This is a genomic window from Aquabacter sp. DMC10 (assembly GCF_056314145.1).
The window spans coordinates 57,672-114,000 of the sequence record NZ_JBQUYX010000007.1; the positions used below are offsets into that span (position 1 = coordinate 57,672).

The 56,329-nt window shown below is 65.9% G+C and carries 53 protein-coding genes and 1 pseudogene (2 of these 54 only partly in view); 27 read left to right on the forward strand and 27 right to left on the reverse strand.

All coding sequences use genetic code 11. The features are described from left to right. The 3 genes from ACT54L_RS18225 to ACT54L_RS18235 form a co-directional block, all read right to left on the reverse strand. Positions 1-330: the beginning of a TonB-dependent siderophore receptor gene (locus ACT54L_RS18225; RefSeq protein ID WP_476087045.1), read on the reverse strand. The gene continues 1,977 nt to the left of window position 1, outside the view; only the first 330 of its 2,307 coding nucleotides appear in the window; its start codon is at positions 328-330; the stop codon falls past the left edge of the window. A gap of 238 nt (positions 331-568) precedes the next feature. Beyond that, positions 569-1,468 (reverse strand): FecR family protein, encoded by a 900-nt coding sequence (locus ACT54L_RS18230; protein ID WP_476087046.1) that lies wholly within the window; start codon positions 1,466-1,468, stop codon positions 569-571. Positions 1,469-1,623: 155 nt separating this feature from the next. Further along, entirely contained in the window at positions 1,624-2,178 is a 555-nt protein-coding gene (locus ACT54L_RS18235; protein ID WP_476087047.1) for a sigma-70 family RNA polymerase sigma factor, read from the reverse strand. Between the two features lie 294 nt (positions 2,179-2,472). Here ACT54L_RS18235 and ACT54L_RS18240 point away from each other — a divergent pair, with 294 nt between their 5' ends. Together ACT54L_RS18240 and ACT54L_RS18245 are read left to right on the forward strand one after the other, a co-directional pair. Further along, positions 2,473-3,105 carry a tyrosine-type recombinase/integrase gene (locus ACT54L_RS18240; protein ID WP_476087048.1) on the forward strand — a complete coding sequence of 211 codons (633 nt, stop codon included), beginning with the start codon at positions 2,473-2,475 and terminating at the stop codon, positions 3,103-3,105. A gap of 160 nt (positions 3,106-3,265) precedes the next feature. Further along, on the forward strand, positions 3,266-4,000 hold the full coding sequence (locus tag ACT54L_RS18245; protein WP_476087049.1) for an SDR family NAD(P)-dependent oxidoreductase: 735 nt from the start codon (positions 3,266-3,268) through the stop codon (positions 3,998-4,000). A 410-nt stretch (positions 4,001-4,410) separates the two neighbouring features. On the opposite strand, the gene ACT54L_RS18250 is transcribed toward ACT54L_RS18245, so the two are convergent. The 3 genes from ACT54L_RS18250 to ACT54L_RS18260 form a co-directional block, all read right to left on the reverse strand. Continuing rightward, positions 4,411-5,415: an aldo/keto reductase gene (locus tag ACT54L_RS18250; RefSeq protein ID WP_476087050.1), complete on the reverse strand. Its 1,005-nt coding sequence runs from the start codon at positions 5,413-5,415 to the stop codon at positions 4,411-4,413. A gap of 18 nt (positions 5,416-5,433) precedes the next feature. Then, a complete protein-coding gene (locus ACT54L_RS18255) occupies positions 5,434-5,730 on the reverse strand; it encodes a putative quinol monooxygenase (RefSeq protein WP_476087051.1) in 297 nt (98 codons plus the stop codon). 82 nt (positions 5,731-5,812) lie between these two features. Next, positions 5,813-6,607 (reverse strand): type 1 glutamine amidotransferase domain-containing protein, encoded by a 795-nt coding sequence (locus tag ACT54L_RS18260; protein ID WP_476087052.1) that lies wholly within the window; start codon positions 6,605-6,607, stop codon positions 5,813-5,815. 117 nt (positions 6,608-6,724) lie between these two features. Between ACT54L_RS18260 and ACT54L_RS18265 the strand changes: the two are divergent. Beyond that, positions 6,725-7,285, forward strand: a pseudogene (locus ACT54L_RS18265) (LysR family transcriptional regulator); the annotation flags it as partial. A 295-nt stretch (positions 7,286-7,580) separates the two neighbouring features. Here the strand turns inward: ACT54L_RS18265 and ACT54L_RS18270 are convergent. Together ACT54L_RS18270 and ACT54L_RS18275 are read right to left on the reverse strand one after the other, a co-directional pair. Next, positions 7,581-8,369, reverse strand: a complete 789-nt coding sequence (locus tag ACT54L_RS18270; RefSeq protein WP_476087053.1) for an SDR family oxidoreductase — start codon at positions 8,367-8,369, stop codon at positions 7,581-7,583. Beyond that, entirely contained in the window at positions 8,366-8,695 is a 330-nt protein-coding gene (locus ACT54L_RS18275) for a nuclear transport factor 2 family protein (protein ID WP_476087054.1), read from the reverse strand. Before ACT54L_RS18275 ends, ACT54L_RS18270 begins: the two co-directional genes overlap by 4 nt. A gap of 66 nt (positions 8,696-8,761) precedes the next feature. Here ACT54L_RS18275 and ACT54L_RS18280 point away from each other — a divergent pair, with 66 nt between their 5' ends. After that, positions 8,762-9,745, forward strand: coding sequence for a LysR family transcriptional regulator (locus ACT54L_RS18280; RefSeq protein ID WP_476087294.1), 984 nt, complete (start codon positions 8,762-8,764; stop codon positions 9,743-9,745). Positions 9,746-10,219: 474 nt separating this feature from the next. Here the strand turns inward: ACT54L_RS18280 and ACT54L_RS18285 are convergent, their stop codons facing one another. The 7 genes from ACT54L_RS18285 to ACT54L_RS18315 all read right to left on the reverse strand — a co-directional run bounded on the left by ACT54L_RS18285 (position 10,220) and on the right by ACT54L_RS18315 (position 18,271). After that, a complete protein-coding gene (locus ACT54L_RS18285; protein ID WP_476087055.1) occupies positions 10,220-12,544 on the reverse strand; it encodes a N,N-dimethylformamidase beta subunit family domain-containing protein in 2,325 nt (774 codons plus the stop codon). Continuing rightward, positions 12,537-12,935, reverse strand: coding sequence for a N,N-dimethylformamidase alpha subunit family protein (locus ACT54L_RS18290; protein WP_476087056.1), 399 nt, complete (start codon positions 12,933-12,935; stop codon positions 12,537-12,539). The genes ACT54L_RS18285 and ACT54L_RS18290 overlap by 8 nt, the downstream gene beginning before the upstream one ends. Positions 12,936-12,937: 2 nt before the next feature. Then, the gene (locus ACT54L_RS18295) at positions 12,938-14,515 is read right to left on the reverse strand and encodes a branched-chain amino acid ABC transporter permease (RefSeq protein WP_476087057.1); all 1,578 of its coding nucleotides are present in this window, start codon (positions 14,513-14,515) and stop codon (positions 12,938-12,940) included. A 71-nt stretch (positions 14,516-14,586) separates the two neighbouring features. Continuing rightward, positions 14,587-15,450, reverse strand: a complete 864-nt coding sequence (locus tag ACT54L_RS18300) for a branched-chain amino acid ABC transporter permease (protein ID WP_476087058.1) — start codon at positions 15,448-15,450, stop codon at positions 14,587-14,589. A gap of 31 nt (positions 15,451-15,481) precedes the next feature. Beyond that, complete coding sequence (locus tag ACT54L_RS18305) at positions 15,482-16,183, reverse strand: ABC transporter ATP-binding protein (protein ID WP_476087059.1); 702 nt, start codon at positions 16,181-16,183, stop codon at positions 15,482-15,484. An 18-nt stretch (positions 16,184-16,201) separates the two neighbouring features. Further along, the gene (locus tag ACT54L_RS18310) at positions 16,202-16,930 is read right to left on the reverse strand and encodes an ABC transporter ATP-binding protein (protein WP_476087060.1); all 729 of its coding nucleotides are present in this window, start codon (positions 16,928-16,930) and stop codon (positions 16,202-16,204) included. A gap of 3 nt (positions 16,931-16,933) precedes the next feature. Then, on the reverse strand, positions 16,934-18,271 hold the full coding sequence (locus ACT54L_RS18315) for an ABC transporter substrate-binding protein (RefSeq protein WP_476087061.1): 1,338 nt from the start codon (positions 18,269-18,271) through the stop codon (positions 16,934-16,936). Positions 18,272-18,646: 375 nt separating this feature from the next. Here ACT54L_RS18315 and ACT54L_RS18320 point away from each other — a divergent pair, with 375 nt between their 5' ends. From ACT54L_RS18320 to ACT54L_RS18330, 3 genes are read left to right on the forward strand one after another with little or no spacing between them, the layout of a single operon-like run. Further along, complete coding sequence (locus ACT54L_RS18320) at positions 18,647-19,405, forward strand: response regulator transcription factor (protein ID WP_476087062.1); 759 nt, start codon at positions 18,647-18,649, stop codon at positions 19,403-19,405. Then, entirely contained in the window at positions 19,402-20,961 is a 1,560-nt protein-coding gene (locus tag ACT54L_RS18325) for an ATP-binding response regulator (protein WP_476087063.1), read from the forward strand. Before ACT54L_RS18320 ends, ACT54L_RS18325 begins: the two co-directional genes overlap by 4 nt. A 13-nt stretch (positions 20,962-20,974) precedes the next feature. Then, the gene (locus ACT54L_RS18330; RefSeq protein ID WP_476087064.1) at positions 20,975-22,189 is read left to right on the forward strand and encodes an ABC transporter substrate-binding protein; all 1,215 of its coding nucleotides are present in this window, start codon (positions 20,975-20,977) and stop codon (positions 22,187-22,189) included. Between the two features lie 341 nt (positions 22,190-22,530). Here ACT54L_RS18330 and ACT54L_RS18335 read toward each other — a convergent pair whose 3' ends face one another. Beyond that, positions 22,531-23,532: a TRAP transporter substrate-binding protein gene (locus ACT54L_RS18335; protein ID WP_476087065.1), complete on the reverse strand. Its 1,002-nt coding sequence runs from the start codon at positions 23,530-23,532 to the stop codon at positions 22,531-22,533. Between the two features lie 689 nt (positions 23,533-24,221). Here ACT54L_RS18335 and ACT54L_RS18340 point away from each other — a divergent pair. Continuing rightward, positions 24,222-25,349: an iron-containing alcohol dehydrogenase gene (locus tag ACT54L_RS18340; protein WP_476087295.1), complete on the forward strand. Its 1,128-nt coding sequence runs from the start codon at positions 24,222-24,224 to the stop codon at positions 25,347-25,349. A 179-nt stretch (positions 25,350-25,528) separates the two neighbouring features. Next, positions 25,529-26,257 carry an SDR family oxidoreductase gene (locus ACT54L_RS18345; protein ID WP_476087066.1) on the forward strand — a complete coding sequence of 243 codons (729 nt, stop codon included), beginning with the start codon at positions 25,529-25,531 and terminating at the stop codon, positions 26,255-26,257. Positions 26,258-26,476: 219 nt separating this feature from the next. On the opposite strand, the gene ACT54L_RS18350 is transcribed toward ACT54L_RS18345, so the two are convergent. The 3 genes from ACT54L_RS18350 to ACT54L_RS18360 all read right to left on the reverse strand — a co-directional run bounded on the left by ACT54L_RS18350 (position 26,477) and on the right by ACT54L_RS18360 (position 28,781). Beyond that, entirely contained in the window at positions 26,477-27,754 is a 1,278-nt protein-coding gene (locus ACT54L_RS18350; RefSeq protein WP_476087067.1) for a TRAP transporter large permease, read from the reverse strand. Then, positions 27,751-28,296 (reverse strand): TRAP transporter small permease, encoded by a 546-nt coding sequence (locus ACT54L_RS18355; protein WP_476087068.1) that lies wholly within the window; start codon positions 28,294-28,296, stop codon positions 27,751-27,753. The genes ACT54L_RS18350 and ACT54L_RS18355 overlap by 4 nt, the downstream gene beginning before the upstream one ends. Before the next feature lie 194 nt (positions 28,297-28,490). Then, positions 28,491-28,781: a DUF1330 domain-containing protein gene (locus ACT54L_RS18360; RefSeq protein WP_476087069.1), complete on the reverse strand. Its 291-nt coding sequence runs from the start codon at positions 28,779-28,781 to the stop codon at positions 28,491-28,493. Between the two features lie 207 nt (positions 28,782-28,988). On the opposite strand from ACT54L_RS18360, the gene ACT54L_RS18365 reads away from it, so the two are divergent. The 9 genes from ACT54L_RS18365 (at position 28,989) to ACT54L_RS18405 (ending at position 38,289) form a co-directional block, all read left to right on the forward strand. Continuing rightward, entirely contained in the window at positions 28,989-29,798 is an 810-nt protein-coding gene (locus tag ACT54L_RS18365; RefSeq protein WP_476087070.1) for an IclR family transcriptional regulator, read from the forward strand. Between the two features lie 164 nt (positions 29,799-29,962). Beyond that, positions 29,963-30,568 carry a TetR family transcriptional regulator gene (locus tag ACT54L_RS18370; protein ID WP_476087071.1) on the forward strand — a complete coding sequence of 202 codons (606 nt, stop codon included), beginning with the start codon at positions 29,963-29,965 and terminating at the stop codon, positions 30,566-30,568. Between the two features lie 238 nt (positions 30,569-30,806). Continuing rightward, on the forward strand, positions 30,807-32,432 hold the full coding sequence (locus tag ACT54L_RS18375; RefSeq protein ID WP_476087072.1) for an ABC transporter substrate-binding protein: 1,626 nt from the start codon (positions 30,807-30,809) through the stop codon (positions 32,430-32,432). Between the two features lie 20 nt (positions 32,433-32,452). Next, the gene (locus ACT54L_RS18380; protein ID WP_476087073.1) at positions 32,453-33,406 is read left to right on the forward strand and encodes an ABC transporter permease; all 954 of its coding nucleotides are present in this window, start codon (positions 32,453-32,455) and stop codon (positions 33,404-33,406) included. 1 nt (position 33,407) lies between these two features. Continuing rightward, the gene (locus tag ACT54L_RS18385; protein WP_476087074.1) at positions 33,408-34,304 is read left to right on the forward strand and encodes an ABC transporter permease; all 897 of its coding nucleotides are present in this window, start codon (positions 33,408-33,410) and stop codon (positions 34,302-34,304) included. A gap of 10 nt (positions 34,305-34,314) precedes the next feature. After that, positions 34,315-35,394: an ABC transporter ATP-binding protein gene (locus ACT54L_RS18390; protein ID WP_476087296.1), complete on the forward strand. Its 1,080-nt coding sequence runs from the start codon at positions 34,315-34,317 to the stop codon at positions 35,392-35,394. Next, positions 35,391-36,416, forward strand: a complete 1,026-nt coding sequence (locus ACT54L_RS18395; protein WP_476087075.1) for an ABC transporter ATP-binding protein — start codon at positions 35,391-35,393, stop codon at positions 36,414-36,416. Before ACT54L_RS18390 ends, ACT54L_RS18395 begins: the two co-directional genes overlap by 4 nt. A 118-nt stretch (positions 36,417-36,534) precedes the next feature. Continuing rightward, complete coding sequence (locus tag ACT54L_RS18400; protein ID WP_476087076.1) at positions 36,535-37,737, forward strand: hydantoinase/carbamoylase family amidase; 1,203 nt, start codon at positions 36,535-36,537, stop codon at positions 37,735-37,737. A gap of 78 nt (positions 37,738-37,815) precedes the next feature. Then, complete coding sequence (locus ACT54L_RS18405) at positions 37,816-38,289, forward strand: RidA family protein (RefSeq protein ID WP_476087077.1); 474 nt, start codon at positions 37,816-37,818, stop codon at positions 38,287-38,289. A 63-nt stretch (positions 38,290-38,352) separates the two neighbouring features. On the opposite strand, the gene lpdA is transcribed toward ACT54L_RS18405, so the two are convergent. Genes lpdA through ACT54L_RS18430 form a run of 5 tightly spaced genes read right to left on the reverse strand, consistent with a single transcriptional unit; the run spans position 38,353 to position 43,672 of the window. Then, a complete protein-coding gene (gene lpdA / locus ACT54L_RS18410; RefSeq protein ID WP_476087078.1) occupies positions 38,353-39,744 on the reverse strand; it encodes a dihydrolipoyl dehydrogenase in 1,392 nt (463 codons plus the stop codon). Positions 39,745-39,747: 3 nt separating this feature from the next. Beyond that, complete coding sequence (locus ACT54L_RS18415; protein WP_476087079.1) at positions 39,748-41,067, reverse strand: dihydrolipoamide acetyltransferase family protein; 1,320 nt, start codon at positions 41,065-41,067, stop codon at positions 39,748-39,750. Between the two features lie 3 nt (positions 41,068-41,070). After that, positions 41,071-42,084, reverse strand: coding sequence for an alpha-ketoacid dehydrogenase subunit beta (locus ACT54L_RS18420; protein ID WP_476087080.1), 1,014 nt, complete (start codon positions 42,082-42,084; stop codon positions 41,071-41,073). Between the two features lies 1 nt (position 42,085). Next, positions 42,086-43,330, reverse strand: a complete 1,245-nt coding sequence (locus ACT54L_RS18425) for a thiamine pyrophosphate-dependent enzyme (RefSeq protein ID WP_476087081.1) — start codon at positions 43,328-43,330, stop codon at positions 42,086-42,088. 30 nt (positions 43,331-43,360) lie between these two features. Further along, positions 43,361-43,672, reverse strand: coding sequence for a hypothetical protein (locus ACT54L_RS18430; RefSeq protein ID WP_476087082.1), 312 nt, complete (start codon positions 43,670-43,672; stop codon positions 43,361-43,363). Between the two features lie 169 nt (positions 43,673-43,841). Between ACT54L_RS18430 and ACT54L_RS18435 the strand changes: the two genes are divergently transcribed. After that, a complete protein-coding gene (locus ACT54L_RS18435) occupies positions 43,842-44,312 on the forward strand; it encodes an Lrp/AsnC family transcriptional regulator (RefSeq protein WP_274774065.1) in 471 nt (156 codons plus the stop codon). A gap of 133 nt (positions 44,313-44,445) precedes the next feature. On the opposite strand, the gene ACT54L_RS18440 is transcribed toward ACT54L_RS18435, so the two are convergent. Further along, entirely contained in the window at positions 44,446-45,456 is a 1,011-nt protein-coding gene (locus ACT54L_RS18440) for a GlxA family transcriptional regulator (protein ID WP_476087083.1), read from the reverse strand. A gap of 108 nt (positions 45,457-45,564) precedes the next feature. Here ACT54L_RS18440 and ACT54L_RS18445 point away from each other — a divergent pair, with 108 nt between their 5' ends. The 6 genes from ACT54L_RS18445 (at position 45,565) to ACT54L_RS18470 (ending at position 52,597) form a co-directional block, all read left to right on the forward strand. Next, positions 45,565-46,284, forward strand: coding sequence for a DJ-1/PfpI family protein (locus tag ACT54L_RS18445; protein WP_476087084.1), 720 nt, complete (start codon positions 45,565-45,567; stop codon positions 46,282-46,284). Continuing rightward, the gene (locus tag ACT54L_RS18450; protein ID WP_476087085.1) at positions 46,281-47,360 is read left to right on the forward strand and encodes a Glu/Leu/Phe/Val family dehydrogenase; all 1,080 of its coding nucleotides are present in this window, start codon (positions 46,281-46,283) and stop codon (positions 47,358-47,360) included. Before ACT54L_RS18445 ends, ACT54L_RS18450 begins: the two co-directional genes overlap by 4 nt. Before the next feature lie 124 nt (positions 47,361-47,484). Then, a complete protein-coding gene (locus ACT54L_RS18455) occupies positions 47,485-48,744 on the forward strand; it encodes an ABC transporter substrate-binding protein (protein WP_476087086.1) in 1,260 nt (419 codons plus the stop codon). Between the two features lie 76 nt (positions 48,745-48,820). Beyond that, complete coding sequence (locus tag ACT54L_RS18460; protein WP_476087087.1) at positions 48,821-50,341, forward strand: amidohydrolase family protein; 1,521 nt, start codon at positions 48,821-48,823, stop codon at positions 50,339-50,341. Beyond that, positions 50,334-51,296, forward strand: coding sequence for a CobW family GTP-binding protein (locus ACT54L_RS18465; RefSeq protein ID WP_476087088.1), 963 nt, complete (start codon positions 50,334-50,336; stop codon positions 51,294-51,296). Before ACT54L_RS18460 ends, ACT54L_RS18465 begins: the two co-directional genes overlap by 8 nt. Positions 51,297-51,385: 89 nt before the next feature. Next, positions 51,386-52,597, forward strand: coding sequence for an NAD(P)/FAD-dependent oxidoreductase (locus tag ACT54L_RS18470; RefSeq protein ID WP_476087089.1), 1,212 nt, complete (start codon positions 51,386-51,388; stop codon positions 52,595-52,597). A 42-nt stretch (positions 52,598-52,639) separates the two neighbouring features. On the opposite strand, the gene ACT54L_RS18475 is transcribed toward ACT54L_RS18470, so the two are convergent. Continuing rightward, complete coding sequence (locus tag ACT54L_RS18475; protein ID WP_476087090.1) at positions 52,640-53,326, reverse strand: DJ-1/PfpI family protein; 687 nt, start codon at positions 53,324-53,326, stop codon at positions 52,640-52,642. 93 nt (positions 53,327-53,419) lie between these two features. Between ACT54L_RS18475 and ACT54L_RS18480 the strand changes: the two genes are divergently transcribed. Together ACT54L_RS18480 and ACT54L_RS18485 are read left to right on the forward strand one after the other, a co-directional pair. After that, positions 53,420-54,358, forward strand: a complete 939-nt coding sequence (locus ACT54L_RS18480; RefSeq protein WP_476087091.1) for a GlxA family transcriptional regulator — start codon at positions 53,420-53,422, stop codon at positions 54,356-54,358. A gap of 236 nt (positions 54,359-54,594) precedes the next feature. After that, positions 54,595-55,671: a DUF2252 family protein gene (locus ACT54L_RS18485; RefSeq protein WP_476087092.1), complete on the forward strand. Its 1,077-nt coding sequence runs from the start codon at positions 54,595-54,597 to the stop codon at positions 55,669-55,671. A gap of 94 nt (positions 55,672-55,765) precedes the next feature. On the opposite strand, the gene ACT54L_RS18490 is transcribed toward ACT54L_RS18485, so the two are convergent. Beyond that, a protein-coding gene (locus ACT54L_RS18490; RefSeq protein WP_476087093.1) for a S1C family serine protease crosses the window boundary here: on the reverse strand, positions 55,766-56,329 show its 3' portion. It continues 651 nt past the right edge of the window; 564 of the gene's 1,215 nt are visible here — the last part of the coding sequence; its start codon lies off the right edge, out of view; it ends in the stop codon at positions 55,766-55,768.

Genomic DNA, 56,329 nt, shown 5'->3' on the forward strand with positions numbered 1-56,329 from the left:
GAAGCCGACGCCTGGCCCGATTGGCGATTGCGCGTCCGCCTGGACTTCGACGGGATCGAGCGCGATTGCGCCGCCGGCAAATGCGACACCGTTGTCCGCAGAGGCGCCCGGGCGGGCGACGACCAGGGTTTTGCCGGACAGATGCGCGACCAACCCGGTACCCACGAGCATCCGCTCGGCGCCAGCTTCGGCCGTCATGGTGCCGGACACACCTTGCGTGGTCAGGTTCGCCGCAACCGAGGGGATGTAGCTGACCTGGACACCCGCCTGCCGCCCGAAGGCCACAAGGGCGGCCGTGACGCTGCCCGCCGGAATGGAGAAGGAAATCACCCGGCCCGTTGTCGCTGTCGCTGTAGCTGTCGCCGTCGGAGACTGTGCCCATGCGCTTGCGCATGTCGCCACCGATAGCGCCGCTGATGCAGCAATGGCGCATCGCCGGGCCCTGCTGTGCTTTGAACCCATTCCCCCGTCCCCGTCGCATCGCGGATGGCCCGCGCCCCGTGGCGCGTGCTCCTGTGAATGCTCGACGGATCAGGGCGCGGAATTTCTCCTGCCGCGTGGAAAAAAATCAGATGCTCGAGAGCACGGTGAGCCAGGGGGAGATGTGCCGGACTTTGCCACCATAGGGCTTGACCACCGCTTCCAGGGCGGCGTCCGGGTCGTTGAGGTCAAACAGGCCGCTCACCGGCGCTGACGCAAGGCCGGGATCGGCGATGAGCACACGCCCGCGATGCCACCGGGCAATCTGGGCCACCACATTTTCGATCGTGTCCTGGTCGGCGGTGACGAGGTTTTGCCGCCATGCGCCCACCTGCGCCGGATCCCCGCGCCCGCGCCGCACGGAGTGGTTGCCGGTCTCCACCGAGAGCCAGTCGCCGGCCCCCAGCGTCCCCCACGGGGCGGCGCCGTCGATTGCGATCCACACGCGTCCTTCCTCGACGGCCGCGCGGCTGACGCCCGCATTGCGCGCCACCTCGAAACGCGTTCCCACGGCCGTTGCGGTGAGGCCGACGGTGGCGACGACGAAGGGGCGCGCAGAATCCTTCGCCACGTTGCACATGATCATTCCCTCCAAGAGCGTGATCCGGCGTTCCGAAGGGGCGAGCGTCACTGCGATCGCGCTGTCCGGCCCGAGGGATAGGAGGCTGCCATCAGCAAGCGGGACCTCGCGAACTTCGGCAACGCCCGTGATGATGTCCGCGCGCCATCCCCGCCACAGCCGTGGCCCCGACAGCGCCCCCGCGCCCAGCAATGCCATGAGGCCGAGCCCCAGCGTGACCTGACGGCGGCTGAGCCGCCCGGGCCGCTGTCGACGGTCGGCGCCGACCGCAACGCCGGTGACGCGGAACACACGCTTGGCTTCGTCCCACGCCGCGCGGTGCTCCCTGCTGAGGGAACAGAACCGCCGGATCGCCGCGCGCGCCGCCTCGTCGTCCGGCCGTTCGTGCCAGACCAGCAGCAGCGCCATCGCTTCGGTCCAGAGGTCGTCATTTTCCCCAGACATTAAGGCACCCGCAGCAGCATCTTTGAGGAGGCGCGGCGGCTGAGACCGTCAAGACGCCCACCTCTCCTTATCAACGACGATCGATCCGGGGAAATTTCTCATGCTGTGCTGAACCGGCGTCACTCGATCCCGGCGGCGCGCAGTCCGTCGCGGATTCGGCGATAGCCGTCCATCACCAGCCGGCCGGCGTGAGCGGTCGAGATCGAGAGTTCCACCGCGATCTGGGCCAGCGTCATCTCGCCAAGACGGTGCATCTGGAAGGCACGCTGGGTTCGCTCCGGCATCGCGGCAAGGATTTTCAGGGTCTGAACCAGCGCGTCCCGATCGGCCACGACGGTCTCGGGGGAGGGGCTGGCATCGGCCAGATCGAAGATGGCTGCCTCCTCCAGGCTCGACATCCGGGCCTCCCGCCGGCGATGATCGAGAGCGAGATTTTGCGCGATACGTGTAAGGTAGGCGACCTGGTCCCGGATGGACGCGTCCGCCTCCTTGCCGATCAGGGTGACGAAGCTGTCGTGCACGAGGTCTTCGGCCGTCGAACTGTTTCGGACGATCCGCTGGATGACGCGCGCAAGCTGCCCTTTCTCAGAGAGATAAAGTCCGGCCATGTTGCTTGCGCGGGTCATCGTGATGCTGCTCGTGAACGTTGTTTCCAGAGGATGTCCAAGCAGCATGGACACAGATCCACACCAAAGCAACGCCTATAGTTTTTAATTCCTACAGTTCGAGATCGTTAATGGTTCGATCGAGGGCTCCGCGATTGGTTCGATCGAGGGCTTCGCGATCGGCATGCTTCCGATTTTCCTGCCAGCTTAACTTGGTACTTTATCTCGTTTTGAAGCGCGCCCCGTTTTTGAGGTACATTCCGTCGATTGTCGAGGCGGAAGCCGCCGTTCAGCTGGCGGCCCCTGTGCGCTTGGAGCCCACGACGTTTCTCAATCGGCCCAAAAAGGCCAAGGAGAACTCACATGGGCCATTCTAAATTTGACGATGCCAGCCGCGAGCGCGCAGCTTGGAAAGCTGGAAAGCTGGTCGGCACCAAGCGTCCGCTCACCCAGAAACAGATCTGGGCAATGCGATTTTTCCTTGATCGGGAAAGACGCATTCGTGACCGGGCGCTGTTCGATCTGGCCATCGACAGCAAGCTGCGCGGCTGCGACCTGGTCAAGATCAAGATTCGTGACGTGGTCACCGGCCAGGCGATCAGGACGCGCGCGATTGTCGTGCAGCAGAAGACGGGGCGGCCGGTCCAGTTCGAGATCACCAGCGACGTGCGAGCGAGCCTGCTGGCCTGGCTGGAACGGCGCGGCGGCACCGTTGAGGATTATGCCTTTCCCAGCCGCATCGATCCCGCTGATCACATGAGCACAAGGCAGTATGCTCGCCTCGTCGACGAGTGGGTTACCGCGATTGGCCTGCGCCAAGAGGAATATGGCACTCACTCGCTCCGTCGCACGAAGGCGTCCATGATCTACAAGGCGACGGACAACATCCGCGCCATCCAGATCTTGCTCGGTCACTCCAAGATCGAGAACACGGTCCGATATCTTGGTGTCGACGTGGAGGATGCGCTGCTTCTGGCGGAGCGGACGGAAATCTGAGGTTGAGCGGCCATCCGAGGCAGCGCGGATGGCCGCTTTGACGCGCAGGATATGTTGCCTGGCCGTCGTCCTGGGGGTGGGGAGCGGACTGACGGCTTTTGGTCGCGAATTCATGATAAGAGGACTTCGTTCTTTGCAGCGGTCAGTCTAGGTAGCGTCAATGCGTGGCAGGAAGATTGTCATTACGGGAGCAGGTCGAGGACTCGGTCGGGCTCTGTCCATCGTGGCTGCGTCTCGAGGTGCCATTCCGATACTTCTAGGGCGCTCCTCCGCCATGCTGCAAGAAGTCGTTGAAGTCATTATTGGCAACGGCGCACCACAAGTCGATAGCTTTGTCTGTGACTTGTCCAGCCCTCAATCCATTCATGCCGCGGCGAACCAAATCGCGGCGTTGCATCCCGACATCGACATACTGGTCAACAACGGGGCGCAGTTCACATCCGGAAGCTTGCAAGATCACACAGACGAACAAATCATGACCGTGGTGAACTCGGCAGTTACCGGCACCATGATGCTGACCCGACGGCTTCTGCCCTTGCTGAAGGCTCGGGCGCGCGCGGATATCCATAACGTCGTTTCGATGTCTGGTCTGCAATATGCTAGGTTTGTTGGCGCCTCGCTTCCATTCAGGGCAGCGAAGGCCGCGCAAGATGGATTTACGCAAGGCTTGGTGGAGGAGCTGGCAGGAACCTCCGTGCGGATCACATCGATATATCCGGGCGTCATTGAGGATGTATCGCCGACAATGGCGGAATGGAACAGGACACGTGAGGCAGGGGAAGCCCTTTCGAATAAGGACGTGGTTGAAACCATGCTCTACGCTCTGTCCGCACCTGCAAACGTGTCGCTGCGGCAAATCGTGATCGAGCGTAGCCGTTCTGATTTCCTACTGTAGCTGTGGTTGTCAGCCCACTCGGCAGCGCTCCCTTGTCAACGACTGATCATCGTCTGCTTTTGAGGCGCTTCGAATGTTGAGTAGATGACCGAAACGGGGTCGGGTCCAGAAGGGCCGCTACACTGCATTCGCTGCCGGATAGCTGACAGTCTGCCACCGGCCCCGAAGCCGCCTGTCAGCAAAGCGCCCCGTATCAGCCGTAGAGATTACAGTCGCGGTTTCTTGAAAGCGGACTTTGCCGCTTGTCGCGTTGGAAGTCGTGGTGTTTTCAGACAGAGATTTTGCCAAGTGCGTGTATGCGTGGCCCGTATGGGACCGTCAGCGGCCAGTCGCGACCGGTTGATGGGCGCGAGGCGCCGAATGGCATCCGGAAGCCTCGCGCTCCCGGGCCATCCGAAGCATGCCACGGCTCAAACAGGCAGCGGAGCGGCAGAGCTGACGAGACCGGCCGCGCGAAGCTCCTGCCAGAACGCGGCCGGGACCGCTTCGGCAAGAGCCGCGGTGTCCTCTGCGATGCGCTGCGGACGGCTCGCCCCTGGAATGACTGCGGCGACAGCCGGGTGTGCAAGCGAGAACTGCAGGCCCGCGGCCTTCATGCTGACGCCATGCCGGTCGGCGATCGCCTTGATAGCGGCGACCTTTGCGAGAATGGCGGGCGTTGCCGGCGCATATTCGAAGTTCGCGCCGCCGACGAGGGCACCGGAGCTGTAGGGACCGCCGACGACGATCCCGACGCCGCGCTCCACCGCCTTCGGCATCAGCCGCTGCAGGGCGTGATCGTGATCCAATAGCGTGTAGCGGCCGGCAAGCAGCGAACCGTCGGGACGCGGCCCGTCCAGGTCGAGCAGCAGCTCGATCGCCTCGACGCGATTGACGCCCAGGCCCCAGGCCCGGATGACACCTTCGTCGCGGAGCCTGTCCAGCACGCTGAAGGCGCCCGTGCGAGCCTCCTCGAACTTCGACAGCCACGCATCCCCATAGAAGTCCTGCGCGACGTCGTGGACCCAGACGATATCGATGCGGTCGGTCTTGAGGCGCTTCAGGCTGTGCTCGATGGAGCGCAAGGTGGCGTCGGCCGTGTAGTCGTTGACGACCTTGTTGGGACGGCCATGGGCAAAGACATCGCCTTTTTCGCCATTGTCGCGCGGGGCATCGTCGATCTCGTCGAGCACGATACGCCCGACCTTGGTGCTGATGACGTAGCCGTCGCGCGGCTTGTCCTTGAGCGCCTCGCCCATGCGGAGCTCGGCGAGGCCGGCGCCATAGAAGGGGGCGTTGTCGAAGTATCGGATGCCATCGGCCCAAGCGGCCTCGACGGTGGCGAGCGCCTCGTCCTCGGGAATGGCGCGGAACATGTTGCCGAGCGGAGCCGCGCCGAAGCCGATGCCGGATGTGAGGATGTCCTTGAGTGCCATGGGGGTGATCCTTGCCGGTCAGGCGACGTCGCGGGCGGCAAGCACGAAGGCCGTGCGCTCCGCGAGATCAGGAATGGTTTGAAGATAGGTCTGGAAGTGGGCGGTGGCGCGGTGGGCGGCGACGGCGTCCGGGTTCTGGTAGAGTTCGTCCAGAACGAAACATCCGGGTTTGTCCGCGTCCACCCAGAGGTCGTAGCGCAGATTGCCGGGCTCGGCGCGCGAGGGCGACAGCATCTCCTGCAGAAGGTTTTCGATCGCCTCGGCCTGGCCGGGCCGCGCCTCCAGGATCGCGACGATCTTCACTGTGTCGGACATGGGTCGGTGTCTCCGATGTCGGGGGGGAAGGGCGGCGGGGCGTGATCTCAGCGCCCCGCCGGTCATCCGCGTCGCCATCCGCTCAGCCGCGGCGCGCGTCGAGCGCGGCGACGAGAGCCCGGGAGATCGGGTGATCCGAGCGCGGGTTCTGGCCGGTGATGAGTTCGCGGTCGATGACGACGTTCGGCTCAAAGTCGACCTCGGTCGTCTTGACCTGTCCGCCTGCAGCAGTCAGCGCCCTCGGCATGTCGAAATACATCTTCGCGTGCAGGATATGATCCTCGACCACCTTCTCTTCGGTCGCCGAAAAGATCGTCATCCGGTAGCCGCGATAGCTCCAGTCCTTCGCCCATTCGCGGGCCTTGGCATCGTCACCGGCGATCAGGGCAGCGCGGAAGGCGCGCGGATCCGGCATCGCTGCGGCGAGCGCGATCGGCCCGTGGCAGAGCAGCGCAGTCGGCTTCCCAGCCTGGTGGAAGTGATTGAGGATGAACCCCACCTCAGGGTCCTGCATCAGGTCGACCACCGGGGCCTGGCCACCGGGGAAAAAGACGCCGTCGAAGGCATCGAGCCCGTCGGCGATGACGGCGCCAAGAGGGCGAGGCCGGTTCATGGCCGGGTTTGCGTCGAAGTAGCGACGGGCGGCGTCATAAGCCGACTGGTCATTCTCGAAGTGCGCGGCGGCGTCGGAAACTGGGTCGATCGTCGGCTTCTCGCCAGTGGGCGTGGCCAGAACGACCTCATACCCGGCAGCCTCCAGCGCCATGGCGGGGACCACCGTCTCGTTGAGATACTGCCCGGTCGCGCCCCATCGATTGCCCTGCACCTCGATGCGGGTGGCGTTGGAGCCGACTATCAGAACCTTGCCCTTGCTCATCTTGCTCTCCTGTCTGTCGGTCGCGTCCGCGGTCCGGACAGGAATGAGATGCGCATCTCTAAGCCATTCTAGAAGTTTATTTCTTGGATTATAGATATAGCGTAGGAGATATGACTGATGCGCTACGATCTCAACCTCCTGCCGATCTTCGTTGCCCTGATGGAGGATCGGAACGTGACGCGCGCCGCGGAGCGGCTCGGCATGACGCAGCCCTCCCTCTCCAATGCGCTCTCGCGGCTTCGCGTCATGCTGAAGGACCCGCTGTTCGTCCGCGAGCGATACGGGATCCAGCCGACCGAGATCGCGCTCACGCTCGCGCCGGTGATCGCCGACGCGCTGGCGCGCCTCGACGATGCGGTTCTTGGCCAGCAGGACTTCCAGCCGGCGCAGGCCGAGCGCGTCTTCACGATCGCACCCAACGGCTATGTCGAATTTGTCATCGTGCCGGCTCTGGTGGCGCGCTTGACGGAGGTGGCGCCGGGCATCCGGCTGCGGCTGACACCCTACGGCGCCGATCTCGCCGAGACGGGTGTCACCTCAGGAACGACCGCGCTGGTCCTCGGCCGCATCGGCGATCCACCGGACAATCTCGTCGTCCAGCACCTGATAGACGAGGGGCTCGATTGCGTCGTGCGTGCCCGCCACGGTCGGCGCCCGGTCGCTATCTCGAGACGCAGAAAACGCTGGCGCTGGTGGGCTGCCCGGCGGTCTGGCTTGCCGGTGCCACGACCACCCGCGAGATCGCCAAGCAGACCTTGGCGCGAGGGCGGACCCGGCGGACGCCAACAGGGGGAAGAGGCGCGCGGCGTTGGAGAAGCCCGAGCGCCTTTGAGGCCATCGCGCGGGAATGGTTCCTGAGGAGACGGCCCGCCTGGGGCGCCTCCTCCTCGCGGCGCCTTATGAGCCGGCAGCTCGCTCATGGTGAGCGCAGCGACGAGGTTGAGAGCCGGGGGCCACCGACAGGCCCCCGTGGTCAGATGGTGGGGACGGTGCCGCCGTCGATCACAAACTCGGCGCCGTGGAGCGAGGCGGCGCGATCCGACGCCACGTAGGCGATGAGGTCGGCGACCTCGTGGGGTTCGGCGGCGCGCCCGATGGAGATCCCGCCCAGGCTGTCGAGGATGACCTGCCGCGCCTCCTCGATCGTGCCGCCATTGGCGGCCTTGAGACGCTTCAGCAGGTCGACGGAGGATTCGGTCATGATCCAGCCGGGGGAGACGACGTTGACCCTCACCCCCTTCGGGCCCAGTTCCTTGGAGATCGACTTGGAGTAGGTCCGCAGGGCGGCCTTGGCGGCAGCATAAGCGGTCGTTGCCTCGGGAAGGGGAAGCACCGACTGGATGGAGGTGACGTGCACCACCGCGCCGGCGGCCCGTTCGATCATCTGTGGAATCAAGAGGCGATCGAGACGGACCGTGGCCAGAAGATTGAGGTTCAGCTCGGAAAGCCAATGATGGTCGGTCAGGGCGGCAAAGCCACCCCCCGGTGCGGCCGACCCTCCGAGCACGTGGGCGAGAATGTCGATGCCCCCCAGACGATCGAGCGCCGCCCTCGCAAGGGCTTCGCCGCCCGCAGCCGTCGTCAGGTCCGTCTGGACATACTCGACGCCATCCATGGGCTCCAGCGGCCCTCGGGCGGACGTAATGACCCGGGCGCCACCAGCCAGGAAACGGTTGACGGTGGCGCGGCCCAACCCCTTGGTGCCGCCGCTGACGAGCACGCGCTTTCCCGCGAACTCGATCGGATCAACCTTGATGGTCATGCCGTGATCTCCAGGGTCTTGATGGCGTTGTCTTCGAGCGTGAAGCGGTAGGTGAAGCGGATCGGGCTGCCCTTGAAATCGCCATGGGCCGGGCCTTCGACCACGACCAGGCTGTCCTCGTGACGCACGGCGTCCGGCGTGAAGATCGCCTTCACCGGGATCACCGCGTCTTCGAGCAAGGCTCTTATCCCGGCGTGGCCCTCGTGACGGCCTCCATCGGCGAAAAGGACGGCATCGGGCGTGAAAGGGGCCAGCATGTCGTCCACGTCCAGGCGGGCGTTCGCGGCCACATACGCGGCGATCGGGGATGGAAGGGCGAGTGTCATTGTCTGTCCTGCATGAGGCGGCGGCCGTCGTGGCAGCTGCAAATGCGCCTGCCAGCCAACGTAGCGATGGACAGGTGGCGCGATAATCAGGACAGTCCGGGATGTTTCATTGCGAAGAGCGGGATAATGGCTCAGAGCAGCCTGACGGAATTGGACGCCGTTCTTATGGTGGCCCGCCGGGGCAAGTTCCGCACGGCTGCGCTTGAGCTCGGGGTGTCCACCACCGCGCTCAGCAATGCCGTCGGCAAGCTGGAGCGCACGCTGGGTGTCCGGCTTTTCAACCGCACGACGCGAAGTGTCTCCCTCACCGAAGCCGGCCGAACGTTCGTCGCGAAGATCGCTCCTGCGGTGCAGGACATTCGCGAGGCAATGGAAGGGGCGCGCTCCCAACAGGCCACAGCTTCAGGCACGTTGCGCATCAACGCCTTTCCGACAGCGGCACGGGAAATCTTCCCTTGGCTCGTCCTGCCGTTTCTGCGCATGCACCCTCAAGTGCACATCGACCTCGTCACGGAGGGGCGCCTGGTGGACATTGTGGCGGGCGGCTTCGATTTCGGCGTCCGCAGCTCTGGCCTTGTCCCGGTCGACATGATCGCGCTCCCCTTGGGGCGCCCTCGGCGCAATGTGGTGGTTGCGACGCCGAGCTATCTGGAAGCGCACGGGACCCCCATGATCCCCCAGGATCTCGCCGGGCATGCTTGCCTTCGCGTTCGGCTTCCCGATGGCGCGATCTACCGGTGGCCGTTCGAGAAGGATGGGCAATCCATCCAAATGGACGTCGAGGGCGCCATCACCCTCGATGAAGCGAGCCTCGCGCGCACGGCGGCCCTCGCCCATGTCGGCCTCACCCTGGCCATGGAGTCCGATGTGCGAGACGACATCGAGGCGGGCCGCCTTGTGCGCGTGCTCGAAGACTGGACCCTCACCTTGCCACCCTTGAGCCTTTATTATCCGAACCGGCGCAATCCAACCGCCGCGTTCAAGGCGTTCATCGATTTCGCGCGTCGGCACAATGGGGCCAGCGATGCCCCGATGCCCCCCGCAGGCTGAGTTGCGCCAGCAGCGGACGTTCGCCGGGCGTGGACATTCGATGGGGGGCCGCAAATGGATCAAGCCTCCCCCCGTGCGCGGATGCGGCGGCGCTGCATGCCCATGTTGCCACTAGGCGGAACGGGCCATGCCCACCGCCGCGATGCCGGCCACCGGGCCGGACCAGGCGAAATTGCGGTTGATGACGAAAACACCATTGCCGGCCGCGCCGGGCAGGAGATTGTCGGCGGGAACGCGGGCATTGTCGAAGGTGACGAGGGCGTTAGAGGCGGTACGGTGCCCTCCTTGTTGTGAAATTCATAGGAGATGCCGGGCGTTCCGCGTTCCACCGCGATGGCGGAGAGGCCTTTGGTCCCGGCCTTGACCGTCGCCTCCCCCGTCATGGTTCCACCCTCTCAGGCTTTGGCGCCCTGGCAAAGCCGGGGCGGTCCAGTCATTGCGGCAGAATGCCTGGAGGAAGGGGCGGGGATGACATCACCGCCACTGCTTTTCCTCCAATGTCCAGCGCTGGCCAGGCAGGGCGCCGTCCTTGAGGAAGGCGTCGACCACGTTGCGCAGCACCCGCGAGGCGGTGCCTTCGTAGCCCTTGGACGGCAGCGCCTGGCCGAATGCGATCGAGCCGGAGCTGAAGACGGCGCCGTTGTTCCAGCTGGTATAGAAAATCATGTCGGCACGAATGCGGTAATCGAGCGTGCCGACCATGCCCGCATAAGCGTAGAGAATTTCCTCGGTGGCCAGAACATAATTGTCGGTGTGACCGCCGGACGAAGCGATGATCTTGGTGTGCGGCGGCGTTCCGAGCGAAAGATCGTAGCGATCAACCTCGATGCCCGCCGCGCCGCCATAGGCGAGCCCCTCATTGCCGATCAGCTCACCCTCCACCCCCTGCGTGATCCAGGACACCGTGCGATGCCAGGAATCGGGCATCCGGCGGAATGGCTCGCAGGTCTCGAAGCCTTCGGCGATCATGCCGACGCCGACGAGCTTTTGCGGGGCGCGTCCGCGATTGCGCCAAAGGCCGCTCTTCTCGCCGGTGGTCTGCAGATAATGCTCGCCGGGCTTGGCCGCCCAGGCGCGCATGCCGCTGTCGAGCTTGCGCACCTCCATGACCGCATTCTCTTCGGGGTCGAAGTTCACGCACCAATAATATCCGTTCCCCCCCATGTAGATCAGGCGGCCTCCGCTGGTTACGAAGTCCTCCTGCGCGTCCAGCATGCGCTCGGACACATATTCGGGGTGGGTGCCGGTCATCACGCATTTGTAGGGAGCGATGGCGGCGACGCCTTCCCGGTGAAGATCGAGGTCCGATATGAAGTCGCAGTCGTAATTGAAATGGTCCAGCCAGGCCACGATGGAAAGATCGGCGGGAAACTGCCAGGGAACGCCCATCCAGGAATTGCGGAACTTGGGCCGCATGTTGATGAGCGGGCGCTTGTAGGAGCTGAAGCAGACACCCGCGCCGTCCTCGAAGCTGTTGTAGGTCGAGAGCCCGTATTCGCGGTGCTCGTAGGTTTCGATCTCGACATCCGAAATGATCGGCGGTTGCCCGGTCATCGGCTGCACGATCTGGGCGTCGAAGGAGAGGGTTTCGTTGCCATAGGCCAAATAGCTGGCCAGCGGGACGAGGAAGCACAGCTTCGCCGAGGGCTTGGCGGGCCGGACGATGAAGACGATATATTCCTCGGAAATCCCCTTGCCCGGCCCCACCCGCAGGCGGATGGCATAGACGCCGCTCTTCAGGTCCGCCGGAATCTCCATGCTGTGGGTCTGCGCCCAGCCGCAATCGGTGATCGCATCGGGATGAAACTCGATGCCGCCGAATTCCTGCGGAGCCAGGCGGAAGCAATCATTCTTGCCGTTCCAGTTCCAGCCGGTCATGCCGCGCACCGGATGGTTGACGCCGCGCGTTTTCAGCTTGTACGGACCGGTCTCGACCACATCGTGGCCGATGCCGTGCTCCGTATAGCCTGCGGAGGTGTCCCAATAGGCAACAAGACCGTCGCTGGGGGGGAGTTGCCCGGATTTCACGCGGTCGAGATCCTGACGCGACAGGACCCGGCCGCTGACGAACGGCCGGTCGATCTTGCCAGCATACAGATCGGAGACGAAGTCCCCGCGCAGCACATGATTGTCCCGTGCTCCGGCGATCAGGAAGGGAATATCGTCGCGATTGGACTGGCGGAATCGCAGCCGGGTCTTGACGTGCGAAGCATAATTATAAGGTACGCTCGGGCCGATCAGGGAATTGTAGCGGTTGAGCACGCTGTCCTGATAGAGGGCCGCCTCGCCAGTCTGCGCATCATAGCTGACACCGACGAGATACCAGGCGTGACGGATGAGCGGCATTTCGGCCGTGATGTAATCGACCTCCGTGCCGTCGCCGACCCAGAATTGCAGGTAGCCGTCCGGCGTGATGCCGAGGCCGAAGCCTTCGTTGGTCAAGGTGTCCCAGCGGCCCATGATGGTCTGCCGCGTCCCCTTCTTCGGCATGGACGGCCAGATGAACGCCGCCAGGGAGAGGGAGCCGTCGAGTTTCAGCCGCCGCTCGGGGTCCTGCACGGTGAGGAAATTGCCGAGCTGGGTAAATTGCTTCTTCACCGCCCACGATCCGTTGATCGGATGCGCGATTTCTTCTTCCAGGTAACCGGGGCCATCCTGTCGGTTGTCGTCGCCGTGAATCAGCCGAACCAGCTGGGCCTGGGCGGTGTCGGCGCCGTCGCAGTTCACATGGAAGGCGATACGCTCGCCCTGCTTTACCGAGAACTGATCCGCGTATCCGAATATTTTGGTCTCAGCCATCGTTCTTATCCATGAGGTCACTGATCTTCCGCAGGAAAATCCCATGCAATCCGGCGGAGGGGTCGGCATATTCCGTAGTGTCGAGATCGACCGGGCGCTCTCCCGCCCGCGGAATATTGGTGATCCGGTACCGGCCTTCGGGTGTCAGCCGCAGGGCATACTGCTCTTCAAGGGGCAGGTTCTTGAAGTAAAAAAGAAGAAGCCCGAGAGCTTCGCTGCGATGCTGGGCGTGCGGCCGGCGACGGTGCTCCTCGATCAGCGCGTCGTTGATGACGGAGCGCAGGTACTGCCTCGTCTTGCGGTCGAAATAGGAGCGGACGTTACGTCCCGCATCCCGCGGATGAGCGATCTCTTCATCAGTAGATCGGAGTGTTTTGTCGAATTCACTCACGGTCAGCTCTCCATGAGATCGTGAATGCGGCGCACGAAGATTGCGTGGTAGCCCTCGCCGATGGAATCGTATTCGCGATCCTCCACCACACGGGGCGAGACGCCGCGCTCGCCCGAGAAGGCGATGATCTTGTAGCGGCCGCTGGCGGCATTGCGATGTAGCGCGTATTTATCATCCATCGGGGCGCGGCGGAAATACATGAGGAGCCTTTCCAGCGCGGCGCTATGCTGGCCGAGCGGCTGGCGGCGGTGCTCCTCGACGATTTCAGGACAGATGAGCGTCTTCAGGTAATCGCGCTGCATCTTGTCGAAGCGCCGGAAGTAGAGGACATCCTTATTGTCCTGCTCGGTCGCCTCTTCAGGCAAAGCCTCGCCGCCCTTTTCGGCGCGCATGGAGCGCCACTCGCCGCGTTTCTTGTCGCGCCAGGCGTTGAACTGCTTTTTGATGCCGAAATAGCCGTTGTTGAGGAACAGCACCACGCCGAGCATGATGGTGCCGATCAGGAACATGCGCATGGGGCCAAGGCCGATCAGCACCTTGTCCAGGAAGATCACCACCAGCGTGCCGAGGATCGCCCCTTCCGCCTTGCCGATCCCGCCGATCGTCACCATCGCCAGTCCAAGCAGGACCGTGTCGAAGCTGAAGATGGAAAAGGCGGTGCCGCCATAAAGCGTGGCGTAGAAACCGCCGATGAAGCCGAGCGCAGCGGATGTGGCGACGAAGATGGTCACGCGCGCCCTGCGGTAATCGACGCCACAGGCCGCCGCGAATGCCTCGCGCTTCTCAGGCGCCATGCGCAGGATGCGGCCGAGACGCTTGCCGTTGATGAAGCGGAACAGGAACAGCGTCGCGATCAGCAGCAGGAAGGCGCTGTAATAGGACAGCAGCGACTGCGCATCCGGCGACCAGCTTTTCGGCAGGAAGCTGTCGGCGCCGTAAAGACCACCGGAAGCCGAGCCGAATTGCTTCGATGTGGTGAAGAACACCCGGCAAAGCTCGTTCAGGCCGAGAGTGAGGAGTGCATAATAGAAGCCGTCCAGCCGGAGCGCCGGAAAGGCGATGATGCCGCCCATCACGAGGCCGAGCACCGCGCCGATCGCCGGCAGCGTGTACCAGGGCAGGCCCAATTGGATGGACATATAGGTGGTGGCGAAGGCGGAGACGCCGACCACCGCATAGGTCGCCAGCGAGAAGATGCTGGCGGTGCCGATGATGAGGGTCCAGCACACGTTGATGGCGGCGAAAACGCCGAAGATCGTGCCCGCCGAAAGCATCGTGTTGTACATCGAGGCTGGGAACAGCGCCGGCCCGAGCGCCAGCAGAAGCAGGCAGAGGGCCCAGTAGATGGGCCGCCTGTCCAGTATCTTCTTCTCCGCCGCCAAGGTTTTGCGGTTGTAGAGCCCACGGATGTGCAGGAGCGTGCGGCGGGTCGGCCACCAGCGCAGGCGCGTCCACATCCTTTCGCCGTGGCTAGGCCAGACGATATAGTGCTTGAGGCGCCCCACCTTGTAGGTCTTCGCCTTGAAGTGTGTGTTGGCGTCCCAGACGTCGCCGGCATCGGGCGGCTGGACCGAGGGCATCTCTTTGGTTTCCGCGCCCCACGGCGCGAGCGGATTGTGCCAGACGACAGGGGTCAGGGCTTTTTGTTCCGTCATTGTTCGCGGGCCTTGTCGAGGAGACCGGAAATGCCGCGGGGGCGGACGATCAGGATCATGATGATGACCAGGAACTGGGTGATGAGCACATATTGGCCGCCGAGATAGCGGGAGGTCGCCGCTTCCGTGGCGCCGAGGATGAAGGCGGCGATGACAGCGCCCTGCACCGAGCCGAGCCCGCCGCACAGCGCGATGGACACGCCCTTGATGAGCGGCGTCAGGCCGCTGAAGGGGGCGATGTAATAGGTCTGCGACAGCAGCACGGACGCCAGCCCCGCCATGGCCCCGGTCAGCGCCATCACATAGATGCCGGTCGAGCGGATGCCGATGCCGACGATGGAGGCGGCGTGCGGATTCATCATCATCGCCCGGATTTCCAGGCCGCGCCGGCTGCCTTTCATCCATGAGACGACGAAGGCGAGCATCAGCATCGCGCAGACGACGATGCCGATCTTGTCGGACGTTACGATGGTCGAGCCGATGGCCACCTGCCAGTCACCGAACAGTTCCGGCAGAGATTTCGCGCGCGGGCCGAACTGCATCAGGAGGGCCTGGGACCCGATGAGGCTGACGGCCAGTGTCCCGATCATGCCGCGCGTGGTGAAGTTTGGCTTGTCGTGCAGCGGAATGAAGACGGCAAGGCAGATGAGAACGCCACAGAGCGCCCCGCCGAGAATGGCGGCGGCGGCGATGACCAGGGGAAATTCGGAGACATATTGGGCGGTGAGCCACGCGCAATAGCCTGCGAAGGAGAAGACGAAGCCATAGCCCAGATTGATGAGGCCGAGGCTCGACCAGGTGATCGAGACCGCAACCGCGATGAGGCCGTAGATGGCCGCGATCGTGACTGCGTTGATCAAGATGAAGCTGATTTCCATTGTGAGATACCGTTCAGCCGATCCCGAGCGCGGTCGATGCCTCGCCTTTCAGTTTGCCGGCGTGCATGCCGATGCAGCGATCGACCCGGCCGTCGAGCAGGGCGACGTTTTGCTCCGCGATGAACATGGCGCTGTCCTTGAGGTCGATGGAGAAGAGGGCCTCCATCACCCGCTGGCCGATCTTCGGCGCGAGGCCGAGCGAGGGCTCGTCGACGAGGTAGAGCCTGGCGTCCGTCATCAGCCCGCGGCCGATGGAGACCATCCGCCGCTCGCCGCCCGAGAGGCGCCCCACGGGCGATTTCAGCAAGGGCCGCAAGGGCTCGAAAAGGTCGAGCACCCGCTCCTTGCGGGCCTTGCGGTCGCGCCACGCCTCGGGCGTGAAGGCCCCGGAATCCAGATGTTCCTCCACCGTGAGGCCGGTGAAGATCTCGTCGCCCTGGGGCATCAGGGCCAGACCCAGGCGCACGATCTGGTGCGTATAGCGCCCCGGCCCCTGGCTGCGCGTGCGCCCGATCTCGACGCCGTTGAGCTGGATCGAGCCGCGCTGCCAGCCGGTCAGGCCGGCGATGGCGTAGATCAGTGTCGTCTTTCCATGGCCGTTGAGGCCGACGATGCCGAGCCGCTCGCCGGGCCGGATGACGAGATCGAGGTCATGGATGACCCGAAGCGGACCGTAGCCGGCGGAAAGGCCGCGTATGTTGAGAACATCTTTCATGGCGTTCCCTCGGCCCGCTCAGTGCGCTTCAAAATAGGCGGCGCGCACGGCTGGGCTGTCGATGATGTCGGCAAGCTTGCCCTCGGCGATGACCTCGCCGGCATCCATCACGATCACCCGGTCGGCGATGGAGTCGAGCAGCTCCATGCGGTGCTCCACGATCAGCACCGCGACTTCCAGCTCCTTCGAGAGCATGCGGAGAATCTGGTCGATCTCGTCGATCTCCGCATTGATGAGCCCGGCGGCGGGCTCATCCATCAAAAGCACCTTGGGCCGGCGCATCAGGATGTTGGCAAGAAGAAGCTTGCGCCGTTCAAAGGTCTTGAGCTGCGCATTCGGCTTGTCGTGGGACACGCGGAAATGGACGAGATTGGAGCTGTATTCGGCATCGAAGCGGGTCAGGTAGGGCCTGTAGGCTTGCCGGGCCGCCTTGAACGTCTCTCCCACCGTCAGGTCCTCGCAGACGATGGGCGTCTGGTAGGTCCGGCCGATGCCGAGGCGGGCACGCGCGAACAGCGGCAGGCCGGTGATGTCCCGGCCCTCATAGAGGACGCGGCCGGCCTTCGGCCGGTAGCGGCCGGAGAGGATTTCGAGCAGGCTGGTCTTGCCTGCCCCGTTCGGCCCGATGATGCCCAGCACCTCGCCGGGCCGCAGTTCAAAGCCGATGCTGCGCAGCACCTCCCGCCCACCAAGGTCGAGCGAGAGGCTTTCCGCCGTGAAAAGAGGGGCGTCGTTCGGGCGCGCCATCGCCTAGTTCCACCAGGGCGCGCGGCGCAGCGAGGATTCGGCGATCTGGGTGGGCCAGATGATCTTGTGCGCGCCCCCTTGAACCTGCACGAAGAGCTGCGACATGCCCTTTTCCAGTTCGGACGCCTGATTTCCAAAGCCGTTGTCGGGGAAATGCAGGGCCTCCTGGAGGTCGTTGCGCATGTCCATCATCCCGCAGACGCCGCGATAGGGGTTGTTCCTGATCCAGGCGACGTTGGCGGCGAAATCTTCCGGCTTGCCGGTCGCCTCCCAGGCAAGCTTCAAATATTGGATGATGTCGTAGCCGTTGCCGGTATAGACGAGGCCCATGTTGTTCTTGAATTCGGGGTAGCGGGCCATGTACGCCTTGCGGAACGCCTGCCCGCGCTCGTCACCATAGACGCCCAGCGTCGTCGCCCAGCAGAAACCTTCGGTGGAGCGTCCCCCCAGTTCCAGGAATTCGGGCTGCGATGGACCGTATTGGAGATAGACGAGCGCGTTGGGGACGGGGTTGGCGCGGAACTGTTTACAGAAGGCCGCATATTCGGCGGCCACCCAGTGGTCGATCATGATCGCGCCGGCATCGACTTCCTTCAGGCGCCGGATCACGGGGCTCCAGTCATTCACCGGGTACTGGATATCGGTCACCTCAGCGAGTTCGAAGTCATATTTCGGAATGGCCTCGCGCATCGCTCGTAGGATGGTCTGGTTGTAGCCGACCTGCTCCGCGACCACATGGATCTTGCGGTTCTTCGGCTTCCAGGCGCCGGACTGCTCCATGGCCGTGAGCCAGAGCGGATAGGTCCAGCCGTAGTTCACTTCGGCCGGGCACGTCTGAAGGACGTGGCTGTATTTCACCGGATCGGCTCGATACGCCTCGGTGGGCAGGCGCTGCGCATTGCCGTTGAGGTAGGGGCATTTGTACTTAGCGGATTCGTCTAGCGCGGGAATGGGCGCGAAAAGGAAGGAGTTGGAGATCGCCATGACCTTCTTGTCGATGCAGGCGGCGATGGCCTGGCGGCAACTCTCCGGCGAGAGCTTGTCGACATCGGGAACGAACAAGTCGATCTCGCGCCCCAGGACGCCCCCGGCCGCATTGATCTGCTCGACGGCGAGCTTGGTGCCGTTGAGATGGTCGGTGTCATCCGCCACGCCGTAGGGCGTCGAGAGGGAGGACGGCACCCCCACCAGGATCTTGTCAGGCAGGTTCTTGGACAGGGCCGGCGCCGCAAGGCCAACCATCGAAGCGCCGGCAATGGCCAGCTTCAAGGCATCGCGCCGCGTCACGGACGACAGAGTCGTCGGTGACATCGCCGAGGCGAAATCACGGTTCGTCGTCATGGGTTCTCTCCGGAAGGGCGCGCGGCGCCCCGAAGGCTCTGGTTGGATATTATCGTTATGTCTAGATTTTTGTGCTGTCTTCCATATCAAGCTAGACAGTCCGGGATATTCGCGTCAATGATTTTTTCTGGAAATGCGAGCGACGGCCGATCCTCAATGTCTAGATGAAACGATCATATTTGGAGGCGCAGTGCGTATGACCAATAAACGCGCAAGTGCCGAAAATTTGCCTGGGAATGCTGGCGACGAATCGGGCATTTCTGCTAGAAATGGAGAAGGGGGCGTAGCGCGCCGCGTCTACCGCTGCATCGGACGCGGCACATCCGTGCGGCTTTCCGCGCGTTCTGCCAGAATGGCGAAAATGTCAGGGTTTCCATGAGCGTGCCCGCTTCGATCAAGTTCGAGCCCAACACTCCCGGCTCCGCCATCTCCATCCTGATCGCTGACGATCACTGGGTGGTTCGGGAATCCCTCAAGCACGTCGCGCGGGGGCTTTGTGGCGGCGAGATCGAGGAAGCGTCCAACCTGGACGAGGCCCTGGCGGCGCTGGCCCGGAACCCCACCATCGGCCTGGTGCTGATCGATCTCATCATGCCCGGCGCGAAGGAATTTGAGGGCGTGCAGGAATTGCGCAGCCGGTTCCCCGCCGTTCCGGTGGTCATCGTTTCGGTGCATGAGGACCCCGAGCACGTGCTGGAGGCGATCCGGCACGGCGTGGTCGGCTATATTCCCAAATCCTCCGGCGCAGGGCAGGTGAGGCAGGCGCTGGAGCGCGTGCTGGCCGGAGAAGTCAGCTTTCCCCGTGACATCCTCACGCGCGCCCACGTCGCCCGCACCCCGGTCGCTCCGACGAAGGAAAGCCTGTCCTCGGGCGCCCCGCAGGTGCCGTCCGACCCCCGATCCAGCGCGGAGGCTTTCCAGCACCTCACCCGCCGCGAAATCGAGGTCCTCGTCGCGCTCAGCCGCGGTGAGGCTCTGCACGACATCGCCGACACGCTGGCGATCAGCCGCCAGACGGTGCGCGTGCACCTCGGCAACGCCATGAAGAAGCTCGGCATTGCGGCACGCGAGGCGGTCATCCGGCTGGCGGTGGAACAAGCCACCGAACTGCAGCGGGCGCTTGACACAAAATGAGCCCCCCGGACGGATCGAGCCCGCGGCAGGACGTTCCCGGTGCCGAACTGGAGAGGTTGAGGACACAGGCCTTCTGGAGCCTGGGCTTTGGGCTGGCGATCTGGAACGGCAAGGGCGAGATCGTCGATGCCAACCCGGCCTTTCAGCGCCGCTTCGCCTTTCTGCCGCCGCCGGGGCGGTGGCGCGACCTGTCCCAGCGGGCCCTTCTGGATGCGCTCAACGCCTCTGGAATGCTCGTGCACGCGCTGGCGCCCCCCGCCGAGGGCGACCTTTTCCCGCTCGCGGGCCGCTCTCTCACCTTTACCGACGGCCAGGTTCTCAAGGTGGAGAGCTGGCCGATGCCGCAGACCGGCGTGGTGACCCTTTTCGGTGATATTTCCGAAGCATGGCTGTCGCAGCAGGCGCTCGAGCGGGCGCGTGACAGGGCGGCTGCCGCCGATCAGAGCAAGTCGCGTTTCCTGCGCGCCGCCAATCACGACCTGCGCCAGCCGCTCGCGTCCCTGAAATTGCTGATCTATTCCTGCATGGCGGCGGAAACTGAAAAGGAGCGCGCCGAAGCGCTCCACGCCATGGATGTCTCCGTCTCGATCATGGAGGATCTGCTGGGGGCGTTGCTCAACATTGGGCAGCTCGACGCCGGGAAGGTGCTCCCTCGCATCCAGACCTTCCAGCTATCAACCGTACTGGAGCGGCTACGCATTCAGTTTAGCCACCTGGCGAAGGAAAAAGGTCTCGACCTGCGCATTCTGCCGTCGCGCTCGGCGGTGGAAAGCGATCGGGCGCTGCTGGAGCGGATACTGTCCAATTTCATCGGCAACGCCATCAATTACACGGATGTGGGGCGCATCCTGGTGGGGTGCCGGCGGCATGGAAGGTTTCTGCGGATCGAAGTGCACGACACCGGCCGCGGCATCGCCCCTGAGCACCAGGAAGCCATTTTCGAGGAATTCTTCAGGGTGCCGGAGCGGCAGACGACCCGCCATAATCTTGGGCTCGGCCTCAACATCTCCCGCCGCCTCGCGGAGGTCCTCGGTCATCGCATCACGGTCAGGTCTCAGCTCGGGAAGGGGTCGATCTTCGCGCTCGACGTCCCGATGGGTGATGTCTGGCATTCCTCGGTCGGCGAGGCGGAGATCAGCGAGCGGGTCGGGGGAGAATTCGCCGGCTTGAGCTGCGTGGTCGTCGAAGATGATATGCATCTGCGGGATGCGCTGACGACCCTGCTAAAGCGATGGGGCATGGAGACCTATGTGCTTGATGCCTTCAATGATATAGCGGTCTCGATCGCAGACCTTCCGCGTCCTCCCGACATCATCATTACGGATTTCCGCCTGCGGGGAGACCTGCGTGGCACGGAAGTGGTCCATCGGATCAACGATCTGCTCGAACTGCCGTGTCCAGCCGTGGTCATTACCGCAGACACCGGGCCGGAACTGATCGATGAGATCCGCAGTCAGGGGTTTCCGGTGCTGATAAAGCCGGTCAGCCCGCCGGGCCTTCGCGTCATCATGCACAATATCCTGTTTGAACCAGAGCTCGTGCCGGAACTTTCATGAGCACTCTGCCGCTATGAGCGATACCACAATCCCCATCGGCGGCATGGTGCCGTTGACCGGCACCGCCGCGAGCGATGGCCGGGAGTTCAGCAACGGGATCACCCTCGCCTGCGAGGAGATAAACCGCCGCGGCGGCATCCTCGGGCGCCATCTCGCCCCTATCCTGGTCGACACCGGCAACCAGACCGCCGCCGAAACCGTGCGGGCGGCGCGTCAACTGATTTCCAAGGGCGTGCACGCCATCTTTGCCGGCTATAACATCGGCGCGCAGAATTCTGAATACGAGCCGGTCGCCGACGCCGGCATCATCTATATTCATCATAATACCCTGCTGCAGCATCACGACACCGTCATGAGCGACCCGGATCGTTACTTCGGGTGCTTCATGGCGGACCCTGCGGAATACTGGTATGGTCAGGGCTTCATCAAGTTTCTGTCGTGGCTGCGCGGCTGCGGGCAGTGGCAGCCGGCGAGCAACCGCATCGCCATCGTCTCCGGCCCGAAGCCCTACAGCATCGTCATTGCCAATGCGATGATGCAGGCGGCGGAGGAGTTCGGCTGGAGCCCCGTCTTCCGCCCGAGAATCCTGCGGCGCCTGCCCGCCGACTGGCGTCCCCTGCTGGACGAAATCCGCGCCGCGGACCCCGCGGTTCTCGCCATGACGCATTTCCATTCGGGCGATCTCGCCCGCTTCCATCTGCAGTTCATGAGCGACCCGCTGCCGGCCCTGCTTTATCTGCAATACGGCGCCCTGCACCGCACCTTTTTCGAACTCGTCGGCGAAAAGGCGCGCGGGACGATCGTCGGGACGGTGGTGGGCCTCCTGCGCGACGACATGGGATGGAGCTTTTTCAAGCGCTACAAGGCGCGCTTTGGAGCGTCGGCGACGCCGGAGATCGGCTGCCAGACCTATAACGCGCTCCACCATTATGCCATTGCCGCGGCCGTCGCGGGCGGAACCGCCGGAGGGGCCGGCGCGCACGAGCAGAACCGGCGGATCGCCGACATCTTGCTGTCCTTGCCCTATCGGGGGGTGTCGGGCACCATCCGCTATCATCCCCAGTGGCAGGCCGCCATGCCCTATCCGGACCTGACGCGCGATCCTTCCATGGGCCTGCCCCACTTGTTCTACCAGCTTCGTGGCCCGGATGACCCGCCGGCGCTCATCGCGCCCGAGCCGTTCTGCGACTCGTCCTTCAAGCTGCCACCGTGGTTTCACACGAATTGAAATTGTCGCGCTGCGACGCCATCTTCTCCATGCCTCAGCCTTCTCCATGCCTCAGCGCTGCCTGCTCGCGCCTCAGTGAGGGCAGCGCCACGTCCGGTTGCCGCCCCCAGCGATACGGAAAACCACCCCTCGACCACCTGCGTGCCACCAAGAGCGCCACGCTTTTGGAACAAAGGCTTCGGCCCCTCTCTTGCTCCACTGACGCCGCGAACCCGCTTGCGGGTAAGGCCGCTCCAGGGCGCCTCCATCGCGTCGATGGCGGTGCGGTCTGATGGTCCGCGCTCCGGCTGGCTCTGCGCAGCGGCGCCGGGGCCGGTGAACCGGCTCCGGCACCACAGATGTCATCCTTTCGGCTTGGCACCGGCGGCCATGGCGGCGCGCGCTTGCTCGACAAGGTCGAGCCCGATCTTCTGGCTGTACTCTGTCACCACAGGTGCAACGCGTTCGCTCATGGTTGCCAGCGCTTCAGGCGTGGGGCGGGTAATCTTGAAGCCCTTCGCCTGGAGCTCGCCCTCCAGCTGTTCTGCCGCCTTGCGCGAAAGGTCCCGTTGGAAGGCGGCCGATTCCTTGGCCGCTTCTATGACCGACGCCTTGTCCTTGTCGGAAAGACTTCCAAACCATTTGCGGCTGGCAAGAAGAACAAACGGCGTATAGACGTGCCCGGTCTTGGCGAGGTAGCTCTGCACCTCATAGAGCCGTGCGGTGTAGATCAGGGCGTAGGGCGATTCCTGAGCGTCGACGGCGCGATTTTCCAGGGCGCTGTAAAGTTCTGGCCAAGGAAGGGGCGTCGGATTTGTCCCGAGGGCCTTCCAGGTTGCGATAAACAGCGGATTAGGTATGACCCGGATATTGAGCCCTGCCATATCCTGCACTGTGTTGACGGGACGTTTGGCGTTGGTCATGTGACGGAAGCCGTTGTCCCACCAGGCCAGCCCCACGATACCGGTCTTTTCCTTCAGTTGTGCAAACAGCTTTTCGCCGACCGCGCCATCCATCACGGCATCTGCCGCGGCAAAGTCCTTATAGAAGAACGGAAGGTCGAAGATCATGAACTGGGGGACGACGCCAACCAGATTGGGCGTCGGGCCCACCATGATGTCGATGAAACCGGCCTGAACCGAGGCCTGCATTTCGGGCTCGCTTCCGAGCAGGCCATTGCCGAATGTATCGATCTTGATGCGGCCGCCGGTCTTCTCCGCCACCAGCTTCGCGAAATGGCGTGAAGCTTGCCCAACCGGATGATCGTCGACTGGCACATATCCCAGGCGCGGATTTTGAGCCATGGCCGGAGCATTGGCCAGGAGAACGCCCAGAAGTGCTGCCGTCAGAATCTTTATTTTCATAGCTTTACCTCCCACTGGATTTTTTCTTAAAGTTCAAAAGGGCCGAAACTGTCGTCAAGACGGGAGCGTGGCAGTTGCTTGGACACATCGGCCAAGAAGATCTGCACCGCGTCTTCTCCGCTGACGTGAAGAGCCCGTTCGCTGTCATGGCCTCCCCGTTTGAAGATGGCGCCGACGGTCGTGTCATCCGCCCGTCCGAATTGGCGATGGGCGTCACGCCGGACCACATTGGCCGACGCTCTCCTCCACCGCCAAGGTCGCTAAACCCATGGCCCGCCCGTGCGAGAACCGGCCGCCGTCAAGATCACGCCAAGTATCCCTCGGCCCTGACCCAAGCCGATAATCGATGACCACAATGTGGGCATAATGTCCAATATGATATTTTGGTCAGACAGAGGCCCGATTGTCAACGCGTCCTCGCCGCCTCTTAGACTTGGGGCCGGCTGCCTTAGGGGGCAGCGAGTGCTGGCCGGCCGCAGCGCGAAGGGGCCGGGGGATCGCCGCAAGCCGGAGGCGGTGGCTTGACAAGGCCAGACTTCCCCATGCATTTTTATGGACATCATGTCCATATAATGGGCAGAAAGCGCTGATCGTCGTACGTTCGTATGCGTCGGCTCAACACCGCCATGCCGTATGCAGCGATGGCTGTAGCGATGCAGGTGGGCGGACTATCAGGGGAGGGCGGCAGCGTGCATACCATAACCTACCTTACAAACATCAGTTTTGGGCTGGGGGCGTCGGATACGCTGTCGGAAACCCTGCGCGAACTCGGCATATCCCGCCCGCTGGTCATCAGCGACCACGGCATCAAGGCGGCCGGCCTGCTCGACCGCCCCGGCTTTGCCTTCCTGAGTTCGGCGCCCGCCTTCCTGGATGTTCCCACCAACCCCACGGAAAGCGCCGTTGCGGCTGGTCTTGACCTGTACCGGCAAGGCGGCTGCGATGGCGTCGTGGCCATCGGCGGGGGATCGCCCATTGACCTCGCCAAGGGCGTGGCGCTGCTCGCCACCCATGACGGCGAACTGGAGCGCTATGCGGCCATTCTGGGCGGCGTCGCCCGCATCACCAGCGCAGTTGCGCCGCTCGTGGCCATCCCGACCACGGCTGGCACGGGCTCCGAAGTGGGGCGAGCGGCGCTGATTACGCTGGATGACGGCCGAAAGCTCGGCTTCATCAGCCCATTCCTGATCCCCCGCAGGGCGATCTGTGACCCCGCCCTGACACTGGGTCTGCCTGCGGGCCTGACGGCCTCCACGGGTCTCGACGCGCTGTCGCACTGCATCGAAACCTACCTGTCGCCCCGCTTCAACCCGCCCGCCGAGGCGATCGCCACCGATGGCTTCACGCGCATCTGGAAGGCGTTGCCTGTTGCCTATGCCGATGGCGGGAACGTGGAGGCGCGGACCGAGCTTATGATGGGCGCCCTGGAAGGCGGCCTGACCTTCCAGAAGGGACTGGGCGCCGTCCATGCGCTGAGCCATGCCCTGGGCGGGCTCAAGGAGGCCAAGCTGCATCATGGAACGCTCAACGCCATCCTGATGCCGACCGTCCTTCGCTGGAATGTGGAAGTCGAGGCCGTGGCCGAGAAGGTCCGCCACCTCGAAGGCCTGGCGGGGCTTGAAGCCACAACCCTGGCAGACGCGCTGGACGATCTGAACCGTCGTTTGAACATCACACCGAAACTGTCCGAGCTTGGGGTGCCGCGCCACGTCATCGATTGGGTGTGTGAGCGTGCCCTTGCAGACCACAGTCATCCGACCAATCCGCGGTCCTTGTCCAAGGAAGACTATGCCGCGATCCTCGAGGCCGTTTTCTAGAGCGCGATCCACTCAGATTGAAACAATCTGAGTGGTGAATCGCCCTCTATCACTTTGAAAAGAGACGGATTCACCAACCATCGGGTCGCATGACGATCCAGTGTGATCGGATCCGGCTCTAAGCCGAGAACGCCCCGGACAAGGACCGAGGAGGCAGTCCCGTGAGACCGATCCTAATCGTGACGGGCGCAAGCCACGGCATCGGTGCCGCAACGGCCCGGCTGTTCGCCGCCGAGGGATACGATGTTTGCATCAACTATCTCTCGGACAGCGCCGCCGCGTCCGAAGTCGTCGCGGCGTGCAGGGCCGTGGGCGCTCGGGCCATTGCTGTCCAGGGCGACGTGGGCAAGAGAGAGGACATAAAGGCGCTGTTCAGAGCCTGCGACGAGGATCTCGGAAGAGTGACCTGCCTCGTCAACAATGCCGGGATCATCGGGACGGCCGGACGAATTGAAGACCTGCGGCCTGAGGTGCTGGAAACCGCCTTCCGGATCAACGTCTTCGGCGTCATGTACGGCATCCAGGAGGCCGTGGCGCGCATGTCCACGCGCAAGGGAGGCGCAGGCGGGACGATCGTGAACATGTCGTCCCTGGCCGCCGCCCTCGGCAGCCCCAACGAATATGTCCACTATGCCGCCACCAAGGGGGCCGTGGAATCCATCACCTTCGGCGCGGGCAAGGAGCTGGCGCCGGAGGGCATCCGTGTCAACGCCATCCGCGTCGGGACCACCAACACGCGGATCCATACGCACGGGGGCAATCCCGAGCGCCCGGCGCGGATTGCCGCGATCACGCCCATGGGGCGCATCGCGGAGCCGGAGGACATCGCGCGCTCAGCCCTAATGCTCGCATCTCCCGGCTCGGGGTTCATGACGGGCACCTTGATCACGGTCGCCGGCGGGCTGTAACGCGCGCCGGCGCGAGGTGACAGGGGGGGGCAGGGGGCGGTGCTGCCATTGGGTTGACCCTCCCCCCACAACTCCCGCGTCAGGGGGCTGCCGCCGTCCCCGTCCCGCCTCCCCGAGGGCCGTCAGGGATGGGCACTTCAACGCCTGGAGCCTGATAGAGAACGTTGCCGATCTGATGCGATGGCATCAGATCGGCACGTGCTCTCGTCGGTTCGACCCTCAGTGGAGCCAGCTCGCTGGCGTGGTCACCAGGGCCGGGAACAGAACCAGCAGCAAAATGAGCAGCATCTGGGCCACAAGGTAGGGCATGGCGCCCTTCGTTGCCGCCTCCATGGAAACGCCGCTGATCCCGCACACCGTGTTCAGGACTGTCCCGACCGGAGGTGTGATCAGGCCGACCGCGTTGACCATCATGAAGATGACCCCGAAGTAAACCGGGTCGATCCCGGCCGCCTTGACCAACGGCATGAGGATGGGCGCCAGGATGGTGATGGAGGGTGCAAAGTCGAGCGCCGTGCCGACGATGAAGACCGCGATGACGATCATACCCATCAGCAGGATCGGCGAGGCGATGAAGGGTTGGAGGGTGCTGACGAGCTGGGCCGGCATGTTGGAGATGGTCAGCATGAAGCCGGAGATCGCGGAGGCGGCCACCAGCAGCATGATGACCGCCGTCAGGCGCCCGGCTGCCAGCAGGGAGTCATAGAGCGCCCGCGGTGTCAGCTCGCGATAGACAAACAGCCCCACGAACAAGGCATAGGCGGCGGCAACAACGCCGGCCTCCGTGGGTGTGAACAGGCCGAACCGCAGTCCCGCAAGAATGATGACCGGCATCATCAACGCCCAGCCGGCGGTCATGATGGTTTTGGGAAGATCCCGGCGCGGCAGTTTGAGGCGAACCGTCGCCGTCTCCTTTTTGGAGAGGAACCACCAGGCGACCATGAGGCTGAGCCCCATCATCACCCCTGGCACGATCCCGGCGAAGAACAGGCCGACGATGGAAATGTTTGCGGTGACACCCAGGATGATGAACCCCACCGATGGCGGGATGACGGGAGCGATAATGCCCGTCGCCGCCATCAGGCCGGAGGCGCGACCCATGTGGTAGCCGCCATCCCGCATGAGCGGGACGAGCATCACCGCAAGCGTCGCGGTATCCGCGATGGCCGAGCCGGAGACGCTGGCAAGGATCAGGCCCGTGCCGATGACCACGTAGCCAAGGCCACCCCGGATGTGACCGACGAGCGCCAATGCCACGTTCACGATGCGGCGGGAGAGGCCGCCGGCGTTCATGAGTTCGCCGGCGATGAGAAAGAAGGGGATCGCCATCAGCGGATAGCTGTCCGCGCCATTGACCAGGCGTTGCGCCAGGATGTTGGCATCCAGGTTGCCCATCAGGAGCATCATCGCAACGCCCGACAGCATCAGGGCGAAGGCAATGGGAATGCCGATGCCCATGGCAGCCAGGAGGGAAACGATAAAGACCACGCCGCTCATGGTGTTTCCTCCGAAGCGCGCGCCGGGAGCACGATCGGTAGCGGCTCAACATGCTCCACGCCCGACCAGGGGGCTGGCAGGATGCCGCGCAACGCGCGCCAAAGATCAAGAAGGAGAACGAGCGCCATCAGGATCGCGGCGACGAACCCCGCGGCATAGATGGCACCGACGGGAATCCCTGACAGTGCCTGGACATTGTCCCACTCAATGACAGTGAGCGACCAACTGCCTTCTCCCAAGAGCCAGCAGCACCAAAGCATCAAGCCGTAGGAGAGAAGAAAGCAGACGAAACGCGCCCGTCGCGGCAGGCGGACCACCAGGGACTCGACGCCGAGATGCGCGCCCTTGGCCAGAGCCACCACGGACCCCATGAAGATGACCCAGACGAGGATGACGCGGGACACCTCAACGGCAAACGGAATGCCTGAGCTGAAGCCATAGCGCAGGACAACGTTTGTAAAGATCAGGAGGCTGATGATCGCCATCCCGATGACGACGAAGACGTCAAACGCTTTGAATAGCCAATGCAACGCTGAAGACATGGCCGCTCACAAAGGTTGTGCGCGCATGCGACGTTCGCCGCACTTCACCGAGGGGCCGGAGGTTTTGAGCCGAGCACGTCCAGCAGGCTGGGTGGGCAAGGCCCACTTAACGGTTCCGGTCGAACTGCGCGCAGGTTAAAGGCGAATAGTCCTCCCGTCCGTATGACAGGAGGCCCCAGGCAATTCGTCCGGTGTCAGACACCTTCCACCACGGCCAGATGCACCTTGGCATGCTTCTCGCGGGCCTTTATCGCCCTTTGATACTCGGGAGACTTGTAGCAGGCGAGCGCGGTCTCGTAGTCCTTGAACTCGATGACGGCCAGGCGGTTCGCGTCCGGGCCTTCCATCACCTGGCTCTGGCCGGCACGAACAACAAAGGCGGCCCCGTATTTGTCGAACGCCGCCTTATTCAAAGCAATGTATTCTTTGTATCCCTCGTGGTCTGCAATGTCGACCATCGCAACCCAGTAGCCTTTTTTGGACATGTGCTTCCTCCCACCATGAACTCCCCGCCTTCTCTTGCGGAAGGCGTGGAAGGGTCCATCCATTCACATTCGGCGCTTGAGAGTTTGCCGTTGATCCTCCTCGGTCACACGGCTAGAACCGAAGAAGAACATTGACTACAATGTGGACAGTTTGCCCAAGTTTTGTAGTGCCGCAATGTTCGGTTGTCAACCTGGCGAGGTGTTTCCGTGACCCAGAGTGAGCGTGAGGACGAGGGCGATGCTGGAGCGCCCAATCACGTGCAAGGAGCGGCCTCGTTCTCGAAGTTCATGGCGGTGCTGCAGATCATCGCCGAGGCCCCCGGAGCGTTGAACATTGCCCAACTGACAAAGCGCGCGCCGTTTCCCCGGGGCACGGTCTATCGCCTTGTTTCGGCGCTCATCGCGGAGGGGCTCGTCACGCAGGCCGGCGAGAATGGCACCTTCCGCCTGGGGCCACGTCTCCTCCAGTTTGCCGCAAAAACGTGGGAAGACTCCGACCTGCGGACAATCGCCAGGGACTTCCTTGTGTCGCTCCGCGACGCAACGGACGAGACCGTGCATCTTGCGGTGCCCAGCAACAACCGGATGGTCTACATCGACAAGCTGGTCGGCTCCAACCGGGTGCAGATGAAGACCAGTATTGGCGGCCAGGTGGAACTTCACTCCACGTCCGTCGGCAAGGCGTGGCTGTCCGGGCTGCCCGATCAGCGGCTCCAGGACGTTCTCAAGGGCCTCGACCTGAAGCGTCACACCACCAAGACGTTCACAACGCCCGCAGCGTTGCTGGAGGAATTGAAGCGGACGCGCGAGCGCGGATTTGCGTTCGATGACGAGGAAAACGAGCCGGACATCCGCTGTTTCGGCAGTCCGATCTTCAACCGTTCGCGAGAGCCCATTGGAGCGGTCAGCATCAGCATGCCGGTCTACCGGCACGACGAACGGCGCCACGAACTCTGCGGACGGCTGGTGCGTGAAACCGCCCAACGGATCAGCGCCGAATTGTCCAGGATGCTGTAGCGCCAGGCGCCCCATCGCATTCTGCGGGACGGCGGGGAGAGCGGCCTCGCCCATCGTGCGTATGAGATGGAGAAAGATGGCAGTCGCAACAGCCCTTGCGGGGCACGGATAAATGTGACACTCATAGTGTCATGAGTATCTCGGAAGTGCCACAAACGGGCCGGGTGTCGCTGCGCGACGAGCAGGCGAGGGTGACGCGCGAGCGCATCCTCGAGGCTGTCAGGGCGATCTTCGAGCGGCAGCCGGACGCCGCATTCTCGTTTGACGATCTCTCCAGGGAGGCGGGCGTCAGCAGGCGCACGATCTTCCGTTACTTCAAGGACAAGGAGGCGCTTCTCGACGCCTTCCTGTCGCGCACGAATGAGCGGCTGGGCGTACCGGTGTGGCCGACCTGCGAGGCTGATCTCGTCCACCTGCCGCCGAGCCTGTTCGAGGCCCTCGAGCGCAACAGCGGGACGGTGCACGCCCTGAACGTCTCCGTTGCCGGCCGCGAGGTCCGGCTGCGGGACAACAAGGCGCGCCAGGCCGCGTTTCGCAAGAGCCTGAAGAATGTCAGCCAGCACTTGAGCCCGAAGGAAAAGGCTTATCTGGAGGCGGTGGTCCATCTCCTGTTCACCACGTCGGCGTGGCAGATCATGAAGGACCACTGGAACCTGGAGGGCCGCGAGGCGGGAGAGGCATCCGCCTGGGCCATCGGCCTTCTTCTGGAGGCCGCGCGGCACAAGACATCAAAGCCGAAGCGGGCTCTTGCGGATACTGGGGATCAGTAAGAAAAAGATCATGACATCTGGAGCGCGCTCCGCTCCAGCTGAATACATCTCGTGACGATATAGACCTGTCTTTTTTAAGAAACCTGTCTTTTTCAAGAATAGACGGACCGCCTCGGCCCCACGGCAACGCGTGGCGGTCCCGCGGGGGCGTGTCCGCCTCCAAGAGCTCAATGACGCGCAAGTCGTCAGGCTTCCGGCCGCACAAGGCCTTTCAAGACATACCTTCCAGGAGAATGACATGGCTCTCACACGGCGATCCGCCCTGAAGATATTGGCCAGCGGTTCTATCGGGCTTGGAGCCGCGGTGCGCGGCGACCGACCCGCCTTCGCGCAGGCAAAGCCTGGCACGATCCGCGTTGCGATGAGTGCCAGCGACATTCCGCTCACAACCGGCCAGCCCAGCCAAGGCGTGGAAGGCATCCGCTTCATCGGCCTGACCGTCTATGACGGGCTGACACGGTGGGATCTCTCCAGAAGCGATGTGGCCTCCGAAATCGTCCCGGGCCTTGCCGAAAGCTGGGAGATCAGTCCGCAGGACACGCGCGTCTGGACCTTCAGGCTGCGCAAGGGGGTGACGTTTCATGACGGGTCGGACTTCAATGCCGATGCCGTCATCTGGAACTTCGAGAAGCTGCTCACCAAGAGCGCCGCTCAATTCGATCCGGCGCAAGCCAGCCAGGGCAGCCTTTACACCGGCAGCCTCGCCTCCTGGCGCAAGATCGACGATCTGACGGTGGAGATCACCACCCGCGTCCCCGATGCCGTGCTGCCCTATGGGCTCGCCAACGTGTTCATGTCCAGCCCCGCGCAGTGGGAGGCCGTGGGCAGGAACTGGGGCAAGTTCGCCGAGCAGCCATCGGGAACCGGGCCCTGGAAACTGACCTCCTTCAAGCCCCGTGAGCGCGCCGAGCTGGTGCGCAACCCCGCTTACTGGGACAAGGGGCGCGTGCCGAAGGCCGATCGCCTGGTTCTGCTGCCGATGCCGGATGCCAATGCCCGGGTGGCGGCGCTCCTGTCGGGGCAGGTGGACTGGGTCGAGGCGCCTCCGCCGGATTCCATCCCGCGCCTGAAGCAGAGCCAGATGCAGATCCTCACCAATGTGTATCCGCATGTCTGGCCGTACATGCTGAGCTTTGAAGAGGAGTCCCCCTTCAAGGACGTGCGCATCCGCAAGGCCGTGAACCTCGCCATCGACCGGGAGGGCCTTGTCAAGCTGTTGGGCGGGCTGGCGGCCCCCGCCAAGGGAATGGTCAATCCCGGGCACCCCTGGTTCGGCAAGCCCAGCTTCGACATCGTCTACGACCCGGATGCGGCGCGCGCGCTGGTCAAGCAGGCCGGCTACAGCGAGGCAAAGCCGCTCAAGGTCAGGATCATCATCGCCCCCTCGGGGTCCGGGCAGATCCAGCCCATGCCCATGAACGAGTTCATCAAGGAGAACCTGCGCGACGTTGGCATCGACGTGGAGTTTGAGGTGCTGGACTGGGAAGCCCTGCGCACGCGCCGCCGCCTGGGGGCAGGGGCGCCCGAGAACAAGGGGCGCGGTGGCATCAACAATTCCTGGGCCTTCTGGGACCCGGACATCGGGCTCATCGGTCCTTCCACCGAATTCATGAAGGCGACCGGCTTCAATTGGGGCAATTATCGCAACCCCGAGGCCGAGCGGCTCGGGAGAGCGGCGAAAGAGGAGTTCGATCCCGCCAAGCAGAACGCGCTGCTCGCGCGCCTGCACGAAGTCATCGTGAATGACTCCATGTGGATCTGGGTGGTGCATGACCTCAATCCGCGCGCCCTTGCGCCCGGGGTTAAAGGCTTTGTCCAGGCGCAAAGCTGGTACCAGGACCTCACGCCGGTGACCGTCAACTAAGCAGAGGCGAGACCACGCCGATGTTCATCTATGCCCTGCGCCGTATCCTGTTTACGGTTCCGATCGCCCTTGGCGTCTCGATCGTCTGCTTCGCGCTGATCCATATTTCGCCCGGCGACCCGCTCTCCGCGGTCCTGCCCGAGGGCGCGTCCCCGGAGATGATCGCCCAGGTCAGGGAGGCCTATGGCTTCGACCAGCCGCTGGTGGTGCAATATCTCAGGTGGCTGGGTCTCGTCCTGCACGGCGACTTCGGCCTCTCCATCGTGAACCGGAGGCCCGTCCTCGACGAGGTGATGACCGCCGCGAGCAACACCTTGATCCTCGGCGGCGCGGCCATTGCCATGGGCTTTGTGGCGGGAACCGCGCTGGGGCTCATCGCCGGCTATGCGGCGGGGACGGCGAAGGACAAGGTGGTGACCGCCGTCGCTATTTCCGGGGTCTCGATCCCCCATTACTGGCTCGGCATTGTCCTGGTGATCGTCTTCGCCGTGAACCTGAACCTGCTGCCCGCCACGGGCATGGGGGGCGGTGGCACCGGGGGATTCAGCCTCGACTGGGCGGACCTCCGGCATCTCATCCTGCCGGCGGTGGCCCTGGCGGTCATTCCCGGCAGCATCATCGCGCGGTCGGTGCGCGGCACGGTGGCCGACGTGCGCAAGCAGGAGTTCGTGCAGACACTGACGGCCAAGGGCCTGCCACCGCGGCGCATCTTCGTCCACATCGTGCGAAACGCCCTTCCGCCGGTGCTCGCCATCATGGGGCTGCAGCTCGCGCAGCTGCTGGGCGGGTCGATCCTGGTGGAAACCGTATTCGCCTGGCCGGGCACGGGGTTTCTGCTGAACAACGCAATCTTCAGCCGCGATCTTCCAGTCTTGCAGGGCACAATCCTGACCCTCGCGATGATTTTCGTGGTGGTGAATCTTCTCATCGACATCGCGCAGGCGATGGTCGACCCTCGCATCAAGCGGACGTGAGATGAGCACTCTGGCAAGCACAAAGGTCGACGTCGTCGCCGTCGGGCGTCGGCCGCCCTCCCGGAGCTTCTGGAACAATGTGGGGCGCCGGCTCCTGCGTGATCCCGTCACCATGGTCTGTGCCGCCGTCATCCTGGCGATCATCCTGGCTGCGATCTTCGCCCCTTATGTGGCGCCTCATGATCCCTATCGCACCAGCATGGTGCGGCGGCTGCTCCCCATCGGCGCGCCCGGCTATCCCCTCGGCACCGATAAACTGGGGCGCGACATTCTCTCCCGCCTGATCTGGGGCGCCCGCCTCTCCCTGGTCATGGGCATGTCCCCGGTGGTGATCGCCACGGTGATCGGCGGCCTGCTGGGCGTCATCGCCGGCTATGCCGGCGGCATCTGGAACATGGTCATCATGCGCGTGATCGATGTGTTCTATGCGTTTCCTTCCGTTCTCCTGGCGGTGGCTATTGCCGGTGTGCTCGGGGCAGGGCTTGGCAATACGATCTTCTCGCTCGTCCTTGTCTTTGTGCCGCCGCTGGCACGGGTGGCGGAAAGCATCACCCTGCAGATCCGCGGCCAGGATTATGTGGAGGCGGCGCTGGCCACCGGCGCCTCGGACTGGAGGGTGGTGCGCGACCACATCATTCCGAACGTGTCCGCCCCCATCGTCTCCTACGCGTCCAGCCTCATCTCCGTGTCCATCGTGCTGGCCTCGGGCCTGTCCTTCCTTGGACTGGGCGTGACGCCACCGGAGCCGGAATGGGGGTTGATGCTCAACGCCCTGCGGCAGGCGATCTACATCGCGCCCACCAACGCCATCCTCCCCGGTCTGATGATCTTCGTCACCTCGATGTGCTTCAACCTCATGAGCGAGGGGCTGCGCGCCGCGATGGACGTCAAGCAATAGAGCCATGGCCATGCGCTTTAATCCTCGCAAGATGCTCGAAGATGCGCCGGAGCCGCGGGACGGTCCGCACGATGGTCGCGGTGCACCGGCCGGGCCGATCCTCGCCGTGCGCGGGCTGCGCAAGCATTTTCCCATCAAGGGCGGCCTGCTGGGGCGGCCCCAGGCCTGGGTGCAGGCAGTGGATGGCGTGGACTTCCAGGTCGCGGCCGGAGAGACGCTGGGCATCGTCGGCGAGTCCGGCTGCGGCAAGTCGACGACCGCCCGCCTGCTCATGCATCTGGTGGTGCCGGACAGCGGGCAGGTGGTGCTTGCCGGCCGGGCCATCGGCGACCCCGCCGGCATGCGTGTGCGGCACGCCCGGCGCAGGATGCAGATGGTCTTTCAGGATTCCCACGCCTCGCTCAATCCGCGCCTGACGATCGAGGATTCCATTGGGTTCGGCCTGCGGGCCGCGGGGGCCGCCGGCGCCGAGGCCAAGGCCCAGGCCCGCCGGACGCTGGACATGGTGGGGCTGACGCCGGGAATGTTCGCGCAGCGCTATCCGCACGAGCTGTCTGGCGGCCAGCGTCAGCGCGTCAACATCGCCCGCGCGCTCGCCCTTGGGCCCGAGATCCTCATCCTCGACGAATCCGTGTCGGCGCTCGACAAGTCCCTTGAAGCGCAGATCCTGAACCTGCTTGAGGAATTGAAGGCCCACCTCGGGCTGACCTATCTTTTCATTTCCCACGACCTGTCGGTTGTTCAGTATATCAGCGACCGCGTCCTCGTGATGTATCTGGGAAAGGTCGTGGAAATCGGTCCCGTCGGCCGCGTGTTCGCGCAGCCAAGCCATCCCTACACGCAGGCACTGCTCGCCTCGCGGCCGACACAGAACCCGCGCCTGCGCCGCAGCGCCCCGCCGCTCACCGGCGATCCGCCCAATCCGATCTCGCCGCCGAGCGGTTGCCGGTTTCGCACCCGCTGCCCCCTGGCGCGCCGGATCTGCGCTGAACATGTTCCATCGCTCGCGCCGGTGTCGGACGACAGCGGCCATGCGGTTGCCTGCCACGCGCGGCACGCGAGCTCCCAATATGAGGCGAGCGCAGCGTGACAATCCTCCCCCAAGAGAATGCGGACCCCGTTGTCGTCGTGGACGATCTTTACGTGAGGTTCGTCTCCCGCGACCTCGACCTGCCGGTGGTCAGCGGCGTGTCCTTCACCCTTCATCCGCGGGAAACCTTGTGCCTGCTGGGCGAGTCCGGTTCGGGTAAGAGCGTCACCTTGCGGTCCCTGATGCGCCTGCTGCCGGACACGGCGCGATTGTCGGGCAAGGTCATGGTGGACGGCCAGGATGTGCTGCGGCTCGACGAGCCAGGACTGCGCGCCCTGCGCGGCCGGAGCGTGGCCATGATCTTCCAGGAGCCCATGACGGCGCTGGACCCGGTCTTCACCGTCGGGCGCCAGATCGCCGAGACGGTGGTCTGCCACGAAGGCCTGTCCCAAGGCGCAGCGGACCGGCGCGCGCTGGAGCTTCTGGACCTGGTGCAGGTGCCCTCGGCCCGCCGGCGGCTGGCGGCCTATCCGCATGAGCTTTCGGGCGGATTGCGTCAGCGCGTCATGATCGCCATGGCGCTGGCCTGCCGCCCCAAGGTGCTGCTGGCCGACGAGCCGACCACCGCGCTCGACGCCACCGTCCAGATCCAGATCCTGCTGCTGCTGCGCGAGCTTCAGAAGGAGCTGGGCATGGCGACAATCATCGTCACGCATGATCTCGGCGTCGCCTGCGAGACGGCCGATCGCGTCGCCGTCATGTATGCCGGCCGGTTCGTGGAAACCGGGCCCGTGGAGGCGCTGATGGATGAGCCGCGCCACCCCTACACGTTCGGCCTGCTGAACGCGACCGTGCACGGCCAGCCCAGGGGAACGCGGCTGAGGACCATCGCGGGCGCGCCGCCCGACCTGGCCGCCCTGCCGCGGGGATGCAGCTTCGCCCCCCGATGCGTGGATGCGTTCGATGTCTGCGGCGCGCACGCCCCGCGTACCCTGCGCCTGGGGGACCGCGCCGTCCGCTGCCACAAATATGATGACGGCGCGACGCCCGCCGCGCCGGTGAGCCACATCCCCCCGCCTTGAACCGCTGGGGCGATCCACCGTCCGGGCGGATTGCACCTCGCTCGCCTCCCTCACCGACCACCCAAAGACCAGACACCTGCCTGGACCTGGAATGCAGGCCAGCGGAACGGGACGCCCCATGACACACATCGATACCGAGCGCTTCTTGCAGGACCTGGACACGCTGCGCCAGATCGGCCGGTTCAACGACACCGGCGTGCACCGCCCCACCTTCAGCGACGACGACATGGAGACCCGCCGGTGGCTCGTGCGGGAGATGGAGGCGATCGGGCTTGAGGCCACCCTCGACGGCATCGGCAACGTCTTGGGCCGCAACCGCGGGCCGGGCCCCTTCGTGCTGGTCGGCAGCCATCTGGAAACGCAGAACCATGCCGGATGGCTCGACGGCGCCCTCGGTGTCGTCGCCGCGCTGGCGCTGGCGCGGGCCGGCCTGCCCGTGGACGTCTGTGCCTATTGCGACGAGGAGGGCCATTTCGGCGACTTCATCGGGTCGCGCAGCCTCATCGGCCAGTTTGACGAGACCGACATGGACGCCGCGCGCAACCGCCACGACGGCGCCCCCCTGCGCGATGCCCTGGAGCGGGTGGGGCTGGCGGGGCGCCCCCGCCTTCGACTGGAGACCGCGCGCTACAAGGGCGCTTATGAACTGCATATCGAGCAGGGCACGCAGCTCGAGCGCGCGGGCGAGCGCATCGGCATTGTCACCGGCATCGTCGGCATCCGGCAGTGGAAGATCATCGTCGAAGGCAAGCAGGATCACACCGGCGGAACCACCATGGCGGAACGCCGGGATGCAGGGCTTACGGCCGTGCGCATCCTCGCGGCGATCGATCAGGAATTTCCGCGCGTATGCGGCCCTCGCAGCGTCTGGACCACCGGCAAGATCGCGCTGGAACCCAATTCGCCGCAGATCATTCCAGGCCGCGCGGAGCTGTATTTCTCGTTCCGCGACCTGGACCCGGCCGTTCTGGAGGCAATGGAAAAGTGCCTGCGCGCCATCTGCCAGGAAGCCAACCGGCGAGAGCGCTGCACCGTCCGGATGGAGGCGATCGGGCATTCCGATCCCTCTCCTTGCGACGCGGGCATGCAGGCGGCCCTGCGCCAGGCGGCGGAGGAATTGTGCCCGGGAAAATGGCAGGCGCTGCCCAGCGGGGCCATTCACGACAGCCAGATCCTCGCGCGGCTGCTGCCGGTGGGCATGCTGTTCGTGCCGTCCATCGATGGGATCAGCCACCACTATCTGGAAGACACGTCGCCTGATGACCTGCGCCTGGGTGTCCAGGTGCTAGCGCGGGCGGTGGAGCGGCTTCTCGCGTCCTGAACGCAGCTTCCGGCGTGGACGGGCGGAGGCCCGGTCGTGCCCGCCGGCCTGCCACCCCAAACCGTGCTGGAGCGTGCCATGAACCCGATTGAAGCCAGGCTCGCCGCCCTTGGCGTCCTCCTGCCCGCCGGACCGGCGCCGGTGGCCAATTATGTGCCCTATGTGGTCACCCGGCACCTTCTGGTCGTCTCCGGCCAGATCTGTTTCGGTCCCGACGGGAAGCTGGCCGCAGCCCACCAGGGCAAGCTCGGCGCGCAGATTTCGGAGGCGGTGGGGAAGGACGCGGCCCGGCTGTGCGCCATCAACGTCCTGGCCCAGGCGAAAGCCGCCCTCGACGGCGACCTCGGCAGGATCACCCGTTGCGTACGGCTCGGGGGCTTCATCAATTGCGTGCCTGACTATGCCGGCCTCGCCGCCATCATGAATGGCGCGTCCGACCTGATGGTGGAGGTCCTTGGGGACCTCGGGCGGCACGCGCGCGCGACAGTGGGCGTGGCCGAGCTGCCCATGGACGCGGCGGTGGAAGTGGAAGGGATGTTCGAGATCGATTGAGAGCGAGGGGCGCCGCCACTGGCCGGCGGCGCCCGCTCCACCAAAGCCGTGCGTGGCCTCCGCTCAGGCGTGGAGGGCGTGCCCCAGCGCGCTCAGGGCCGCCTCGTGGAAGGCTTCGCCGAGGGTCGGGTGGGCATGCACCATGCCCGCCACATCCTCCAGCCGCGCGCCCATCTCGATGGCATTCACGAAGGCCGTGGCCAGTTCGCTCACATGGGCGCCGACCGCCTGGACGCCCACCACCACATGATCGTCCTTCCGGGCCACCACCCGCACGAAGCCGGTTTCCGCGCCCAGCGTCATGGCGCGTCCATTGGCGAGGAAGGGGAAGGTGCCGACCACGGCCTCGCCCGCCCCGCCGGCCTCCTCGGGCGACAGGCCGACGGCGACGATTTCCGGGTCGGTGAAGCAGACGGCGGGAATGGCGGCGGGATCGAAGCGGCGGCGATGGCCGGCGACGATCTCCGCCACCATCTCGCCCTGGGCCATGGCCTTGTGCGCCAGCATAGGCTCGCCCACCGCATCGCCGATGGCGAAGACCCCGCGCATGGCGGTGCGGCACTGATCGTCCACCAGGATGCGCCCATCTTTGACGTCCACCGCCATCCTCTCAAGCCCGAAGCCTTCCAGGCGCGGGCGGCGGCCGACGGTGCTCAGCACCTTGTCCGCGGGGATGTCGAGGCGGGTCCCGTCCTTCGTCTCCACACGGAGCACGCCGCCGTCATGGCCCAGCGCCCGCGCGCTGAGGTGCAGGTCGACGCCGAGGCGCTCCAAGGACCGGCGGACGGGATCGGTGAGCTTGGCGTCATAGAGCGGGAGGATGCGATCCTGCCGCTCCACCACGGTCACGGAGACACCGAGCTTGGCAAAGGCGACACCCAGTTCCAGCCCGATATAGCCGGCCCCCACCACCGCCAGCCGGCGCGGCAGTTCGCTCAGGGCCAGCGCCTCGGTGGACGACAGGATGTCCCCGCCGAACGGAAGGCCGGGCACCTCCACCGGCACGGAGCCGGTGGCGAGGACCACGGTCTCGGCCGAGACCTTCACGCGCCCCTCCGCCGTCTCAACCGTGCAGGTCTTGGCATCGGAGAACACCGCGCGGCCGGCCAGCACCCGCACCTTCGCCTTGCGCAGCAGGGCGCCGACACCCCCGGACAGGCGCGCGACGATGCCATCCTTCCAGGCCACCGCCTTGGGAAAGTCGATGCTGGGGGCACCGGCACGGATGCCGGCCGGGTCGGCCCCCTCGGCGGCGGCGGTGAACTGGGCGAAGCGAGAGGCCGTCTCGATCAAAGCCTTGGAAGGAATGCAGCCGCGCTGCAGGCAGGTGCCGCCCAGCCCCTCTTCGTCCACCAGAAGGGTCTCGATGCCCAGCTGGCCTGCCCGGATGGCGGCCACATAACCCCCCGGCCCGCCGCCGACGACGAGCAGGCGGGTGGTCAATGCTGTCGTCATGTCTCACTCCACGAAGAGGGTGGCCGGCTGTTCGAGGAAGCCCCGCAGCCGCTGCACGAATTCCGCCGCCACGAAGCCGTCCACCACGCGATGGTCGAAGGAGGAGGAGAGGTTCATGATCTTGCGCGGCACGAAGCCGCCAGAGGCGCCTTCCAGATAGACGGGCCGGACCGCGATCTTGTTGACGCCCACAATGGCCACTTCCGGCGCATTGATGACGGGCGTGGTGGCAAGCCCGCCGAGCGCGCCAAGGCTGGTGATGGTCAGGGTGGAGCCGGACAGGTCCTCCCGCGCGCTCCGCCCCTCCCGCGCCGCTTCTGCAAGGGTGGTGATGGCGGCGGCACAGGCCCACAGGTCCAGCGCCTGCGCATGGCGCAGCACGGGCACGACGAGGCCGGCCGGCGTCTGGGTGGCGATGCCCACATGCAGCGCCGCATGGCGACGGAGGATGCCGGCCTCGTCGTCGAAGCGCGCATTGAGGCCGGGAAAGTCGGGCATCACCTTCGCCAAGGCGCGCACCAGGAAGGGCAGCACGGTGAGGCGCGGGCGCGTCTTGCCGTGGCGGGCATTGAGGGCGGCGCGCAGGTCTTCCAGCGCGGTGACATCCACCTCCTCGATATAGGAGAAATGGGGGATGCGCCGCTTGGTGTCCTGCATCCGCTCGGCAATGCGCCGGCGCAGGCCGATGACGGGCACCTCTTCCACGACGTCCTGAGGCGCCGGTGCGGGACGTGCACCCCCGCCAGAAAGCGCACGGTCGAGATCGGCATGGGTGACGCGCCCCTCCGGCCCCGTGCCGGTGACGAACTGGAGCGGCAGCCCCGCCTCATAGGCCCGCTGCCGTACCGCCGGGGACGCCAGCGGACGCGCGCCCGGCGCGCGGGCAGGTGTTGAGGCTGCGGACGGCGGGGACTTGCCGGCCGAGGCCGGCGCGCGCGGGGCGTGCGGGGACGCCGGGCTCGGTTCTCCGGCGGCACCGGAAGCAGGCGGTGACACGGGCGATGGTGGCGCGGCCAAGGCTTCGGGAGGCGCCAAAGGCGGGGGCGCGGGGGAAGGCACCTGGGCGGTCGCGTCCCCCGGCTGGTCGGTCTCGAACAGGATCAGGTCGCAGCCGATGGCCACGGTCTCGCCGGGCGTGGCATTGAGGGCGACCACGCGGGCGGTGAAGGGGGCGGAGATTTCCACCGTCGCCTTGTCGGTCATGACGTCCACGAGGGGTTCGTCCTCGCGGACGAGATCGCCGGCCTTCACATGCCAGGCGGTGACTTCCGCGGTCGCAATGCCCTCGCCGATGTCGGGCAGTTTGAAGGAGATGCGGGCCATGGCTCAGTCCTCCATCACGCGGGCAAGCGCCTCGGCGACGCGGGCGGGGCCGGGGAAATAGTGCCATTCCAAGGCATGGGGATAGGGCGTGTCCCAGCCGGTGACACGGACCACGGGCGCCTCCAGATGATGGAAGCAATGCTCCTGCACCAGGGCCGACAATTCGCTGCCGAAGCCGCAGGTGCGGGTCGCCTCATGGACGATGACGCAGCGCCCGGTCTTCTTCACCGAGGCGACGATGGTCTCCAGGTCCACCGGCATGATGGTGCGCAGGTCAATCACCTCGCCATCGAGGCCGCTCGCCGCGACGGCGGTGAGCGCCACATGCACCATGGTGCCATAGGCGAGCACGGTGACATCCGCCCCCGGCCGCACCACCGCCGCCTGGCCGAGCGGCACGCGATAATGGCCCTCCGGCACGTCCGCGCGGGGATCGTCCGCCCAGGGCGTCACCGGCTGATCGTGGCGGCCGTCGAAGGGGCCGTGATAGAGGCGCTTGGGTTCGAGGAAAATGACGGGGTCGTCGTCCTCGATGGCGCTGATGAGCAGGCCCTTGGCATCATAGGGGTTGGAGGGGATGACCGTCTTCAGCCCGCACACATGGGCGAAGATGGCCTCCGGGCTCTGGCTGTGGGTCTGGCCGCCGAAGATGCCGCCGCCATAGGGCGTACGCACGGTGAGCGGGGCGGTGAACTCGCCGCCGGAGCGATAGCGCAGCCGCGCCGCCTCGGAGATGAGCTGGTCGGTGGCGGGATAGATGTAGTCCGCGAACTGGATCTCCACCACGGGCCGCAGGCCATAGGCGCCCATGCCCACGGCAGCGGCCACGATGCCACCTTCCGCGATGGGCGAGTCGAAGACCCGTTTCTTGCCATGCTTGCCCTGGAGCCCCTGCGTGCAGCGGAAGACGCCGCCGAAGAAGCCCACGTCCTCGCCGAACACCAGCACGTCCGGGTCCTCGCCCAGCATCACGTCGAGGGCGGAATTGATGGCCTGCACCATGGTCATCGCGCTCATGTCATACCCCAAGCTGCTGGCGCTGGCGTCGCAGGTGCCAGGGCATGTCCTTGAAAACGTCGTCGAACATGGTGGCCGGGCTGTGCATGGGGCCTGAGCCCAGCGTGCCCAGCGCCTCCGCCTCCTGCCCGGCCCGGCGCACCTCCTCGCGCGTCTCCTCCACCAGCGCGGCGTGGCGCTCGTCCGACCATTCGCCGAGACATGTCAGATGCTGGCGCAACCGGTCGATGGGATCGCCCAGTGGCCACAGGCTTTCCTCGCCCGAGGGCCGGTACTTGCTCGGATCGTCGCTGGTGGAATGGGCGGAGGCCCGATAGGTGAACAGCTCGATGAGGGTGGCCCCCCGATTGGTCCGCGCCCGGTCGGCGGCCCAGCGGGTGACGGCATAGACGGCGAGGAAATCATTGCCGTCCACGCGCAGCGCGGGCAGGCCATAGCCATGGCCGCGCGCGGCAAAGGTGGTGGCCTCGCCGCCCGCGATGCCCTGGAAGCTGGAAATGGCCCACTGGTTGTTGACGATGTTCAAGACCACCGGCGCCCGGTAGACCGAGGCGAAGGTGAGTGCGTGATGGAAGTCGGCTTCCGCCGTCGCGCCATCCCCGACCCAGGCGGCGGCGATGCGGTCGTCGCCCTTGTAGGCCGAGGCCATGGCCCAGCCCACCGCCTGGCTGTATTGGGTGCCCAGATTGCCGGAAATGGAGAAGAAGCCGGCCTCCTTGCTGGAATAGAAGACCGGCATCTGCCGGCCCTTCAGGCGGTCGCCGGCATTGGAATAGACCTGGCACATCATGTCGGCGAGTGGCCAGTCGCGCGCCACCAGGAGGCCCTGCTGGCGATAGGTGGGAAAGCACATGTCGCCGCGATTGAGGGCGAAGGCCTGCGCCACCGCAACCGCCTCCTCGCCGGTGCATTTCATGTAGAAGGAGGTCTTCCCCTGCCGTTGGGCGCGCACCATGCGCTCGTCATAGGCGCGGGTCAGCACCATGGCCCGCAGACCACGTCGGAGCGTCTGCGCGTCCAGATGCGGGTTCCAGGCGCCAACCGCCGCGCCCTCTCCATCCAAGACGCGGATCAGGCCGAATGCGAAGTCGCGGATCTCGTGGGCGTCCGCCGAAATGTCCGGCCGCGGCAGGGCGCCAGCCTCGGGGATGACGAGGTCGCTGAAATCCGGGGCCTCGCCGGGCCGACGGCTGGGCTCGGGAATGTGAAGGTCGAGCCGGGGAAGGTTGCGCGTGCGTTCGTTCATGGGCGACCTCGAAGCGCTGGATCTGCGCGGTCAGCAGCGGGGCGGAAGGGCAGGGGCAAGGGAGGCCGGACGGTCGTGGGCGGGCAGGCTGCCTTCGCCCTGCTCATCCGCCGGGGCCGGCGCCATTTCGGCCGCCATGACACCGACCAATTGGGCGATGCGCACGCCGATGTGCCGTGCCGCCTGGGCGCTGGGGGCCTCGAAGGCGAGATGGACGAGAAAGCCGTGCGGCTGCCGCGCCGTTTCCAGCTCCAGCATGGGCACGTCGAGCCGGTTGAGAAGGTCGAGGGCGCGGATCGCGGCGTCCACGCTTTGGACCTCGAGACGAAGACGATACGTCATGGGGCCATCCTCCCGCCCGCATTATCGGTATCGGGAGAGCGTACCGACTGCCTGCAATAATTTTCTCCCGTTCTTCGGCTGGTAAGGTATTTGTTCGGAAGGATGTTCTGCTCTATCCAGGGCGGGCGGATTATTCTGCTCATCTCCGCTGGTGCGCGAAAGGCATCCCATGCAGAAGGACAGAGGCCTCGACGAGACAGACCGGCGCATCCTGCGGGCCCTGCGCAAACAGGCGCGGCTCACCAACAACGAACTGGCGGAGAAGGTCGGCCTCTCGCCAAGCCCGTGCTGGACCCGGGTGCGCCGGTTGGAAGAGGCGGGCTATATCGAGAATTATGTGGCGGTGCTGAACCAGGCGCAGCTCGGGCTCGGCGATACCGTCATCATCGAGGTGACGCTGGACCGGCATGACGAGGATCTGCTGCAGAAGTTCGGCAAGGCCCTCGCCGACCTGCCGGAGGTGCTGGAGGCCTACCTGACCACCGGAGAATACGACTATTTCATCAAGGTGGCGGTGGACGGAACCGCCGGCTACGAGCGCTTCCTGCGGGAGCGGCTCTACAAGGTGCCGGGCATCCGGCACAGCCGCTCCTCCTTCGCGCTGAAGTGCCTGAAGCGGGAATTCTCGCCCGCGCCCTAACAGGTCCTGCGCGCTGGCAGCCAGGCGTCCCAAGGGCGCTTCAGCGCCTCATGAAAACGCCGCAGCGCTCTCTCCATTTGTTTCACCGCATGTCCTTCCCGCGAACCGATGCCCCCGTTCGCTCGGACGTGCTTCAGCGCGCGCGGCCGGACAGACCATCCGCCTCAGCGCCACCGCGGGGGTCGGCGGCGCCGAACTTGCCCCGGTAATCCTGCGGGTTCACGCCCAGCCGCCGCCGGAAAGCGCGCCGCATGCGCTCCTCGTCGGCAAAGCCGCAGCGCACCGCGATTTCCTTGATGGACTGCCGCGTTTCCTCCAGGGCGCGGCGGGCGGCATCCAGGCGCAGTTCCTCCACCACCTTGGCCGGCGTGCGGCCGGTGCGCGCCGCATAGAGGCGGGCGAAGGTGCGCGGGCTCATGGAGACGCGCTGCGCCAGCGTTTCCACACGGAGGTCCTGGTCGAGGTGATCGCTGATCCAGCTGTGCAGCGCCTCGAAGCCCCCGTCATCCGCCTCCTGGAGGGCGAGCGGCACGGAGAATTGGGTTTGCCCTCCCGCCCGCTTGAGAAAGACCACGAGCCGCTTGGCGACCCGGATGGCTTCCGCATGGCCCCGATCATCCTCGATCAGGGCCAGCGCCAGGTCGATGCCGGCGGTCACGCCGGCGGAGGTCCAGATGGGGCCGTCATGCTCATAGATGGCATCGGGCGAGACGGTCAGCTGGGGAAACCGATCCTGCAGGAGGCGGCAGGAGCCCCAGTGCGTGACCACCCGCCGCCGATCCAGGAGCCCGGCGGCCGCCAGCACGAAGGTGCCCGTGCACACCGAGCAGAGGCGGCGAATGCCGCCGGCCTGGGCGGCCAGCCAGTCCAGGAGGCGCGGCTCGCGGGCCGCCTCGTGTACGCCGGGCCCGCCCACGATCACCAGCGTATCCACCGCGCCGACGCCGGACAGCGGCGCGCTCATCACCTCCAGGCCGCAGGACGTGCGCACCAGCCCGCCCTCGGCGGAGGCCACCGTCAGCCGATAGGGCGGCACCCCGCCATCGGTGGTCTCGCAGGACAGCTCGAACACAGCCAGCGGGCCGGACAGGTCGAGCAGGAGCGCTTGGGGGAAGACAACGAAGACGACGTGTCGCTGCTGCAAGGCGTCCTCCTCTCGTGGTCGGCCGCTGGCAGGAAAGGTGGGCAGAATGTCGTTTCCGCCGCCCCCTGTCATGCACAAACTCATGTCATCACACCAAAGGGGACCGACATGAGTCAGGAAACGCTTGAAATCGGGCTGCTCTTCTTTCCCGGCATGACCCAGCTGGACGTGACCGGGCCGTTCGAGGTGCTCGCCCGCCTTCCGGGCGCCCGGATGCATCTGCTTTGGAAGTCCATCGCGCCCATCACCAGCGATGTGGGCCTCACCTTGATGCCCACCACCACCTTCGCGGATTGCCCGAAGCTGGATGTGCTGTGCGTCGGCGGCGGGCCGGGCCAGATGGCGCTCATGGACGATCCCGAAGTCATGGCTTTCGTCGCCTCCGCCGGGGCGAACGCGCGCTATGTGACCTCCGTGTGCGCCGGCTGCTTCATTCTGGCTGGGGCCGGCCTGCTGGACGGCTACAAGTCCGCCTGCCACTGGCTGTCGCGGGACCAGCTCTCCATTCTCGGCGCCATTCCGGTGAAGGAGCGCATCGTGGTGGACCGCAACCGCATCTCCGGCGGCGGCGTCACGGCCGGGATCGACTTCGCCTTCCAGGTGGCCGCCGAACTGTGCGGCGACGAGGTCGCCAAGCGGCTCCAGCTGATGCTGGAATATGATCCCAAGCCGCCGTTCGACATCAGCGAGGACAATGCCCCCGCCGCGCTTCTCGCCGAGGTGCGCGCGGCCGCGGGCCCGATGCTGGAGGAGCGGCGCCGGTCCAGCGAGCGGGCGGTGGCACGGCTGCGCGAGACGGCCTCCGCCCCGGTCTCTGGAGCGGCATGATGACCCCTCAGATCACCGCGCTGGAGGAGGACGGCCAGCGCATCTTCCGGTTCGCGCATCCTCAGGCCGGGCTGTCGGGCGTCATCGTGGTGGACTCGCTCGCCCTCGGCCCGGCCACGGGCGGCTGCCGCTTCTGGCATTATGACGACGCGGACGCCATGCTCTCGGACGCGCGCCGCCTCGCCCGGGGCATGAGCTACAAGAATGCCATGGCCGGGCTGCCGCTCGGCGGTGGCAAGTCGGTGCTCCACCGGCCCGAAGGTCCCTTCGACCGCACGGCTTTGTTCCAGGCCTTCGGCCGGGTGCTCGACGCGATCGGCGGCGACTATCTGGCCGCCGAGGACGTGGGCACGACGCCGGGCGACATGGAAGTGGTCCGCGGCCAGACGCCTTATGTGTTTGGGCTTCCAAGCCAAAGCGGGCAAGCCGGAGGCGACCCCTCGCCCTGGACCGCGCTCGGCGTGTTCCTGAGCATCGCCCATGTCTGCGACCGGCGGGGCCTGGCCCTGTCGCAGACCCGCGTGGCGGTGCAGGGGCTCGGGCATGTGGGCGCCGATCTCTGCCGCCGGCTCCACCAGGCCGGCGCCAAGCTCGTCGTTTCCGATGTCCAGGCCGAGGCGGTGGAGCGCATCCGGGCGGAGATGCCGGTGGAGGTGATGGCGCCCGACGCGATTCACGCCGCCGACGTCCACATCTTCGCCCCCTGCGCGCTGGGTGGCGGGCTCAACCCCACCACCATTCCCCACATGCGCGCCGGCTGCATCGTGGGCGCCGCCAACAACCAGCTGGCGAGCGAGGCGGATGCCGGGCGCCTGCACGCGCGGGGCATCCTCTATGTCCCCGACTTCGTGGCGAATGCGGGGGGCATCATCAATGTGGCGGCGGAATATCTGGGCCACGGCGAGGAGGAGGTGCGCGCCGCCGTGAACCGCATTCCGCAGCGCCTCGGCGAGGTGCTCGACCGCGCCGAGGCGGCGCAGTGCCCGCCGGCCAGCGTGGCCGATGCCATGGCCAGGTCTCTCATCGCACAGGCGGCCCGAGCCGTGGCCGAAAACGAGGGAAAACGGCCATTGTAGCCAAGTCTGGTGCAGCGCAGGATTCAGCAAAGAACAGGCGGTGACGGACCGGCCGTGCGGTCCCGTCCGTTGCCCGTCCTTCATCCAGGAAGCCGCGAAGACGGCTCGCAGGGGAACAGCAGACATGAAACAGGTTCAGGACGCAAAGAGCCGCAGGCGCGGCTTGGCTGTGTGGTGGTCATCGGGCGTCGGCGCCCTCATGGCGCTGGCCATGATGGCGACGCCGTCTAACGCCGAGATTTCCGACGGCGTCGTCAAGATCGGCATCCTCAACGACCAGTCGGGGCCCTTCTCGGATCTTGCCGGCAAGGGCTCGGTCGTCGCCGCCAAGCTGGCGGTGGAGGACTTCAAGAAGATCTCGCCCGACGTGAAGGTGGAACTGCTCGTTGCCGACCACCAGAACAAGGCGGACGTGGGCGCGCAGATCGTACGCCGCTGGTTCGCCGACGGGGTCGACATGGTGGCCGACGTCACCAATTCGGCGGTGGCGCTCGCCGTCCAGTCCCTGGCGCGCGAGAAGAACAAGGTGGTCATGTACGCGGCGGTGGGCACGGTGGACATCACCGGCAAGCAATGCGCCCCGACCGGATTTGCCTGGCTGCACGACAATTACAACCTGGTCGCCGGTCCCATCCGCAAGCTGGTCAGCCAGGGCCAGGACAAATGGTTCTTCATCGCCGCCGACTATGCCTTCGGGCGCAACATGGTGGCCGAATCCGAGCGGATGCTGAAATCGGTGGGCGGCAAGCCGGTCGGCTCGGTGTTCCATCCCATCGGCAATGCCGACTATTCCTCCTTCCTGCTGCAGGCGCAGAGTTCCGGGGCGAAGGTGGTCGCATTCGCCAATGCGGGCGAGCAGCTCGTCTCCTCCATCAAGCAGTGGAACGAGTTCAACATGAGCGCCGGCGGCCAGACGCCGGTGGCGCTGCTGATGTTCCTCACGGACATCCATGGCATGGGGCTGCAGACGGCCCGCGGGCTCACGGGCATGACCGCCTGGTACTGGGACCTGAATGACGACACCCGTGCCTTCGCGAAGCGCTTCTTTGCCCTGCACGGCGCCATGCCGACGGCCCCCCAGGCGTCGGTCTATTCCGCCGTGTTCCACTATCTGAAGGCGGTGGCGGCCATCAAATCCGACGACACCGATGCGGTTGCCGAGAAGATGCGCGCCACCCCGGTGGACGACTTCTACGCCCCCGGCGCCAGGCTCCGGCCGGACAACAAGCTCGCCCATGACTTCTACCTGGTCCAGGTGCGGGAGCCGAAGGAGCTGGAGAAGCCCTGGGCCTACTACAAGGTTCTTGAGACGGTCCCCGCCGATGTCGCCTTCCGCCCCCTGAGCGAGAGCGACTGCCCGATGGTCACGGGCGCGGCGAAGTAGGCGAACGCGCCGCTCCCGCGCCGGCTGTAAGGCCGAGGCAGGGGGCGGCGTCGCCCAAAGACGGAGGCACGGCGAGGTGGCGGGCAATAGGTTCGATTGCATCATTTCCGGCGGCCGGGTGGTGGATCCCGAGACCGGCCGCGACGAGATCGCCGACGTGGGGGTGACGGGCGGCCGCATCACCCGTGTGGGAGCCATCCCGGCGCATGCGGGCGGGCATCGGGTCCAGGCTAACGGAAAGGTGGTCTGCCCCGGCTTTATCGACCTGCACGCCCACGGCCAGTCCGTCGCGGCGGACTGGATGCAGGCCTTCGATGGCGTGACGACCACGCTGGAGCTGGAGGTGGGCGTCCTGCCGGTGAAGGCCTGGTACGAACGCCAGCAGGCGGCCGGCCGGGTGCTGAACTACGGCGCCTCCGCCAGCTGGATCTTCGCCCGGAAGCAGGTGATGGCCGGCCTCGTGCCCGATCCGGCCCGTCACCCCATGGACCTGATGGGCGACGGCGCCGATGACCGTGGCGGTTGGTCGAGCGGCATCGCCCCTGCGGAGGATGTGGACGACATCTGCGCCCTCGTCGAGGCGGGCTTGCGGGAAGGTGGCATCGGCATCGGCATCGCCCACGGCTACGCGCCCGGCGCGGGCATGAAGGAGATGACGCGCATCTGCGACCTCGCCGCCCGCGCCCGCGCCCCGACCTTCACCCATATCGCGCATATGGCCAATGCGGACCCGCTCAGTTCCGAGGAGTCCTATGTGCGCATCCTCGGGCTCGCCGCGGCCACCGGCGCGCACATGCACATCTGCCATCTCAACTCCACCTCCCTGCACGACATCGCGCGCTGCCGCGCGCTCATCGGCGAGGCGCAGGCGCGCGGACTGCCGGTCACGGTGGAAGCCTATCCCTATGGGACAGGCGCGACGGTGATCTCCGCCAGCTTCTTCGCCGCCGCCGACTTTCCGGAGCGGACCGGGTCCGCTTATTCCAGCATCGAACTCATCCACACCCGTCACCATGTGAAGGATCGGGCGGAGCTGCTCTCCACCCGCGCGCAGAACCCCTCCGCGCTGGTGGCCTGGCACTTTCTCGACCTGGAGCGCGACCCCGCCTTCCAGGACCTTCTGGACCTCTCCGTCCTCTATCCCGGCGGCATCATCGCCTCCGACGGGATGCCCTGGGTGGAGCCGAGTGGTGCGATCTATGAGGGCGAGGACTGGCCGCTGCCGGAGCGCTTGTCCTCTCATCCGCGCTCGGCCGGAACCTTCACCAAGTTCCTCGCCACCTATCATCGCGACCGTGCCTGCATCGGCCTGCGGGAGGCCCTGGCCAAGTGCACCCTCCTGCCGGCCCGCCTGCTTGAAACCTGCCTGCCCGGCATGAAGCGGAAGGCCCGGCTCCAGGAGGGCTGCGACGCGGACATCCTGGTGTTCGATCCCCGGACCATTGAGGCGAAGGCGAGCTTTTCCCGGATGACGGCGCCGGCCATCGGGGTCGAGGCGCTGCTGGTGGGGGGAAGCCCGGTGATCCTGGAGGGGCGGCTCGACCCCCGGTCCCGGCCCGGTCAGGCGCTGCGCACCCAACGGCCGGCCCATGCCTGAGACCACGGAGGCCATTCCGGTTCCGGTGCTCGTGGTCGCCGGTGCCCTGGGCGCGGGAAAGACGAGCCTCATCAACGCCGTGCTGCACGCGGACCACGGCCAGGCGCTGGCGGTCATCGTCAACGACTTCGGCGCCATCGCCATCGACGAGGCCATCCTCTCCGCCGCCGGCCAGCCGGTGGTCGGCCTGAAAAACGGCTGCATCTGCTGCTCGCTCCAAGGCGATCTCCTGCGGACACTGGCGACGGTGCTCTCGGTGGGTCGGCCCGTGGACGCCGTCGTCATCGAGGCCAGTGGCGTCTCCGATCCGCGCGGCATCATCCAAGCGCTGCATGACCCGGTCCTGCGCGCCGCCGTGCGACTGGACGCGGTGGTCACCGTGGTGGACGGCGAGGCCCACGACGCCGCGGACGACCTCTGGCAGGCGCAGCTTCAGGCGGCGGACCTGGTGGTCCTCAGCAAGACGGCCTCCCTGGACGCCGCCCGCCGCGAACGGCTGCTGGCGATGATCGCGGACATGGGCAAGGCCCTGGTCTTCGAGGCGGACGCGGCCGGTGGCGCACCCTTGGGGCTTCTGCTCGGCGGCGCGCTCCACCCCGGCCGCGCGACGGTGGGCGACCCGCCGGTGATCCGCGACACGCGCTTCGTTCCGATGGAATGGACGTCCCCGCGTCCGCTCGCCCTCTCCCGCTTTGCGACGGCGCTCGAACGTCTCGCGCCCGTCCTGGTGCGGGCCAAGGGGCTGCTGCGCGTGCACGAACGGCCCGGGCAGACCCTGCTCTTCCAGATGGTCGGCCGGCGCGCGAGCCTTGCGCCGGCGAACCTGCCCGCGGAGGGCGCGCGGCTCGTCCTGATCGGCCGCGCGGGCCTGTTCGATCCCATCGCCGCGGCCGGTGAGCTGGATGCCATGGCGGCCAGCGAAGGGGGAGGGCAGTCCGCCTTCACACGCACTTAACCCCTTGACCAAGAACCACCTTCACGGCCAGGAGGGCCAAGACCGGGCTGATTGCGCGCCCGGCCGCCGCCCGCCTGCAGGAGACCATCATGGCAGAGATTGCAGTTCTGGGCGCCGGCATGGTGGGCATCGCCACGGCCCTTGCCCTTCAGGCGCGCGGGCACGCCTGCGTGGTCATCGATCGCGCGCCGCCGGGCTCGGAAACCAGCTACGGCAATGCGGGGATCCTCCAGGCGGAGGCGGTGGAGCCCTATGTCCTGCCCACCAGCCCGCTGGCGCTGGCCCGGCTGGCGCTGGGCGCCCGGAACGCGGTGACGCTGCACTGGCCCTCCGTGCCCCGCCAGGCGCCGGGCCTCTTCGGCTATTGGCGCGCGTCCCGCCCCGACCGGCTGCGTGCGGTCATCCCGCTCTGGCGCGACCTGGTGCGCGAGGCGCTGCCCGGCCATGCGGCGCTGATCGCGGCGTCCGGCGCCGAGGACCTGGTACGCCGGCAGGGTTATTGGGAGGTGCACGACACCGCGCAGGGGCTGGCCGCCGCCGCCGGCGAGGCGGAGCGCAAGCGGTCGGAGCATGGCGTCGCCTTCAGGCTGCTGGACGGCAGGGAGCTGGCGTCCGCAGAGCCTGCCCTGCGGCGCGCGCCGGCGGGCGCCATTCACTGGACCGATCCCTGGACCTGCCTGTCGCCGGGGCGGCTGGTGGGCGCCTATGCCCGCCTCTTCGAGGCCCGTGGCGGGCGCATCCTCCGAGGCGATGCGCGCACCCTCCAGCGCGCCGGCGCCCTGTGGCGGGTGGCGGGGGAAAGCGCGGAGCATGTGGTGGTCGCGCTCGGGCCCTGGTCCCCGGACCTGCTGCGGCCGCTCGGCTATCACGTCCCCATGGTGCGCAAGCGCGGCTATCACCGGCACTATGGGGGCCAGGCGGAGCTTTCCCGCCCCATGCTCCTGGCCGACCATTCGGTGGTGCTCTCGCCCATGCTGGACGGCCTGCGGATTGCGACGGGCGCCGAGCTGTCCGGCCGCGCTCCGGCCCTCGCTCCGCGCCAACTGGCGAAAGGGGAAGCCGTGGCGCGCACCCTGCTCGACATCGGGGCACCCGTCGAACCTGCGCCCTGGTCAGGCACCCGTCCCTGCCTGCCGCGCCTGCTGCCGCTGGTGTGCCGCGCGCCCCGCCATGAGGGCCTGTGGCTGCATTTCGGACATGGCCACCAGGGACTGACCCTGGGGCCTGCAACCGCCGACCGGCTGGCCCGCGCCATGGACGGGGACCTTGCCGCCATCGCCGGCCTCGACCGTGGCCTTTAGGGCGAACGCCCGGTCAGGGGGCCTCGCGCCGCCCCACGCGGCTTATGGCATCCGCTCTGCGGCGGCGCGCGCCAGGGCGAGGCGACGCGCCTTCGCCGGCGCCATCCGGTCCTGCAGCAGTGCGAGCACCTCGGCCGGGGCGGTTTCCGGGGAGCCGGCATTGAACGGGGGAGCGGGGTTGTATTCCATGCGCAACTGGATGGCCTCGGCGGTGCGGCGGTCCACCAGTTCCGAGACCACGGTGAGGCCGAGATCGATGCCGGCGGTGATGCCGCCCCCCGTGATCCTGTTGCCATCGATGCACACCCGCTCGCGCGAGGGGGTGACGCCGAAGACCGGCAGGACGTCCATGGCGCTCCAATGGGTGGCGGCCTTGCGGCCCTTCAGCAATCCCGCCGCCGCGAGGACAAGAGAGCCGGTGCACACCGAGGTCACGAAGGCCGCCCCTTCCGCCTGCGCGCGCAGGAAGTCCAGGACCTCGGCATCGCCCATCAACGCGTCCGTGCCATACCCCCCGGGCACGCAGATCACGTCCAGTTGCGGGCAATCCGCAAACGTGGTGGTGGGGGTGAGGGAGAGGACTGTGTCGCTCTCCACCGGCTCCAGGCTCTTCCACACCAGGTGCACCTGCGCATTGGGAAGGCTGGAAAAGACCTGCAGCGGCCCGGTCATGTCCAATTGCGTGATGCGCGGGAAGACAAGCAAGCCGAACGTAGGAGATGACGACATTCTGCAGCTCTCGGATCAGATATTGACGCTGAGAAGATGGCATGATGCCATTATATCTTAAATGTCATGGTTCCCTCGTTTTCGGACACCGCAATGATCGGCATCCTGATCTTCCCGGATTTCCAGCTGCTGGATGCGTCAGGTCCGGCATCGGTATTCGAGATCACGCGGCGCTTCGTACCCACCGCGCCGGGCATTCAGATGATCGCGGCGGCGCCGGGGCCGGTGCGCAGTTCCTGTGGCGTGGAGGTGCTGGCCTCCAGCCTTTCGTCCGCCCCGGCCCTCTCCACGCTCGTCATTGCCGGCGGGCTGGGCGTGGAGGCCGCCACCGACTGCCGGAAAACCCTCGCCTTCGTGCGCCGCCTTGCCCGGCGCGGCACCCGCGTGGCGAGCGTGTGCTCCGGGGCCTATGTGCTGGCGGCTGCCGGCCTGCTGGACGGGCGCAAGGCCACCACCCACTGGTGCCGCACCCAGGATTTCGTCTCCCGCTACCCGAAGGTGAAGCTCGACCCCGATCGCATCTTCCTGCGCGATGGAAACGTGTGGACCTCGGCCGGCATCACGGCGGGGATCGACCTTGCCCTGGCCATCGCCGCCGAGGACCATGGGGACGGGGTGGCCAAGGACGTCGCCTGCCAGCTGGTGCTCTATCATCGGCGCAGCGGAGGCCAGTCGCAATTCTCCTCGCTGCTGGAGCTGAAGACGCCCAATGGCCGCTTCGGCCCCCTGCTCACCTGGGCCCGCGAGCATCTGCACAAGCCGCTCACCGTGGAGAGCCTCGCGGACCGCGCGGGGCTGAGCCCCCGGCATTTTGCGCGCATCTTCACCGCCGAGACCGGGACGACGCCCTCCAAGGCGATCGAGCGGCTGCGCCTGGAAGCGGCGCGGGAATATGTGCAATCCTCCTCCGAACCCATTGAGCATGTGGCCGAGACCACCGGCTTCCGCGACCCCGAGCGCATGCGCCGGGCCTTCGTCCGCGCCTTCGGCCAGCCGCCCCAGGCCCTGCGCCGCACCGCGCGCCGGGGCTAGCGCAGTTCCGGGCGCAGGGGGAACCCGGCTCGCCGGGCCGCAAACGCGCCAGAACAAGGCATTGGATCGCTTCAGTGTCTCCATGACGCCCTGACGCGCTCCTGGCGCAGTCCTCCGGCCCGCTCGCCCCCTGCGCGTCATCCCCGCCCGGACGGGCCGGTCCGCAGCTTCAACGGCGCCGTTTGCGGCTGCGCCCGTTTGGTGTCGTAATGGATGGCTCGGGGGAGGGGGCGGTCGTGAGCTTGATCCAGGACGTGCATGACTATGAGGCATGGCTGGCCACGCAGTGCGACGTGGTCCGCGCGGGCCTCAAGGAAAAGCACCGGCGGATGCGGGAGAGCAAGCTGCGGTTCTTTCGTGCCACCTGCTTTCGCTTTGCCCGCACGATCGGCCGGTTCGCGCCGGAGCTTGCCCAGGCGCCGCGCGTCATTTCCGTGGGTGATGCGCACATCGAGAATTTCGGCACCTGGCGCGACAAGGAAGGGCGGCTGGTCTGGGGCGTGAATGATTTCGACGAGGCCGCCCGGCTGCCCTACACCTATGACCTCGTCCGCCTCGCCACGAGCGCCCGGCTGCTGGATGGCCCCTCAAGCGATCCAGCGGCGCGTGCGGAGGCGATCCTGGACGGCTATCGCGCCGGGCTGGAGAAACCGGCGCCCTGCTTCGTTCATGAGGACGCATCGTGGATGGTGGAGGCGGTGGCGACCGCGATGGCCTCCACCAAGCCCATCAGCCACGCGGTCGAAAAACTGGACCTTGCCGACCCGCCGAAGGACATCCGACGCCTTCTGCGCGATCATCTTCCCAAAGCCGCCAAGGTCACGACCTTCGGAGCGTGGCAGAAGGGGGGCGGCTCCCTTGGCCGGCCGCGATACGTGGCCGTTGCCACATGGCAAGGGGGCCCAGCCGTGCGGGAGGCAAAGGCGCTGGTGCCCTCTGCCTGGGATTGGGCCGCGGGAAAGGCGCCGCGCAAGCATTTGTTCAGGCCACTGGCCCGGGGGCGGTACCGGTCGCCCGATCCCTTCCTGGATGTCTCGCTCGGCTATGTGGTGCGCCGCGTGGCCAATCATGCCACCAAGATCGAGCTGTCACAGACGACGGAGTCCGCGTTCGAGGCCCACCTTTTTCAAGCCATGGGGCGGGATTTGGCGGCGGTCCATCTGGGGGACGCCGACACGGCGGATGACATCGCCACGGACCTGAAGCTCCGGCGCTCCGATTGGCTCGATCGCGCTGCCCGCTCGGCGGCGGAAGCCGTCGAGGCGGATTACACCACCTGGCTGGCCCAATCTGCGCCACCAGACGGCGCGTGACGCCCAAGGAGCGGGCGCGATCCCTGCGGATGGAGGCGCTCCGGCCTTTGGGCGTGTCCCCCGGAACCTCGGCATCGGACCCTGCTATCGGCGGTCAAGGGGGCGTGCACTTGATCTGTATTGTGTATCCCCGGCCATCCCGCGCAATGGCGACGGGTGGCTGCGGCCCGGCGGCGTCCTCTTGTCTGGGCTCCACGGCATTTGCGCGGAGGAAGTTCGCTGCAAGGTCCGACTTGAGCCCGAAATTGACATTCTGAGGAAAGGCGCCGCCAGACTGAATGGCGGCAACCTCGCTCAGCTTCGATTGAGTGACGCCGATCAGCAGGCCGGTTTCATCGACTATAGGCCCGCCGGAATTTCCAGATTGGATGGGGGCGGTGACCTGCAAGCTCCGGGAATCATTGCCGGGGCCGGACAAGGAACTCACCGAGCCGCTGGTGAAATTGAGGCCATTGTCCAATTGGCCCGCCAAGGGGAAGCCCATCACATAGGCAATCTCCCCGAGCTGCACCGGCTTCTTGCGGAAACGCGCCGGTGTGGTCGCTGTGGGAGCAACGACTTTGAGGAGCGCAAGGTCATTGGTGACATCAACGGCCACGATCTTGGCTTTCCCATAGCCGGAAATCATCGCTTCATCGCAACCTTCCACAACGTGTGC

Bases quoted from the DNA above. Each gene is read 5' to 3' on its own strand.
- ACT54L_RS18230 (WP_476087046.1), bottom strand. From the start codon at position 1,468: ATGGCGCTGCTGCTGGTCTGGCACGAACGGCCGGACGACGAGGCGGCG.
- ACT54L_RS18235 (WP_476087047.1), bottom strand. From the start codon at position 2,178: ATGCTGCTTGGACATCCTCTGGAAACAACGTTCACGAGCAGCATCACG.
- ACT54L_RS18240 (WP_476087048.1), top strand. From the start codon at position 2,473: ATGGGCCATTCTAAATTTGACGATGCCAGCCGCGAGCGCGCAGCTTGG.
- ACT54L_RS18245 (WP_476087049.1), top strand. From the start codon at position 3,266: ATGCGTGGCAGGAAGATTGTCATTACGGGAGCAGGTCGAGGACTCGGT.
- ACT54L_RS18250 (WP_476087050.1), bottom strand. From the start codon at position 5,415: ATGGCACTCAAGGACATCCTCACATCCGGCATCGGCTTCGGCGCGGCT.
- ACT54L_RS18255 (WP_476087051.1), bottom strand. From the start codon at position 5,730: ATGTCCGACACAGTGAAGATCGTCGCGATCCTGGAGGCGCGGCCCGGC.
- ACT54L_RS18260 (WP_476087052.1), bottom strand. From the start codon at position 6,607: ATGAGCAAGGGCAAGGTTCTGATAGTCGGCTCCAACGCCACCCGCATC.
- ACT54L_RS18270 (WP_476087053.1), bottom strand. From the start codon at position 8,369: ATGACCATCAAGGTTGATCCGATCGAGTTCGCGGGAAAGCGCGTGCTC.
- ACT54L_RS18275 (WP_476087054.1), bottom strand. From the start codon at position 8,695: ATGACACTCGCCCTTCCATCCCCGATCGCCGCGTATGTGGCCGCGAAC.
- ACT54L_RS18280 (WP_476087294.1), top strand. From the start codon at position 8,762: ATGGACAGGTGGCGCGATAATCAGGACAGTCCGGGATGTTTCATTGCG.
- ACT54L_RS18285 (WP_476087055.1), bottom strand. From the start codon at position 12,544: ATGGCTGAGACCAAAATATTCGGATACGCGGATCAGTTCTCGGTAAAG.
- ACT54L_RS18295 (WP_476087057.1), bottom strand. From the start codon at position 14,515: ATGCCCTCGGTCCAGCCGCCCGATGCCGGCGACGTCTGGGACGCCAAC.
- ACT54L_RS18305 (WP_476087059.1), bottom strand. From the start codon at position 16,183: ATGAAAGATGTTCTCAACATACGCGGCCTTTCCGCCGGCTACGGTCCG.
- ACT54L_RS18310 (WP_476087060.1), bottom strand. From the start codon at position 16,930: ATGGCGCGCCCGAACGACGCCCCTCTTTTCACGGCGGAAAGCCTCTCG.
- ACT54L_RS18315 (WP_476087061.1), bottom strand. From the start codon at position 18,271: ATGACGACGAACCGTGATTTCGCCTCGGCGATGTCACCGACGACTCTG.
- ACT54L_RS18320 (WP_476087062.1), top strand. From the start codon at position 18,647: ATGAGCGTGCCCGCTTCGATCAAGTTCGAGCCCAACACTCCCGGCTCC.
- ACT54L_RS18325 (WP_476087063.1), top strand. From the start codon at position 19,402: ATGAGCCCCCCGGACGGATCGAGCCCGCGGCAGGACGTTCCCGGTGCC.
- ACT54L_RS18330 (WP_476087064.1), top strand. From the start codon at position 20,975: ATGAGCGATACCACAATCCCCATCGGCGGCATGGTGCCGTTGACCGGC.
- ACT54L_RS18335 (WP_476087065.1), bottom strand. From the start codon at position 23,532: ATGAAAATAAAGATTCTGACGGCAGCACTTCTGGGCGTTCTCCTGGCC.
- ACT54L_RS18350 (WP_476087067.1), bottom strand. From the start codon at position 27,754: ATGAGCGGCGTGGTCTTTATCGTTTCCCTCCTGGCTGCCATGGGCATC.
- ACT54L_RS18355 (WP_476087068.1), bottom strand. From the start codon at position 28,296: ATGTCTTCAGCGTTGCATTGGCTATTCAAAGCGTTTGACGTCTTCGTC.
- ACT54L_RS18360 (WP_476087069.1), bottom strand. From the start codon at position 28,781: ATGTCCAAAAAAGGCTACTGGGTTGCGATGGTCGACATTGCAGACCAC.
- ACT54L_RS18375 (WP_476087072.1), top strand. From the start codon at position 30,807: ATGGCTCTCACACGGCGATCCGCCCTGAAGATATTGGCCAGCGGTTCT.
- ACT54L_RS18380 (WP_476087073.1), top strand. From the start codon at position 32,453: ATGTTCATCTATGCCCTGCGCCGTATCCTGTTTACGGTTCCGATCGCC.
- ACT54L_RS18385 (WP_476087074.1), top strand. From the start codon at position 33,408: ATGAGCACTCTGGCAAGCACAAAGGTCGACGTCGTCGCCGTCGGGCGT.
- ACT54L_RS18390 (WP_476087296.1), top strand. From the start codon at position 34,315: ATGCGCTTTAATCCTCGCAAGATGCTCGAAGATGCGCCGGAGCCGCGG.
- ACT54L_RS18400 (WP_476087076.1), top strand. From the start codon at position 36,535: ATGACACACATCGATACCGAGCGCTTCTTGCAGGACCTGGACACGCTG.
- ACT54L_RS18405 (WP_476087077.1), top strand. From the start codon at position 37,816: ATGAACCCGATTGAAGCCAGGCTCGCCGCCCTTGGCGTCCTCCTGCCC.
- lpdA (WP_476087078.1), bottom strand. From the start codon at position 39,744: ATGACGACAGCATTGACCACCCGCCTGCTCGTCGTCGGCGGCGGGCCG.
- ACT54L_RS18415 (WP_476087079.1), bottom strand. From the start codon at position 41,067: ATGGCCCGCATCTCCTTCAAACTGCCCGACATCGGCGAGGGCATTGCG.
- ACT54L_RS18420 (WP_476087080.1), bottom strand. From the start codon at position 42,084: ATGAGCGCGATGACCATGGTGCAGGCCATCAATTCCGCCCTCGACGTG.
- ACT54L_RS18425 (WP_476087081.1), bottom strand. From the start codon at position 43,330: ATGAACGAACGCACGCGCAACCTTCCCCGGCTCGACCTTCACATTCCC.
- ACT54L_RS18430 (WP_476087082.1), bottom strand. From the start codon at position 43,672: ATGACGTATCGTCTTCGTCTCGAGGTCCAAAGCGTGGACGCCGCGATC.
- ACT54L_RS18435 (WP_274774065.1), top strand. From the start codon at position 43,842: ATGCAGAAGGACAGAGGCCTCGACGAGACAGACCGGCGCATCCTGCGG.
- ACT54L_RS18445 (WP_476087084.1), top strand. From the start codon at position 45,565: ATGAGTCAGGAAACGCTTGAAATCGGGCTGCTCTTCTTTCCCGGCATG.
- ACT54L_RS18450 (WP_476087085.1), top strand. From the start codon at position 46,281: ATGATGACCCCTCAGATCACCGCGCTGGAGGAGGACGGCCAGCGCATC.
- ACT54L_RS18455 (WP_476087086.1), top strand. From the start codon at position 47,485: ATGAAACAGGTTCAGGACGCAAAGAGCCGCAGGCGCGGCTTGGCTGTG.
- ACT54L_RS18465 (WP_476087088.1), top strand. From the start codon at position 50,334: ATGCCTGAGACCACGGAGGCCATTCCGGTTCCGGTGCTCGTGGTCGCC.
- ACT54L_RS18470 (WP_476087089.1), top strand. From the start codon at position 51,386: ATGGCAGAGATTGCAGTTCTGGGCGCCGGCATGGTGGGCATCGCCACG.
- ACT54L_RS18475 (WP_476087090.1), bottom strand. From the start codon at position 53,326: ATGTCGTCATCTCCTACGTTCGGCTTGCTTGTCTTCCCGCGCATCACG.
- ACT54L_RS18480 (WP_476087091.1), top strand. From the start codon at position 53,420: ATGATCGGCATCCTGATCTTCCCGGATTTCCAGCTGCTGGATGCGTCA.